Here is a 57,671-nt window from a genome sequence, read left to right on the forward strand (position 1 = left end):
GACGCGCCGCACTCGCCCTCAAGGGCCTCGATCCCACCGATCCGGCGCTCGACGAGCGGGACTTCGGCTCCTGGCTGGCGGAACACGGTCAGTCGCAGCGGGCCATCGAGGCGCTGTGGGACCTGGTCGGCGTCGCGACCCTGAACGCCGTCGCGGGCGAGGCCTCGCTGGGGCTCGCCGCCATGGTGTTCAAGACCGGGCTGCTCTCCGATCCGGGTGCCGCCGACATCGGCTGGGCCCGCGTACCCCTCGGTGAACTCCACGACACTCTCGCCCGCAAGGCGCTCGACTCCGCGGGCGTACGCACTGAACTCCGTACACGCGTCACCTCCATCTCCCGTATGGAGAACGGTCGTTGGGGCGTCGAGGTTCCCGAAGGACCGGACACTTCCGGCCAGATCCTCGACGCCGACACCGTCGTGCTGGCCGTGCCGCAGCGCGAGGCGCACGGACTGCTGCCCAAAGGCGCGCTCGACGACGCGGACCGGCTGCTCGACATCGGCACCGCGCCGATCCTCAACCTGCACGTCGTCTACGACCGCAAGGTCCTCAAGCAGCCCTTCTTCACGGCGCTCGGCTCCCCGGTCCAGTGGGTGTTCGACCGGACGGACGCCTCCGGGCTGACCGAGGGACAGTACCTGGCCGTGTCGCAGTCGGCCGCGCAGGACGAGATCGACGAGCCCGTCGCCGTGCTGCGCGAGCGCTACCTCCCCGAGCTGGAGCGGCTGCTGCCCGCCGCGCGCGGTGCCACGGTGCACGACTTCTTCGTCACCCGGGAGCGGACGGCGACCTTCGCCCCGACGCCCGGCGTCGGAGCCCTGCGGCCCACGGCCCGCACCAATGCCTCCGGCCTCTACCTGGCCGGCGCGTGGACCGCCACCGGGTGGCCCGCGACCATGGAAAGCGCGGTCCGCAGCGGTACCAGCGCCGCGGACGCGGCGCTCGCCGCACTCGGCCGCCCGCGCGGCCATCTGTTCCGGGAGGCGGCGTGAGCATCGACGTTCCCATGACTGCAACGCCGACATCGGTTAATCAAGGAGAGACTGTGCCACCTGTGCCCTCGGCCGGACCGGCTGCCGACGCGGTGGACGTGACCGCGCTTTTGGAGCGCGGCCGCACCCTGGCCACTCCGGTGCTCAAGAAGGCCGTGGGCCGCCTCGCGCCGCCCATGGACACCGTCGCCGCCTACCACTTCGGCTGGATCGACGCGGAAGGCAACCCCTCCGACGGCGACGGCGGCAAGGCGGTGCGCCCCGCGCTCGCCGTGCTCTCCGCCCAGGCCGCGGGCGCCGCCCCCGAGGTCGGCGTGCCCGGCGCCGTCGCGGTCGAGCTCGTGCACAACTTCTCGCTGCTGCACGACGACCTGATGGACGGCGACGAGCAGCGCCGGCACCGCGACACCGTGTGGAAGGTGCACGGCCCCGCCCAGGCCATCCTGGTCGGCGACGCCCTGTTCGCCCTCGCCAACGAGGTGCTCCTGGAGATCGCCTCGGTCGACGCGGGCCGCGCCACGCGCCGCCTCACCACCGCCACCCGCGCCCTGATCGACGGTCAGGCGCAGGACATCTCCTACGAGCACCGCGAGCGCGTAAGCGTCGAGGAGTGCCTGGAGATGGAGGGCAACAAGACCGGCGCCCTGCTCGCCTGCGCCTCCTCCATCGGCGCGGTCCTCGGCGGTGCCGACGACGTCACCGCCGACGCCCTGGAGAGGTACGGCTACCACCTGGGCCTCGCCTTCCAGGCCGTCGACGACCTGCTCGGCATCTGGGGCGACCCGGAGTCCACCGGCAAGCAGACCTGGAGCGACCTGCGTCAGCGCAAGAAGTCGCTGCCCGTCGTCGCCGCGCTCGCCGCGGGCGGCCCGGCCTCCGAGCGCCTGGGCGAACTCCTCGCCGCGGACGCCAAGAACAATGATTTCGACACCTTCTCCGAGGCGGAGTTCGCCGCCCGAGCCGACCTCATCGAGAAGGCCGGCGGGCGCGAGTGGACCACCGAGGAGGCCCGGCGCCAGCACACCGTCGCCCTCGAAGCCCTGGACTCCGTCCAGATGCCGGACCAGGTGCGCGCCCAGTTCGTGGCGCTCGCCGACTTCGTCGTCGTACGAAAGAGATGATCATTATCGGCCGCATATGACTCGCAGTCGCCGGCCGGTGTCCCTCCAGGGCATCGGCCGACGGTTACCCAGCAGAGAAGAGCCACTGCACGAAGGGATAGCCATGACAGCGACGACCGACGGAAGCACCGGAGCCGTAACTCCCGAGGCGACCTCGGCCACCACTGCCCCACTGACCGTTACGACCCCCGAGGCGGCCGGGACACCCAGCGCCGCCAACCGAGCCATACAACGTGCCACGGACTTCCTGCTCGCCCGGCAGGACGCCCAGGGCTGGTGGAAGGGCGACCTCGACACCAACGTGACGATGGACGCCGAGGATCTGCTGTTGCGCCAGTTCCTGGGCATCCGCGACCAGGCCACCACCGACGCCGCCGCCCTCTTCATCCGTGGAGAGCAGCGCGAGGACGGCACCTGGGCCACCTTCTTCGGCGGACCCGGCGAACTCTCCACCACCATCGAGGCGTACGTCGCTCTGCGGCTCGCCGGGGACGCCCCCGACGATCCGCACATGGCCAGGGCCGCCGCCTGGGTCCGCGAGCGCGGCGGCATCGCCGCGAGCCGCGTCTTCACCCGGATCTGGCTCGCCCTGTTCGGCTGGTGGAAGTGGGACGACCTCCCCGAACTCCCGCCGGAGCTCATCTACTTCCCGAAATGGATGCCGCTCAACATCTACGACTTCGGATGCTGGGCGCGGCAGACCATCGTGCCGCTCACCATCGTGTCCGCGAAGCGCCCGGTGCGGCCCGCACCGTTCCCGCTGGACGAGCTGCACACCGACGCCCGCGACCCCAACCCGGCCAAACCCCTTGCGCCGGTGGCGAGTTGGGACGGCGCCTTCCAGCGGCTCGACAAGATCATGCACGGCTATCAGAAGGTCGCCCTCAAGCGGCTGCGCAAATCCGCCGTCAACGCCGCGGCCCGCTGGATCATCGAGCGGCAGGAGAACGACGGCTGCTGGGGCGGCATCCAGCCCCCTGCCGTCTACTCCGTGATCGCCCTGCACCTGGTCGGGTACGACCTCGAACACCCCGTACTGAAGGCGGGGTTGGCGTCCCTCGACCGGTTCGCCGTGTGGCGGGAGGACGGGGCCCGGATGATCGAGGCCTGCCAGTCCCCGGTGTGGGACACCTGCCTGGCGACCATCGCGCTCGCCGACGCCGGACTGCCCGCCGACCATCCGAGCCTCGTCAAAGCCGTGACGTGGATGATGGACGAGCAGATCGACCGGCCCGGCGACTGGTCCGTGCTCAAGCCCCGACTGGAGCCCGGTGGCTGGGCGTTCGAGTTCCACAACGACAACTACCCCGACATCGACGACACCGCCGAGGTCGTGCTCGCGCTGCGCCGGGTGGACCACCCGGACAAGGCGCGGGTCGAGAAGTCGATCGAGCGCGGAGTGCGCTGGAACCTGGGGATGCAGTCGAAGAACGGGGCCTGGGGCGCTTTCGACGTCGACAACACCAGCCCGTTCCCCAACCGGTTGCCGTTCTGCGACTTCGGCGAGGTCATCGACCCGCCGTCCGCCGACGTCACCGGGCACGTCGTCGAGATGCTCGCCATCGAGGGCATGTCGCACGAGCCGCGCACCCGGCGCGGCATCGAGTGGCTGCTCGCCGAACAGGAGGAGAACGGCGCCTGGTTCGGCCGCTGGGGCGTCAACTACATCTACGGCACAGGGTCGGTGGTGCCCGCGCTGACCGCGGCGGGGCTGCCCGTCTCGCACCCCGCGATCCAGCGGGCCGTCAACTGGCTCGGCTCCGTCCAGAACGAGGACGGTGGCTGGGGCGAGGACCTGCGCTCGTACCGCTACGAGGACTGGAAGGGCCACGGCGTCTCCACCGCCTCGCAGACCGCCTGGGCGCTGATGGCGCTGCTCGCGGCCGGTGAGCGGGACTCCAAGGCCGTCGAGCGCGGGATCGAGTTCCTCGCCGAGACCCAGACCGAGGACGGCACCTGGGACGAGCCGTACTTCACCGGCACCGGCTTCCCCTGGGACTTCTCGATCAACTACCACCTGTACCGGCAGGTCTTCCCACTGACCGCGCTCGGCCGGTATGTCCACGGCGAGCCGTTCGCCGACCGGACCGCTACCGCGGCCAAGGGGGGCTGATGGCCCGGAACCGGGCGGCTCCGCCGCCGGGGAGCACGCCGTTGCTCGTCGCGTGTGCGCTGGGTATCGAACACCTCGCCCTGCGTACCGGCAGCCGCGCCGGATCGAGCGCGCCGGTGACCGTGCTGCGTACGGGCATGGGGCCGAGGGCCGCCGAGCGGACGCTGACACGTGCGCTCGAAGACCCCGCGTTCGGCGACGCCGCCGTGGTCGCCACCGGCTTCTGCGCGGGCCTCGCGCCCGGGATGCACCCCGGGGACCTGGTCGTGGCCGAGGAGACCCGTGACGCACATGGCCGTACGCCGTGCGCGGGCACGGAGCTCCTGGTCAAGGAGCTGGTCAAGGCGGTGCCCGGTCGCACCGTGCACACCGGGCCGCTCACCGGTTCCGACCACGTCGTACGAGGTCACGAGCGTGGCGCTCTGCTCGCCACGGGCGCGATCGCGGTCGACATGGAGTCCGCGGCCACCCTGCGCACCGCCGTGGCGGCCGCCTCCGCGGACGGCCGTCCGGTTGCGGCCGTCCGGGTGGTCGTCGACGCTCCAGAACATGAACTCGTCCGGATCGGCACGGTGCGCGGTGGACTATCGGCGTTCCGTGTCCTCCGTGCCGTCCTTCCCGCTTTTTTCGAATGGCACCGTTCTTTGCTGCTCCCTCGGAGGTGAGCCAGATGGCCATGCCGCTCCGCCAGTCCATCAAGGTTGCGACGTATCTCGCTGAACAGAAGATCCGCAAGCGGGACAAGTTCCCGCTCATTGTCGAATTGGAGCCGCTTTTCGCCTGCAATCTTGCGTGCGAGGGGTGCGGGAAGATCCAGCACCCGGCCGGTGTGCTCAAGCAGCGCATGCCCGTCGCACAGGCCGTCGGCGCCGTCCTCGAGTCCGGTGCCCCGATGGTGTCCATCGCCGGCGGCGAGCCGCTGATGCACCCTCAGGTCGACGAGATCGTGCGCCAGTTGGTCGCGAAGAAGAAGTACGTCTTCCTCTGCACGAACGCGATGCTGATGCGCAAGAAGATGGACAAGTTCACGCCGTCGCCGTACTTCGCGTTCACGGTGCACATCGACGGCATGCGTGAGCGCCACGACGAATCCGTCGCCAAGGAGGGCGTGTTCGACGAGGCGGTCGAGGCGATCAAGGAGGCCAAGCGGCGCGGCTTCCGGGTCACCACGAACTCGACCTTCTTCAACACGGACACCCCGCAGAACATCATCGAGGTGCTCAACTACCTCAACGACGACCTCGCGGTCGACGAGATGATGATCTCGCCCGCCTACGCCTACGAGAAGGCTCCCGACCAGGAGCACTTCCTCGGCGTCACGCAGACCCGTGAGCTGTTCAAGAAGGCCTTCTCGGGCGGCAACCGGCGACGCTGGCGGCTCAACCACTCGCCGCTGTTCCTCGACTTCCTCGAGGGCAAGGTCGACTTCCCGTGCACCGCGTGGGCCATCCCGAACTACTCGCTCTTCGGCTGGCAGAAGCCCTGCTACCTGATGAGCGACGGGTACGTGCCGACGTACCGCGAGCTCATCGAGAAGACCGACTGGGACGCGTACGGCCGTGGCAAGGACCCGCGCTGCGCCAACTGCATGGCGCACTGCGGCTACGAGCCGACCGCCGTCCTCGCCACCATGGGCTCGCTCAAGGAGTCCCTGCGCGCGATGACGGAGACCGTCGCCGGGAACCGTGGGTGACGATGCCATGAGTTCCGGAGAGCCAGTCTCACTGGGCCTCCCCGAGGTACCGGTCCGACCCCTCGCTGAACGGCGCGTCAGCCGTCAGATCCAGGTCGGGCCGGTGGCCGTGGGAGGCGGCGCACCCGTGTCCGTGCAGTCGATGACGACGACGCGGACCTCCGACATCGGGGCCACGCTGCAGCAGATCGCCGAACTGACCGCCTCCGGCTGCCAGATCGTGCGCGTCGCGTGCCCCACCCAGGACGACGCGGACGCCCTCGCGACCATCGCGCGGAAGTCGCAGATCCCCGTCATCGCGGACATCCACTTCCAGCCGAAGTACGTGTTCGCAGCGATCGACGCCGGATGCGCGGCGGTTCGCGTGAACCCGGGCAACATCAAGAAGTTCGACGACCAGGTGAAGCAGATCGCGCGGGCCGCCTCCGACACGGGCACCCCGATCCGGATCGGGGTCAACGCAGGCTCGCTCGACCGGCGCCTGCTGCAGAAGTACGGCAAGGCGACGCCGGAGGCACTCGTCGAGTCGGCGCTGTGGGAGGCGTCGCTCTTCGAGGAGCACGGGTTCCGCGACATCAAGATCTCCGTCAAGCACAACGATCCCGTGGTGATGGTGAACGCGTACCGGCAGCTCGCCGCCGCGTCCGACTATCCGCTGCACCTCGGGGTGACGGAGGCGGGGCCCGCCTTCCAGGGCACCATCAAGTCCGCTGTCGCTTTCGGGGCGTTGCTCTCCGAAGGCATCGGAGACACCATCCGCGTCTCGCTCTCCGCGCCTCCGGTCGAGGAGATCAAGGTCGGCATCCAGATCCTGGAGTCGCTGGGCCTGCGGCAGCGGCGCCTGGAGATCGTCTCCTGCCCTTCGTGCGGGCGCGCCCAGGTCGACGTGTACAAGCTCGCCGACGAGGTGAGCGCCGGTCTCGACGGTATGGAGGTCCCGCTGCGGGTGGCCGTCATGGGCTGCGTCGTGAACGGTCCTGGTGAGGCGCGCGAGGCCGACCTCGGTGTCGCCTCCGGCAACGGCAAGGGCCAGATCTTCGTCAGGGGCGAGGTCATCAAGACCGTGCCCGAGTCGAAGATCGTGGAGACGCTGATCGACGAGGCGATGAAGATCGCCGAGCAACTGGAGAAGGACGGCGTCGCGTCGGGTGCGCCCGACGTCACCGTGAGCTGAGTGGCGAGTCTGAGTTCTGAGTTCTTGAGTTCTTGAGTTCGAACGGGAAGGGGGCTCGAACGTGACCATTCTGGAAACCATCCGGGGGCCGCGTGACCTGAAGGCGCTGAGCGAGGAGGAGCTCGGCGAACTGGGCGTGGAGATACGGGAGTTCCTGATCCACGCCGTCGCCAGGACCGGCGGTCACCTCGGGCCCAACCTGGGCGTGGTGGAACTCACCATGGCGCTGCACCGGGTCTTCGAGTCGCCCGTCGACCGGATCGTCTGGGACACCGGCCATCAGAGCTATGTGCACAAGCTCCTGACGGGACGTCAGGATTTCTCGAAGCTGCGCTCGAAGGGCGGGCTCTCCGGTTATCCGTCACGCGAGGAGTCCGAGCACGACATCGTGGAGAACAGCCATGCCTCCACCGCCCTCGGCTGGGCCGACGGGCTCGCCAAGGCGCGCCAGGTGCAGGGGGAGCGCGGGCACGTGGTCGCCGTCATCGGTGACGGCGCGCTCACCGGCGGGATGGCCTGGGAGGCGCTGAACAACATCGCGGCCGCCAAGGACCGGCCGCTGATCATCGTCGTCAACGACAACGAGCGCTCGTACGCGCCGACCATCGGCGGCCTCGCCAACCATCTGGCCACCCTGCGCACCACGGACAGCTACGAGAAGGTGCTGGCCTGGGGCAAGGACGTACTGCTGCGCACACCCGTGGTCGGGCATACGGTGTACGAGTCGCTGCACGGTGCCAAGAAGGGATTCAAGGACGCCTTCGCCCCGCAGGGCATGTTCGAGGACCTCGGCCTGAAATACGTAGGGCCGATCGACGGCCACGACGTGGGCGCGGTGGAATCCGCGCTGCGCCGGGCAAAACGCTTCCACGGCCCGGTACTTGTGCACTGCCTGACCGAGAAGGGGCGCGGCTACGAGCCCGCGCTCGCGGACGAGGCCGACCGCTTCCACACGGTCGGCGTGATGGACCCGCTGACGTGCGAGCCGCTCGCCCCGTCCAACGGACCCTCCTGGACCTCGGTGTTCGGGGACGAGATCGCGGCGATCGGACGGGAGCGCGAGGACGTCGTCGCGATCACCGCGGCCATGCTGGATCCGGTGGGGCTGACGAAGTTCGCGCGGGAGTTCCCGGGCCGGGTCTGGGACGTCGGGATCGCCGAGCAGCACGCCGCCGTATCCGCCGCGGGGCTCGCGACGGGCGGTCTGCACCCGGTCGTCGCCGTCTACGCGACCTTCCTCAACCGGGCCTTCGACCAGCTCCTGATGGACGTCGCGCTCCATCGCTGCGGGGTGACCTTCGTGCTCGACCGGGCCGGCGTGACCGGCGTCGACGGGGCCTCGCACAACGGCATGTGGGACATGTCCGTGCTCCAGGTCGTGCCGGGCCTGCGGATCGCCGCGCCGCGCGACGCCGACCAACTCCGCGCGCAGCTGCGGGAGGCCGTCGCCGTGGACGACGCGCCGACCATGCTGCGATTCCCCAAGGAGTCCGTGGGCGCGCCGATCCCGGCGGTCGACCGGATCGGCGGCATCGACGTACTGCACCGGGCGGACGCGCCCCGCGTGCTGCTCGTCTCCGTCGGCGTCATGGCGCCCGTGTGTCTGCAGACCGCCGAACTGCTCGAGGCGCGCGGCGTCAACTGCACTGTGGTGGACCCGCGTTGGGTGAAACCGGTCGATCCGGACCTCGTGCCCCTGGCGGCGGAGCACGAGCTCGTCGCCGTCGTCGAGGACAACAGCCGGGCCGCGGGCGTCGGTGCGGCCGTCGCGCTGGAGCTCGGCGAGGCCGAAGTCGACGTGCCCGTACGGCGGTTCGGGATCCCCGAGCAGTTCCTGGGGCACGCCAAGCGGGCCGAGGTCCTCGCCGACATAGGCCTCACGCCGGTCGAGATCGCGGGACGCATCAGTACGAGCCTGAACCTTAAAGCCAGTAAGAAAGCCAAGAAGCAGAGCGGCGAATCCGTGAAGGCCGGCAAGGAGAACAACGTATGACCAAGGAGTTCGACCTCGGTACGCTGCTGGCCGAGCGCGGCGCCGAACGGTACGAGCTGCACGCCAAGTACCTCAACCACCAGCTGCCGAAGATGCTCCACACCATCGGTTTCGACAAGGTGTACGAGCGGGCCGAGGGTGCGCACTTCTGGGACGCGGACGGCAACGACTACCTGGACATGCTCGCCGGCTTCGGCGTCATGGGCCTGGGCCGCCACCACCCCGTCGTACGCAAGGCGCTGCACGACGTACTGGACGCCTCGCTCGCCGACCTGACCCGGTTCGACTGCCAGCCCCTGCCGGGTCTGCTCGCCGAGAAGCTGCTGACGCACAGCCCGCACCTGGACCGGGTGTTCTTCGGCAGCAGCGGGACGGAGGCGGTGGAGACCGCGCTGAAGTTCGCCCGCTACGCGACCGGCAGACCCCGCGTCCTGTTCTGCTCGCACGCCTTCCACGGCCTGACCACCGGCTCGTTGTCGGTCAACGGCGAGGACGGTTTCCGCGACGGCTTCGCGCCGCTGCTGCCCGACACGGCCGTACCGCTCGGTGATCTCGACGCGCTGGCACGGGAGTTGAAGAAGGGCGACGTCGCGGCGCTCATCGTCGAGCCGATCCAGGGCAAGGGCGTGCACGAGGCGCCGCCCGGCTATCTGCGGGCCGCGCAGGACCTCCTGCACCAGCACAAGGCGCTGCTCATCGCGGACGAGGTGCAGACCGGCCTCGGCCGCACCGGCGACTTCTACGCGTACCAGCACGAGGACGGCGTCGAGCCGGACCTCGTCTGCGTGGCCAAGGCGCTGTCCGGCGGGTACGTGCCGGTCGGGGCGACGCTCGGCAAGGACTGGATCTTCAAGAAGGTCTACTCGTCCATGGACCGGGTCCTCGTCCACTCGGCGAGCTTCGGGGCCAACGCGCAGGCCATGGCCGCGGGGCTCGCCGTTCTGTCCGTCATGGAGGACGAGGAGACCGTCGCGAACGCCCGCGCCATGGGCGAGCTGCTGACGGCACGCCTCACCGCGCTCATCGACCGCTACGAGTTGCTGAGCGACATCCGCGGGCGCGGCCTGATGATCGGCATCGAGTTCGGCAGGCCCAAGTCCCTGAAGCTGCGCAGCCGTTGGGCCATGCTGCAGGCCGCGCGCAAAGGCCTGTTCGCACAGATGGTGGTCGTGCCGCTGCTGCAGAAGCACCGGATCCTCACGCAGGTCTCCGGCGACCACCTCGAAGTCATCAAGCTGATCCCGCCGCTCGTGGTGGACGAGGCCGACGTCGAGCGGTTCGTGGAGGCGTTCACCGCCGTGATGGACGACGCGCACAGCGGGGGCGGCCTGATGTGGGACTTCGGCAGGACGCTGATCAAACAGGCGGTCGCCAACCGCTGACCGCCCTCCCGGACCACATCGTCCGGTTTTGCCTCCGGGGCAAAAAATTTGCCCCACGGGTAGGGCTCTGGCTCAATCGACACCATGAGCCCTGCCCTCCCGGAGGAGGCACCGGAACCCCCGGAGCTGCCCGCCGTCGCGCCCCAGCTGCGTGCCCTGCGCCGCCGCGCCGCCCTCACTCTCGAGGTCGCCGCCCGCTCCGCGGGCCTGTCACCGGCGCATCTGTCGCGTCTGGAGACCGGGCAGCGGCAACCGTCGCTGCCGATGCTGCTCGCCCTCGCCCGTATCTACGGTACGACGGTCTCCGAACTGCTCGGCGAGACCCCCACCGACCGCGACGCCGTGGTCAGGGCCGGTGCCATGGAGGCGACCGAGGCCGGCGGCTGGACGTACTTCCAGGCAGGCTCGCCCGGCCGCGGTATGCAGGCCCTGCGGGTCCATGTGCCGTACGGAACGCAGGGCGACATCGTGCGCGTGCACCCCGGCGAGGAGTGGCTCTACGCCCTCGAAGGACGGCTGCGGCTGCGCCTCGGCGACACGTCCTACCGGCTCGACCCCGGGGACAGCGCGCACTTCGACTCGCTCACCCCGCACCGGATCGCCGCCGAGGACCGCGGCGGCGCCGAACTCCTCTTCGTACACACCCTGCTGCAGAGCCCGACCGCCGCGCTGTGCCTCGGCCCGGCGGCCGGTCCGACCCGGAAGGCCCGACATGGCTGACATGAGTGACGCGACCGAGCACGGCGCCGGGGAGCGGCAGCCCGCCCGGCGGGACATCGAGGACAAGCTGCCGCGCGGCATCTGGGTGCGGGTCCTCGTGTACGTCTTCGCGGGACACGCCTTCGCCGCCTTCGTCTACCTGCTGTTCACGCTGGGCGGGGGCAAGTAGCCGAGGGCGGGGTCAGACGAGGAGGCGCTCGCGCAGCCGGTCGCGGTCGGCCGCGGTGAGCCCCAGGCCTTCTTCGAAGTAGCGGTCCGTGTCGCCCCAGGTCTGCTCGATGGTCTCGAAGGCCGCGTGCAGGTAGGCGGCGCGGGCGTCGAAGAGCGGGCTGAGCAGCTCCATGACCTCGGGGGAGTAGGCGTCGCTTGCCGCGCTGCTGCGGCGCACCTTGTAGCGGCGGTGCTTCGCGTTCGACTCCAGGTAGTCCGCCTCGATGGCGTCGCGCTCCACGCCGACGGCGAGCAGCGTCACCGCGATCGACAGGCCCGCGCGGTCCTTGCCGGCCGCGCAGTGCATCAGTGCGGGCACGCTGTCCTCGGCGAGCGCGTGCAGCACGCGACTGTGCTCGGCGGTGCGCTGCGAGACGATCGAGCGGTACGACGTGATCATGCGGTTGGCCGCGCGGCCCTCGGAGAGCAGGGTGCGCAGCTGCTCTATGTCACCGTCGCGGACCATCTGCCAGAACTCGGCGCCGTCCGCGGGGTCGGTCAGCGGCAGGTTCAGATTGCGCACCCCGGGCAGCGCGACGTCGGCGCCCTCGAGGCGCTGGTCCGCGGCGTTGCGGAAGTCGAAGACGGTGTGCAGGCCGAGCCCGGCGAGGAACGCGGCGTCCTCGGCGGTGGCATGGGCCAGATGGCCGCTGCGGTAGAGCACGCCGGGGCGCACGCGCCGGCCGTCCACGGCCGGAAGACCGCCCACGTCGCGGAAGTTGCGCACTCCGGACAGCTCGGGCTCGGTGGACGGGGCGTGCTGTGTCACGGGGGCTCCTCCCGGTCAGGGCTCCGGCGTCACTCGCCGGCGGGCGCGCTCCTGACGATACGACACGCATTCCCGGGCGAACCCTCTGTCCGTTTTGACACTACTCATTACAAACTGTCGGCAAATAAAGGTGCATTGCCTACCTGTGCGTGAGCAGGCTCATAGCCGTAACGGTCCGTGGTGGCCGCCCGAAATTCTTGTCCTGGGAATTCCTGAAGGTAAGGCGCTGGTAAAGCACGGACATCGACGCAGGGTGACACAGGAAACGCCCAGACGATCAAGAAAGCGGCCTCGTGGGCGAATTCGCCGCTTGTCACCGCCTTTCCCGTCGTCTTACGGTCACCACTCACTCCGGACGGAACGCCTAGTCCTGCCGCCGCCCGGATTCCGAACAACGACCCGTGACGGCAGGAACGGGGGACCCACAGGCAGTACGCCGCCGAGGGAATTCCCCATGCGGCTAGGGGTGAAGTCGTATCCGGGCACCGGATACGGCCGGGCAGCTCCAGTCCGAACCCGACAGCTCACCTCGTAGGCGACGGAGAGGAAACGCGTCATGCCCGCCAAGGGAAAGCACCGCCGCCCCAAGTCCCAGCGCGTCACCCGCGCCGCCGCCGTCGCCTCGGCCGGTGGCGCCGCGCTCGCCCTGCCGCTCATCGGTGCCACCGGCGCCCACGCGGCGACCGACTCCGCCGCCACCGACGCGAAGACGTACACCGTCAAGGCCGGTGACACGCTCTCGAAGATCGCCGAGGCGCAGCACGTCGACGGCGGCTGGAAGAAGCTCTACGACGGCAACAAGGACGTCGTCGGCGCCGACGCCGGCGTCATCAAGCCGGGCATGAAGCTCGCCCTGGACGGCGCGGCCGCTACGACCACGGCGTCCACCGCGTCCACGGCGGACTACGTGAAGCCCGTCGACGGCTCCATCGGCACGCCGTACCACTCCAACGGTTCCATGTGGTCGAGCGGCTACCACACCGGCACCGACTTCGTCGTGCCCACCGGCACGGCCATCAAGGCGGTCGGCGCCGGCACCGTCGTCTCCGCGGGCATGGACGGCGCCTACGGCAACGAGGTCGTCATCCAGCACGCCGACGGGCGCTACTCCCAGTACGCCCACATGTCCTCGCTCGGCGTCTCCGCCGGGCAGACCGTGACCGCGGGCCAGCAGATCGGCCTCTCCGGCGCCACCGGCAACGTGACGGGACCGCACCTGCACTTCGAGATCCGTACGTCCCCGAGCTACGGCTCGGACGTCGACCCGCTGGCGTACCTGCGCGAGCACGGCGTCTCGATCTGACCCGCGCACGATCCGATCGGCTCCCTGGGTTATTCCCCGGGAGCCGAGTGCGTTTTCTCACCGCTCGTCAACCCCTGGTTACGGTCGCGTAGGCCACACCCGAGGGTGAAAGATGTGTGGTCGTGGCAAACGAATCGAGATCACTCAGAGGCGGCACGATTCGGTCCTACGCGGCGGTGGGGGACAGCTTCACCGAAGGCGTCGGGGACCCCGGGCCCGACGGGAGCTTCGTGGGGTGGGCCGACCGGCTCGCCGTCCTCCTGGACGACCGCGTGGCCGAGGACACTTTCCAGTACGCGAACCTCGCCGTACGCGGCAAGCTCATCGACCAGATCGTCGAGGACCAGGTCCCGCGGGCCGTCGAGCTCGCCCCCGACCTGGTGACGCTGGTCGCCGGCGGCAACGACATCATCCGGCCCGGCACCGACCCGGACGACGTGGCCGAGCGCTTCGAGAGGGCCGTGGCACGCCTTGCCGAAGCCGCCGGCACCGTCATGGTCGCCACCGGTTTCGACACCCGTGACGTGGCCGTCCTCAAACACATGCGCGGCAAGATCGCCACGTACAACATGCACATACGCGCGATCGCCGACCGCTACGACTGCCCGGTGCTCGACCTGTGGTCCCTCAAGTCCATCCAGGACCGCCGGGCCTGGGACGGGGACCGGCTCCACCTGTCCGCCGAGGGGCACACCCGGGTCGCCCTGCGCGCGGGACAGGCGCTCGGCGTCGATGTGCCCGCCGACCCGGAACAGGTCTGGCCGATGCTTCCGTCGCGCGGCACGTTCGAGGTGCGGCGCGACGACATCCACTGGGCGCGCGAGTTCCTGGTGCCGTGGATCGGGCGGCGGCTGCGCGGGGAGTCCTCCGGGGACCGTGTGGTGGCGAAGGGATTCGTGGATCCGCACACCATCAAGATGCATCTGGAGTCCGCGTCCTGATCTCCTCCCGGGGGTGGCTCCCGGGGTGGGTCCTGGGGGTGGTGAGAGGTCCGTCGAGGTGACCGGGCGGAGTGGCGTGAACGGGTCGGACGGGTGCGGGTGCTGGGATGTCGGCTGCCCGCCGCGTCGGCGGGCCCGACCGGGAAGGACCCCGATCCCATGTCTCCACGCACCCGCCACCGCGCCGCCCTCGCCGGGGCGCTGCTCGCCCTGGCGCTGTCGGCGGTGCCTGCCGTCGCCGCGCCGCAGCAGACGCCGTCCGCTGTCGCCGCCCGCGCGCCGAAGCCCGCGACCCTGACCGTGACCGGCGAGGGCCGGGCCGCCACGGCGCCGGACATGGCGACCGTGACGGCGGGCGTCGAGGCCACCGGGCGCACCACGAAGGAAGCCCTGGCCGCCCAGAGCCGCGCCGCGGACGCGCTGCCGGCCGCGGCGCGCGCGGCGGGCGTCGCCGACCGGGACATCAGCACGGAGCATCTCGCGGTCTCGCCCGTGTACGAGACCGATCGCGAGGCGGGCGGGGCCGCGCGGGTCGTCGGATACCGGGCCGCGCAGTCGTTCTCCGTCAAGGTCCGCGACGTACGGCGGACCGGCGAGCTCATCCAGCGGATCGCGGACGCGACCGGCGACGCCGTCCGGATCGACGCGGTCGTCTTCGACGTCGCCGACCCGAGCCGGCTGCGGGCCGCCGCGCGGGCGGCCGCGCACACCGACGCGCACGAAAAGGCCGTCCAGTACGCCAAGTTGAGCGGTCACCGGCTCGGCAGGCTCGTCTCGCTCGAGGAGGGCGCGAGCGGCCGCCCCCGGCCGGTGGAGGTCCCCCCGGCAGCCTTCGAGCAGTCGGCGGCGAAGGTGCCGGTGGCACCCGGCGAGATCGAGGACGCGGTGAGCGTGACAGCGGTGTACGAGCTGAACTGAGTCCTACGGCCGGCCGTCAGTAGGGCCCTGGTCCTGGATCGTCGTGCGGCGCGTCAACTCCGCGCGCTGCAAGCCCAGTTCGCGGGCGAGTGCCTCGTCCACCCACTCCTGTGCGCGGGCCCGGGACACCGTCCCGTCGTACGCCGTCATCTGCACGGCGAGCCCGTCGAGCAGGGCCGTCAGGCGCAGCGCCGTCCCCGTCGGGTCGGGGCAGGTGAACTCGCCCGCCGCGACCCCTTCCGCGACGACCTCGGTGAGCGCGGCCTTCCAGCGCCTGTCGAGGTCGCGGGTGACCTCGCGCAGCGCCGGTTCGCGCAGGGCCGCCGCCCAGCCCTCGATCCACAGCCGCCACCCCTTGGCCTGGCCCGTCGGCGCGTACCAACGCACCGCCGCCCGCAGCCGTTTGAGCGCCGTGGTGCGGCGTGCAAGGAGTTTGCGCAGCCGGGCGAGGTCGTTTTCCGCCGCGTACGTGAAGGCGGCCGAGACGAGCTTCTCCTTCGTCGAGAAGTGGTACAGCACCAGCGCGTTGCTCACCCCGAGCACCGACGCCACGTCGGCGATGCGCACGGCCGCGACCCCACGCGCCTCGATCTGCTCGATGGCGGCCCGCAACAACTCCTCGCGCCGCTCGGTCACGTTCAACCGGACTCTAGCCACGCGGCCACCCTAGTTGTTCCCCCGCGCACCGGACCGACGGTGCGACCGCCGCCGTCACCTGTACCAGCCGAAGCGCTCCGCGATGACGGGCAGCCGGTCGGCGACGATGGCGTGCGCGGCGGCCCGTGGGGTCGTCCCGTCCGCCTCCGCGCGGGTCAGCATCTGGTCGATCAGGGCGCGCATGGAACGCCGCGTGTACGCGAACGCCTCGTCCGCGTCCGCGCCGATGTCACCGAAGAGGGTCCACCACCACCAGGCGTTCGTCCCGGAGTTGACGACGACGTCCGGCAGCACGGTGATGCCGCGCCGGGCGAGCAGCTCCTCGGCGTCGGCGAGCACCGGCATGTTGGCGGCCTCGACGATCCAGCGGGCGGTGATCCGGTCCTGGTCGGCCGCGTCGATCGCGTACGACACCGCCGCCGGTACGAGCACCTCGGCGTCGGCCGACAGCCAGGCGCCGCCCGGCAGTTCGCGGTCCGCGGGGCGCAGCGCCGAGCGGTGCACCGTGCCGTACGCGTCGCGCGCGGCGAGCAGTGCCTCCACGTCGAGTCCCTCGGGGTTCGCCACCGTGCCCTCGAGGTCGGCGACCGCGACCACCTTCAGCCCTGCCCGGGAGAGGAAGCGTGCCGTGGCGCCGCCCATGGTGCCCAGTCCTTGCAGCGCGACGCGGGTGCCCTCGTGGGAGAGTCCGGCGCGGTCGAGCGCCACGAGCACCGATTCGGCGACGCCGCAGCCGCCCACGAGCGCGTCCAGGCCGATCCCGTCGACGTCGAGGGCGAACGCGTCGGCGAGCCGTGCGCGGGCGGCCCGCTCGTCGTCGAGCAGCGGATACACGGCCTGGATCGTAGAGACGAGGCCTGCTTCGGCAGCCGCCTCGTCGACCAGGTCCTGGCTCAGGCCCAGGTCCTCGCCCGTCGTCCAGAACGACTCGATGCAGGGCCGCATGGCCCGCAGATAGCGCACCAGTACGCCGTACGCCTCGGGGGAGCGCGGGTCGCAGTCGATACCGCCCTTGGCCCCGCCGAGCGGGATGTACCGCCCCTGCGGGTTGTAGTGCAGGGCCTCTTTCATCGTCATGCCGCGCGCGAGGCCCGCGACCTCGTCGAGGGTGCAGCCCCGGCGCATCCGCAGGCCGCCGCTGGAGACGCCGCGCACCAGGCGGTCCACCACCAAGTAGCCGGTGCGGCCCGTGACATGGTCGGTCCAGGTCGTCCGGATCAGCGGCGTCGCAGGGGGACCGGCGGGCGGGGGGGCGGTCGCGGGAGTGGGGGTGGTCATGGGATCTCCGTCATCTCCGCCACGTAGATGTACTGAACAGTCGGTCAGTAGTCGACAGTATCCGAAGGGGCCCGGAGGCCTGTCGACGGCGGGCGTTACTGAATGATGGATCAGTTCGGGCGAGGTGGAGCAGGGGGCGGCCGGGCGCGCTGTCGTAGGCGCGGCACATAATGGGAGACCCTGATCGATCAACGGGAGGCGCTGTGCCACGTTCCCTGAGTCCCAGGCTGCGGTCGCTGCAGCCTGCCGCGTTCGGCGCCGAGGCCACCGGCGCACGCTTGGAGCGAATCCGCGAGTCGCCGAACTTCGCCGACGGGCAGTTCCAGAACCCGGAGGGGGCGCGCACCCGGCCCGAAGGCTCCGTGCTCGACTTCGCGAAGGTCTACTTCCGTAAGGAGGAGCGGGCCCGGCGCGCTCCGACAGGCACGGTGCCGGTGCACGCCACAACCCTCGCCGACCTGGCGAAACCGGCCGCGAGCGGGCTGCGCATCACCTGGATGGGGCACTCCAGCGTGCTCGCGGAGATCGACGGGGTGCGGGTGCTCTTCGATCCGGTGTGGGGCGAGCGCTGCTCCCCGTTCGCGTTCGCGGGACCCAAGCGGCTGCACCCCGCGCCGCTGCCCCTCGCGGCGCTCGGCCCGGTGGACGTGGTCGTCATCTCGCACGACCACTACGACCACCTGGACATGCCCACGATCAAGGCGCTCGCCGGGACGGACACCGTCTTCGCGGTGCCGCTCGGCGTCGGCGCGCACCTGGAGCACTGGGGCGTCCCGGCCGACCGGCTGCGCGAGCTGGACTGGCACGAGGCGACCGAGGTTGGCGGGGTGACGCTCACGGCCACGCCCGCCCGGCACTTCTGCGGCCGTGGCCTGCGCAATCCGCAGCACACCCTGTGGGCGTCCTGGGTCGTCGCCGGGCCGCAGCACCGGATCTACCACAGCGGCGACACCGGCTACTTCCAGGGTTTCCGGGAGATCGGCGCGGAGCACGGACCGTTCGACGTGACCATGATCCAGGTCGGTGCCTACGCCGACTTCTGGCCCGACATCCACATGACCCCCGAGGAAGGCCTGCGCGCCCACCTCGATCTGCAGGGTGCGCGGCCGCACGGCGTGCTGATGCCGATCCACTGGGGCACGTTCAATCTGGCGCCCCACGCGTGGGCCGAGCCCGGTGAATGGTCCATGGACGCGGCCCGGGACGCGGGCCAGGCGCTCGCCACACCGCGTCCGGGCGAGCCGTTCGAACCGGCCGGGGCGATCCCGACCGACGCGTGGTGGCGCGGAGTGACCGGCCCCGTCGCCCGCTCCTGGCACCGCGTCACGCCGACCCTGTCCGAGGGCGGCCCGGCCCCGACGGAGCTCGACCTGGCGGGCGATCGCTGACCGCACCCGCGCTCAAAGACCGCTCTTATGCGATCGCTGACCGCACCCGCGCTCAAAGACCGCTCTTAAGGGGCCCGCCACCGTCAGCATTCCGTCAGTGGCGGGTCTCTTGCCGTCAGCGTCGCGTCATGAGGCGTCGAAACCCCCTCCACCCTGGGCATAGCGTCGACAGCACGCCCCGGTCTTCCCTTCGGAGAAGGCCGGGGCGTCCCTGCCCGCTTCGAGGATTCTCCAGGGGGAGTCCCATGAACGATCTGCTGTGCGCCGAAGATCCGGAGCCTTCCGAACGTGTCCCGGCCGGGCCGCTCTACGTTCCCGTCCGGCCGGGGCCCGCGGGGTGTGCCACCCGCCTGTTCCGTACCCCGCTCGGCGAACGTACCGCCGTCGGATTCACCAGCCGCGAACGCCTGATCGTGACGCTCGGCGAGGACCAGAGGTGGATCAGGCTCGCCGAACCCGCGCTGCGCGCCATCGCCGGGCCCCTCGGCGTCACCGCCGTCACCGTCGATCCGACGTTCTCCGCCCCGGCGACCGCCGCCCCGCTCGCCCGTGACGGCGCCAGGAACGGCGGGGACCGGTGGCAGCGGCAGGTGACCGGCGTGGCGCGAGTGTCCGGCGTGGCGCGAGTGACTGGTGCCGCCGCCGTCGCGGACGCCCTCGCCCTGTGGATCCACTGAACAAGGGAGTACGTACACCATGAGCATCACGCACCCGCATACTCCTGCCTCTGCCCCCGCTCCTGCCCCCGCTTCCGCCTCTGCCCCCGCCTCCGCCGCCCTGGACGACCTGTCCGTGTGGCCGGCCTCCACCGTGCGCGGGCCGCACGGTGACCTCGCCGTGGGCGGAGTGGCACTCGCCGAGATCGCCGAACGGTTCGGGACGCCCGCGTATGTGCTCGACGAGGCGGAGGTGCGCGAACGGTGCCGCACCTACCGCGCCGCGTTCCCGGACGCGCACGTCCTCTACGCGGCCAAGGCGTTCCTGTCGCGGGCCATGGTCCACTGGGTCGACGAAGAAGGGCTCGGGCTCGACGTCTGCTCGGCCGGCGAGCTGGAACTCGCCGTCACCGCGGGCTTCCCCGCCGAGAAGATCGTGCTGCACGGCAACGCCAAGTCCCCGCACGACCTGGAGACCGCCCTGCGCCTGGGCGTCGGCCGCATCGTCATCGACAGCCCGTCCGAGATCGCCCGGCTCGCCGCCGCCGTCGGGTCGGACGGGCGGCAGAAGGTGATGGTGCGCATCGTGCCCGGCATCACCGCGGGCGGCCACGAGAAGATCCGCACCGGCACCGACGACCAGAAGTTCGGCCTCTCCCTGGCCGACGGCTACGCGCACCACGCGATCGCCCGCATCCTCGACCAGCCGCAGCTCGAACTCACCGGCCTGCACTGCCACTTGGGCTCCCAGATCACCACCGTCAAGCCCTACCTCACCGCAGTGCGCCGGATGGTCGGGCTCATGGCCCGGATCCGCGACAGCCACGGCGTCGTCCTGCCGGAGCTCGACATGGGCGGCGGCCACGGCATCGCCTACCGGCCCGGCGAGGACTCCCTCGACCTCGCCGCGCTGGCCCGCCGGATGCGCGCCGAACTCGCCGAGTGCTGCGCGGGCGCCGCACTGGCCGTGCCCCGGCTGCTGATCGAACCCGGCCGGGCGGTCGCCGGTCCCGCCGGTGTCGCCCTCTACCGCGTGCTCGCGGTCAAGCACACCGGCGAGAAGGTGTTCGTCGCCGTCGACGGCGGTATGAGCGACAACCCGCGGCCCGCTCTGTACGGAGTCCGGTACGCGCCGCGTCTGATCGGCCGCCACTCGACCGCCGCGGCCGCCACGACGACCGTGGTCGGGCGGCACTGCGAGGCGGGCGACGTGCTGGCCGCCGATGTCGAACTGCCGGGCGACATCCACCCCGGTGACCTGCTGGCCGTCCCGGTGGCCGGCGCGTACCACCTCTCCATGGCCTCCGGCTACAACCTGGTCGGCCGCCCGCCCGTGATCGCCGTCGCCGACGGGCTCGCCCGCCTGCTGGTGCGCCGTGAGTCCCTCGACGACTACCGCAGCCGGGACGTCGGCCTCTGAGCCCCGGAGACCGCGGGGCGGACGCTCAGCTCGAACTCGCCGCCGTACCAGCCGAACTCATCGCCGTATCAGCCGCACTCGTCGCACCAGCCGCGCTCGCTGCACCGAGCGCCGTCCTCCATAAGCCGGCGAGCAGCGGCGCGTCCGCGCAGTCGAGCGTGAGGTCGAATCTCGTTGCCAGGAAAGCCGACCGTACGGGGGCACTGACACTCCTGCCTGGGTGAACGAGCACCCAGCAACATAATCGGTCAGCCGTACGAGGAGTCATACCAGAGCGGGACGTCGGCCACCGGAGTTTGGCAACTGCCCACCGCACGTGAGGCGTTGCCGACTACCGTGAGTGCTCGCCGTGCGACGCCCGGTCGATCTTTTCTGCCGTCGCACCGGCCTGCCCCCTGCCCCGAGAGAACCGAGGACGAGGACGCCGTATGTCTCAGCTTCGCCAGTCGGCCGCCCGCGCAGAGCGTCGCGAAGGCGGTCGGCACGGCAGGCCGGCGGGGCGGGCCGCGCCCCGTCCGGCCGAGACCCACATACGGCCCCAGCTGCTCAGGCTGGCCGTGCTGCCGCCGCTCGCCGTGGCGCTCAGCGCGTGCGCGGCCGTCCTGTTCGCCGTACGGTCCACCGGGGCGCGCCCCGGCCCCGCCCTGTGGAGCGTGCTCGCCGGCGCCTGCCTCGTCACGGTCGCGGGCATCGTCATAGCGGCGATCGCCGCCGACCGGGCCGCCACCACTGTGCGCGACCGCGTCCTCGTGCTGCGCCGCACCAGCGCCCGCGGCCAGGCCGAACTGCGCGGCCTCGTCGAGCAGTTGCGCAAGGGCGAAGCCCCGCCACCGCGCCGTGCCCCGAAGGCGCCGGTGCCCGGCGCCGACGACCTCGACCAGCTCGGCGCCGATCTCGCGCGCGCCCAGGACGTCGCCGTCACCGCCGTCGTCCAGGCCACCCAGCTCTCCAGCCAGGCGGGCAGTCAGCAGAAGGTCGAGGTCTTCGTGAACCTCGCCCGACGCCTGCAATCACTGGTGCACCGCGAGATCTCGATCCTCGACGACCTGGAGAACGACGTCGAGGACCCCGACCTGCTCAAGGGCCTCTTCCACGTCGACCACCTCGCCACCCGCATCCGGCGGCACGCCGAGAACCTCGCGGTGCTCGGCGGTGCCGTCTCCCGGCGCCAGTGGAGCCACCCCGTCTCCATGACCGAGGTGATGCGCTCCGCGATCGCGGAGGTCGAGCAGTACTCCCGGGTCAAGCTCGTGCCGCCGATCGACGGCACGCTGCGCGGGCACGCGGTCGCCGACTGCATCCACCTGCTCGCCGAACTCGTCGAGAACGCCACGGTGTTCTCCGCCCCCCACACCCAGGTGCTGCTCCGCGCCAACCTGGTGACGTCCGGCCTCGCCATCGAGGTCGAGGACCGGGGCCTCGGCATGCCGGTCACCGAGCAGAACAAGATGAACGCGCTGCTCGCCGACCCCGACCAGGTCAACGTGGACAGCTTGCTGCGGGACGGCCGCATCGGCCTGTTCGTGGTGTCGCAGCTCGCCCGGCGGCACGGCATCACCGTACGACTGCAGAGCAACATCTACGGGGGAGTCCAGGCCGTCCTCGTACTGCCACAGGGCCTGCTCGGCATGGACCAGGAACAGCTGGCCCCCCCGGTGCGCCGGGCCACCGCCGCGGCGACCGCCGACAGCGTGCTCACGCCGGGGGCCGCCGCCGCGCACGGGCCCAGCGCCCTCGGGCACCCCGGCGACGGAGGAATCGGAGCGCCTCCGGTGGCGCGGCCCGCCCCGGCGGCGCCGCACGGAGGCGTCGCCGCGGTGCCGCGGCAGCAGCGCACCGGGCAGCCGCGGAAGCCGAGCGTCCCGCCGCCGCCCGGTGCCGTGCCTCTCCCGCAGCGCCACGCCGGCGACCCGCGAGCCACCCCCGCCGACGCCCTTCCCGGCATCCGCCCCGACGACCGGGAGAGCGCGGCCGAGCACACGGCGACGCTGCCCACCCCGGTCAACGGCGCGGTGCGCGGCACCATGGAGCGCCCCGATCTCCCGCGGCGCAGAGCCCAGGAACATCTCGCCCCGCAGCTGCGCGGCGGCCCCGCACCACGCCAGGACGACGAGCCGCCGGTCGGCCACGACCCCGGCCTGATGGCCGCCTTCCAGCGCGGCATCACGCTCGCCGAGGCGGCCGGACCGCGTGAGGTGCCGGGCGAGGCACCGGGAGCCGGGGACGACGAGGGCGGTCGTGCCGGATGACCGTCGCCCGGGCCACCCCGCCCCGCGCGGTGCTGCCCGGCGGGCCCCACCCCGACCCCACCGTCCCCCCGACCAGCACCACACCGAGCAGTCCACCAAGGAGTCGATCCCCCATGGCGAGCGATGTGCCGACGGGTCATGTGTCCGATCTCGACTGGCTGATGAGCGGCCTCGTCCAGCGCGTTCCTCACACCAACAGCGCCGTGCTCCTCTCCTCCGACGGGCTCGTCAAGTCCGTGCACGGACTCGACGCCGACAGCGCCGACCACATGGCGGCCCTCGCGTCGGGTCTCTACTCGCTCGGCCGCAGCGCCGGGGTGCGGTTCGGCGACGGCGGCGACGTCCGGCAGGTGGTCGTCGAACTCGACTCCACCCTGCTGTTCGTGTCGACCGCGGGATCCGGCACCTGCCTCGCGGTCCTCGCCGGACGGGAGGCCGACGCCGCCGTCCTCGGCTACGAGATGGCCATGCTCGTCAAGAGCGTGCGCCCCTACCTGGTGACCGCGCCCCGCCAGCCCTCGGCCGAGCCCACGGCGATGAGGAGTTGAGAGTGTCGGCCCCGCAGGACGGACCGTGGCTCGACGGCGCGGCCGGCCGACTCGTGCGCCCGTACACGGTCAGCAACGGGCGCACCCGGCCGAGCACGTCGATGGATCTGCTGTCCCTGGTCATGGCCACCGGGGCGACCCCCCTCGGCTACCTGGGGCCGGAGCACAGCCAGGCACTCGAACGGTGTGCGCAGCCCACATCGGTCGCGGAGGTCGCCGGCCACCTGCGACTTCCGGCAGCCGTCACCAAGGTCCTTCTCTCCGACCTCGTCGACTGCGGGGCCGTCACCACCAAGCCCCCCACGTTCCACGACAACCCCACTGACCGGTCCCTACTGGAGGCAGTGCTCGATGGACTACGACGACAGCTCTGACCCCTTCCCCACCGCACTGAAGATCCTGGTCGCGGGTGGATTCGGGGTCGGCAAGACGACCTTCGTCGGCGCGGTCAGCGAGATCGCTCCGCTCAGCACCGAAGAGCTGCTCACCACCGTCAGCGCCGCGACCGACAACCTCGACGGCATCGAGAACAAGGTCGAGACGACCGTCGCCATGGACTTCGGACGCATCACCCTCGACCCCGAACACGTGCTGTACCTCTTCGGCACACCCGGCCAGGAGCGCTTCTGGTTCATGTGGGACGAACTCTCCGAGGGCGCTCTCGGAGCGGTGATCCTCGCCGACACCCGCCGCCTTGAGGACTGTTTCGCCGCCGTCGACTTCTTCGAGGAGCGCGGCATGGGCTTCATCGTGGCGGTCAACGAGTTCGACGGCGGATACCGCTACGAACCCGAAGAGGTGCGCGCCGCCATCGACCTCGACCCCCAGGTGCCCGTGGTGCGCTGCGACGCGCGCATCTCCAGCTCCGGCATCCAGACCCTGCTCATGCTGGTCCGGCACCTGCTGGCGCACGCCGCCCCGGCGGCCACCGGTTTCGGAGCCCACACATGACGTACGACAGCAGCGGAGCGGCCGTATGACGTACGACGCGACCGGGCGTCTGCTGCTGACCCCGGTCGACCGGGACGGCCCCGAGCGGGCGCGCCGGCTGCGCCGCCTCGATGTGGGGCTGCGCCCGGAACCGGCCTTCGACCTGTTCGCGGACCGGGTCGCCGACGTGACCGGAGCGCCCTACGCCATGGTCAATTTCATCGACGAGACCCGTCAGTTCTACGCGGGTCTGCACACGCCCGACGGCGACCGTCGCGGTGGCGGGGCGGGCCGCCATAGGGCGCGCGACTACGGCTACTGCCCCCATGTGGTCGGGCGGCGCAAAGCGCTCGTCCTTGAAGACGTGCGCGACTACCCGAGGTTCGCGGGCAACCCTGTGGTCGACGAGATCGGCATCCGCTCCTATCTGGGCGCGCCGCTGCTCGACGACTGCACCGGACTCGCGCTCGGCACCGTATGCGTGGTCGACATCGAACCGCGTCTCTGGGGGAGGGCCGGCCTCGCGACCATCAAGGCCCTGGCCGATGAGCTGATGGAGGTGGTGCGACGACGCGGAGATCTGATGCCCTGACAGCAGGCCTTTGTACCTCTGTGCCCTCGTGGCTCTCTGTCTTTGTGCCGTCGCGCCGCCTCAGACCGTCACCGTTTCCCCGTCAGGGAAGGTGATGCGTACCTGCCCGTCGTCGTCCACCACGCACGTGATCGACTCGCGCAGCGCCTGCGGGTGCACCACGTCGCGGGTCAGCGCCACCAGGGTGACGTGCGACGTGGCGCCGCCGGGGTGCCGCGTGGCGCGGAGGTACGGCGTCGCCGAGTGCGGGCCGTGGGCGTTGGCCTCGACCTCGCGCGCGATGCCCGTCTCCTCGTCCCAGCCGTGCAGGGCCACCACCGCGCTCGTCAGACCGGACTCCGTCACGGTCAGCGCCCAGCCCGGGCCCTGTTCGGCGTGCGGACGCGTGGTGCCGGCGACCGCGTGGCCGCCCTCGCGCACGGTGATGCCCGCGGGGGCCTGCACCCGGTGTACGCGCAGCTCCCACGGCCCGTTCAGCACACTCGTCGACTCGATCGGGAACTCCTCCTCGGTGCCCGGGAGTTGAGCGTGGTGACGGGAGGAGGCGCGGCGTCCCTCGCAGGTGAGGGGGTGGATGCGGCGGCGGCGCGACGGGGTGCCGTCGGCTGCGAGCAGCGCCAGGTGGTTGTCGACGGTGCGCGCCCAGGCGTGCGGCGCGGATTCGGGGGCGGTGGCCGTGGAGTAGGCGAGCTTGGCGTAGTGCGGGTCGTCGGTGGCCGGGCCTTCGAGCGGGTTGTGGTCGCTGCCGTGGTTGATCAGGCGGACGATGCCGTCGTGCGGGGTGCCGTGCAGCAGCCAGCCGGGTGCGGGCAGCGCCGTGTAGTGCCCGGAGGGCTCCGACTGCTCGACGGGCAGCGGGAGTTCGCGCTCCGTCCACACCGGATGGTCGGCGGGCAGTAGCAGGCCGAGGAAGCCCTTGCTGGCCCAGTACGGTGACGCGGGCCCCGAGTACGCCTGGGTCGACGGCAGGAACGTGTCGTACCAGCCCAGCGGCAGCAGCCCCCGCTCGTCCGGTACGCCGCGCTCCACGAAGTGCCGGGCCGCGCCGGACGCCAGGCGCCGGGTCAGTCCGGGCGCCAGCGGCGTGCAGTCGGCCAGCGCCCCCATCCAGACCGGGGCGGTCGCCGCGAACCGGTACGTCAGGGAGCGGCCCTGGTGCACCGGGGCGCCGTCCCCGCCGAAGAACCGCGGGTACGTGCCGAGGAACCGGCCGAGTCGCTCGCGGTAGACCTTGCCGCGCCCGCCGTCGCCGTCCGGTCCGGCCATGCGGGCCCACAGCAGCGGGTAGAGGTGCATGGCCCAACCGATGTAGTAGTCGAAGTTGCGTCCGTCGCCGTCGGTGTACCAGCCGTCGCCGACGTACCAGTCCTCGATCCGGTCGAGGCCACCCTCGATGTCGCTCTGGCTGTGCGGAGCGCCGACCGACGCCAGGAACTGCTCCGAGACCACCTGGAACAGGCGCCAGTTGTTGTCCCAGGTCCGCCCGCCGACGAACCCGGAGAACCAGTCGACGACCCGCTCCTGGACGCGGGTGTCGAGCCGGTCCCAGATCCAGGGGCGGGTCTCGTGCAGGCCGATCGCTATCGAGGCGGCCTCCACCATCTGCTGGGAGCAGTCGGTGAGCGCGGGCCAGGCCTCTCCGCTGTCACGGTCCGTGCCCGTTGTCAGACCCTCCGTGTACCTTTCGATCAGGTGGGACAGGGCGGACGAGCCGGGCTCGTCGGCCCCGCCGCCCGCGCCCGCGATCCGGAAGGAGGCCAGTAGAAATGTCCGAGCGAACCCCTCGAGGCCGTCCGAGACGACCCCTGACCAGCTGGCCCGTCCGGGCAGTCGGTACTGCGCGAACCCTGGAGTGGCATAGGGCAGCAGTGCGTCCAACTGCCGGTCTGCCAGGGCCTCCCAGTGCGCCCGCGTCCAGCCCGTCAGCGGGGAGCGGACGCGATCGGTGGGCGGCAGGGAGAAATACGGGGCGGGCATGGTGGTTCGCTGGCTCCTCGGTCGGTCTGCGGGACGGGCGGCGGCGAAGATCTTCTTCGCCGGACCTTATGCGCGGTACGTGCTGACGTCGATGGTCGGTGCGGCGGGGCCGGGCGGCCGAAGCAGGCGTGTCATCAGGCGAGTTCGGCCGTATGAGTGTGTCCGCGCGAACCGCCGACCCGGACGGTGAGCACGGGGCGGCGCCCGGGGGCGACGCTGACGGTGTCGTCGCCGCTGACCAAACGCCGTACAGGGAAAGGCAGTTCGACCGTCAGAGTGGTCGCGGTCCGGCCGGGGTCCGCGACGGCCACCGTGACCCGGTGGCCTCGGCGGCGCACGAGGACGGTGCCGGGCCCGTCCGCGCGCAGCCCGTCGACGGCGCCCGCGGCCCAGAAGTGCGCAGCGAGCAGCCCGAGCCGGGGCGACTCGACGGCCTGGACGGTGCCGTCGGCGGCGATGATCCGCACCGGCCGGGACCGGGACCAGGCGGCTGTCGCGGCGGCGGTCGCGCCCGGCAGCAGGACATAGGCGTAGGACGCGGAGACGGGGGAGGGGCCGTGGTCGAACCAGAAAGTGGCGTAGCGGCGGGTGAGCGGGGTGGTGCTGCCGCCGGTGTCCGCACCGGTGTTGAGTGCCCGCCAGGTGCCGGTGCGTTCCTCGCGCAGGGCGCGCAGCGGGCCGCCGGAGGGGAAGACGTATCCGCCCGTTCCCTCCAGATGGGCCCAGCGCGCGTCGGGGAGGGCTGCCGACCAGCCCTGCTCGGTGGGCTGCCGGTGACCGTCGATGACGAGCCGGGGCGCTGCGCCGGCGTGCAGGTTCCGGTTCTCGACGACCGTCTCGACGGTGCGGCCGTCGCTCGCCGTGATGCCCGCGCCGAGCGCGACGACGGCGTTGTCCACGAAGAACCACGTCTTCTTGGCGCGCAGCGTCGACCCGTCGGCGATCAGTTCCATGGCTGCCGCGCCGTACCGGCCGTCGAGGACGGCGCCGCCCGCGACGGCGTTCTTCGGGCGGAACGTGCTGGTCCCGCCGCCCGTGCCGAGGTCGGTCCTGATCCGTGTGTCCACCGTCGTACCCGGCAGGCGGTACGGGTCGACCGTGGGCCAGAAGCCGTCGCCGAAGGCGTCGAGGTCGTCGCCGTCGTACAGGTAGGTCATGCCGTCGCCGGTGTACCAGCCGTGCAGGTTCTCGCCGTTGCCCGCCTCGTACGCGGAGATGCGCTTCGAGGACAGCGACAGGGTGCAGGCCCAGCGCGGGCGCCGGTGCACGACCCGGTCCATGTCGGCGTAGACGAAGTGTCCTGTGAGCCGGTCCGCGGGCCGCACGGCCGGGTCGTCGAGGACGGCTTTCGCTCGCGCCAGGGCAGGGACGCCGACGAGGCTCGCGTACGGGGCCACTTTGTTGTGCGCGTCGTTGCGCAGGATCCAGCCCTTGGCCGCCACGCGCCAGCGGTCGGCGTACGACTGCGGGGCGGCGTCGGCGAGTTGGAGGACGTAGGAGACGGCCACGGCGCCGTCGGTGTGGTCAGGGGCGCGCTCACGGGATATCGCGCGGCCGCGCACGGCGTCCATCATCACCCCGTCGAACAGGACGGGGGAGAAGGTCCGGTCGACGGCCTCGTGGAGCACCGAGACGTCCGGGTCGGTGACGGCCCAGTCGGAGCCGGCGAGGAGCGCGATGAGCTGACCCGCGCTGCCGAGCAGGATGCTCCCGTACGTGCCCGTATAGGCGACGTGGTCGTGCTGGACGAAGGAGCCGTCCGCGTAGAACCCGTCGCCCGAAGTGACGTACTGGAAAAGGCCGTTCTTGCCGCTGTCGCGGACGTCGGAGAGGCCGTCGCGGGCCAGGGCGAGCGTGGCGGCGTCACGGGCGAGCAAGCCGCGCAGGGCGACGATGACGGCCTTGTCGGCGCGGTTGGCGCCGGTCTCGGCGAGGGAGGGGGAGTTGGTCCGGCGGTCCGGGTTCGGGACGAAGCGGGCGACGGCGCCCACGTACGCGGCGAGGTCGTCGGCGGGCAGTTCCGCGCGCAGCAGGACGCAGGTGTCCATGAGCGCTCGGGGTGCGCCGATCTCCCAGAACCACCAGTTGCCGGATTCGGTGCGGGCCGGGTGGTAGCCGACGGTGTGGAGGAAACGCAGCGCGTCGAGCAACCCGGCGAGCACGGCGGCGTCGCCGGTCAGCGAGGTGCCCGGCGTCGCCCAGGCGGTGGCGAGCGTGCGCAGCCGTGGATAGCTCTGGCCGAACATGCCGGGGTCGGATGCCGGGGAGAGGTCGGGCCACAGCGCGGTGCGTCCCGCGGACGTGTCGAGCCGCTGCCACCAGGCGGCGGCCTGGCTGTCCAGGGCGGTGAGCGCCGCCGCGAAGTCGGGGTCTTCGGCGTCGAACTCGCCGCCGGTGAGCTGCTGTTCCGCGCGGGCGAGGAGCGTGTCGTACGGGTCGGCGTCGGCGTCGGCGCTTTTGGTGAGCGGGAGCACGGTCGCGGCGGCGCCCGCTCCGGCGAGCGCGAGGGTCTGGCGTCGGGTCAGGTCCATGGTCGGTCGTCGCCCTCCGGGTCAGTCGGACAGGGTGGCCGGGTCGACGGGCGGCTTCGGGAGGTGGAGCGCGGCGAGTGCGTCGAGGCCCTCGGCGTCGATCGGGTACGCCCACCGGTCCACGAAGAAGCCGGTGAGGTCGTAGCCGGTGACGCGGCAGGTGTACACGGCGAAGTTCGTCCAGCGCAGCGCGTCCTGGGTCGCCCAGTCGGACTGCGGGTTCTCCGTGCGGATGAGCCGGTGCAGCTTCGGCCAGAGGCCGGTGCCGAAAGCGAGTTCCAGCTGACGCAGCGAGACCAGCTTCTCGTAGGCGCCGAACGAGGTGGCGAAGGCGAGCCCCGGAGTGCCGAGCTTGGGCAGGGCGGACTGGAAGGGGGTGAGGCCGGTCGTGGCGTCCGGGACGAGCAGGTTGGAGGGCTGGCCGAGGACGCGTTGCGCGGCCAGCGAGTAGATGTTGACCGAGACCTCCGTCAGGCCGGACGGGCGGTAGGCGAACTGCTGGTGCAGGTGCCCGAGTTCGTGGTACAGCCCCCACCCGCGCGTGATGAGGCCCTGGACGGTCAGGAGCCGGTCGAAGTAAGCGGGCGGGAAGGCGTTGTAGTAGTGCGTGGCGTACGCGCCGACCCCGGCCGGGACCTTCGGCACCTCGCTGAACTGGTACGGGCCCGCTTTGCGCCGATGCAGCGCGGAGGAGCCGTCGAGTCCGGCGACGGCGGCATGGGAGGCGATGATCTTCTCGAAGGTCTCCATCAGCTGCGTGTGGTCCTCGCCCCGGTAGGGCAGGAAGTTGGCCCGGGTGACGGTCACGAGGGCGTGCGGCGAGGACAGTTCGACGTACAGCGAGTCGGTGAACGTGTCGAGCTGCTGCTGGAACTGCGCCTCCGTCGTGCCGTCCCTGCCGCCCAGGACGAACGTCGGCATGCGCACGGCACCCTGCACGAAGGTGACCTGCGCGCGCTTGCCGTTGCCGGGCAGACGCAGATGGATCGGGCCGCCGTAGGCGTCGCTGAAGGTGGTGTCGCCTTGGGCCAGGGTGACGGCGCGCGGCGTCATGAGGTCGGCGTTGTCGGGGTGGTTGTCGAACGTGCCGACGTGCAGCGTCGGCAGGACCCCGTCGAGGGCCTTCACGCGAACGGTGATCCGCGTGCCCGCGGGGGCGTAGCGGCCGGTGGCGATGAAGTCGCTGCCGCGGTAGGTCGTGGCCAGCCGGAGCCGCTCGGTCTCGGCGTCCGGGAACGACTCGACGAGCAGGGTGCCGGGGTCCCGCACGCCGCGCGCGGTCGTCGCGGCGGCGGTTCCGGCGCCGCCGAGGAGCGCGGCGGCACCGGCGCCGGCGACCCCGGCGAGCAGCGAACGGCGCCCGAATCCGGGGGAGTCGGCGGAGCGGTGGGCGGCAGACGTGGAGTGAGGCAGGTGGGCAGGGCGCATCCAGGGACTCCCATGGGGACGAAGAACGTCAAGGCGATGGGCGGGACGGGCGTGACAACTGCGCGCCAGCATGTAAGCGTTTGCTATCCGGCCGCAAGAGGGTCCGGAGAGTTTCTGTTCGTTACTACGTCAAGGAACGCTGATCCGAGCAGGATCACGCATGCGGGTGGGCGGCGGGGCACCTCAGCGCCGGGCGCGCGGCGGTGCCACGGAGTCCCGTACCACCAGCTGTGTGCCGAGCCGCAGCGTGCCCGTGGTGGGGGCGCGCCAGTCGTCCTCGTCGCCGCCGTTGAGTGCGACCCGTACGGCCTGGCGGCCCATCTCCTCCAGGGGGATGCGGACCGTCGTCAGACGCGGCCGCAGTTCCTGGGCCACCGGGATGTCGTCGTAGCCGACCAGGGAGACGTCCTGCGGGATGCGCACGCCTGCCTCCTCCAGGGCCTGCGCAGCACCGGCCGCCACGATGTCGTTCGCGGCGAACACCGCGGTGAACTCGGGGACCTCCCGCACGAGTTCGGCCATGCGCCGGTATCCGAAGGCGCGGCTGAAGGGGCCCGGCTGCTCCAGTGCGGGCTCGCGCGCGATGCCCCGCAGTTCGAGCGCGCGGCGGTGCCCGGCGAGCCGGTCCTGCGCGGTGGACAGGCCGGGCGGCCCGCCGAGGTACAGGATCCGCTCGTGGCCCTGCGCGATCAGGTGGTCGGTGAGGGCGAAGGCGCCGCCCTCGTTGTCGTACTCCACGCCGACCGTGGGCGCGCCGTTGCCGATCGAGGGGCGGCCGCACAACACCAGCTTCGAGCCGCCCGCATCCAACTCCCGTGCTCTGCGCGCGAGTTCAACCTTGTAATCGCGGTCGTCGACGCTGCCGCCGACCAGTACCACCGCGTCGGCACGCCGCTCGTGCATCAGCTCGATGAACGCCAGCTCGCGTTGTGGATCGCCCTGGGTGCAGCACACCAGGCAGAGCCGGTCGCCGTCGGTGGCCTCCCGTTCGACGCCGCGGGCGATGTAGGCGTAGAAGGGATCGATGAGTTCGCTCACGATGATGCCGATGGTGCGGCCGGAGACGCCGGCGAGGGCGCGGGCGTGAGCGTTGACCACATACCCGAGTTCGCGCATCGCCGCTTCCACGCGCTCGCGCGTCTCGGTGGCGACCGGGTAGTTGCGGTTCATCACACGGGACACCGTCGCCGTGGAGACGCCGGCCCGCTTGGCCACGTCGACGACGGTCGCACGCCGCTGCCCTGCCGCGGCCGCGCCGCTGCCGGGTGCCGTCGAACTCTGCCGGGACATCCGGCCCACCCCCTGATGGTCGTACTCGTCTGCGTGCTGGTCTGCGTACTGATGTGCGTGCTGGTCCGCGTGCGGGTCAGTCTGCGGGGTCCTCCGCCGGTCCGCGTACGGGTCTACCTGCGGGCTCGTCCGCCGGCCCGCGTGCGTATCTGCCTGCTGGTCCGCCCGCTGGTCCGTCCGTGGTCGTTCGCCCGACCCAGAGCCTAGGCCGTGCGGGGCGGGCCCGTTCACGCGATCCGCTCCAGGTCGTCGAGGAGCACGGGGTGGTTCAGCGGTACCCCGCGGGCGTAGCGGGCGAGCTCGTCGACGGCGAGGGCGCCGAGCCGCCCGATCTCGTTGCCCTGGGCGCCCGCCATGTGCGGTGTGATGAAGACGTTGGGCAGGTCCCACAGCGGGTGTCCTGCGGGCAGCGGCTCCGGGTCCGTGACGTCGAGGACGGCGTCGATCCGGCCGCTGACCAGGTGCTCGGTGAGGGCGGCGGTGTCCACGAGCGGGCCGCGCGCGGTGTTCACGAGCAGGGCGCCCGGCCGCATCATGCCGAGCCGGCGGGCATCGATCAGCCGCCGGGTCTCGTCGGTGTCGGGGGCGTGCAGGGTCACGACATCGCTGGTGGCGACCAGCGTGTCCAGGTCGGTACGGGTGGCGCCGAGCAGTTCGGCCTCGGCGTCGGAGACGTACGGGTCGTACAGCAGCACCTCGGCGTCGAGGGAGCGCAGCAACTGGACGACCCGGCGCCCGATCCGGGATGCGCCGACCACGCCGACCGTGATGCCGCGGGTGCCGAGCCAGTGGTGGCGGTCCAGGTCGGCGTCGGTGCGGTGGGTGCGCCGGGCGCGGAAGAGGTGGGAGAGCGGGAACGCCCGCTTGGCGCCGAGGATGATCGCGGCGAGGGTGAACTCGGCGACCGGCACCGCGTTGGCCGCGGCCGCCGAGGAGACCGTGATGCCGCGCTCGTACGCCTCCCGGCTCAGGAAGGTCTTCACGGTGCCCGCCGCGTGGATCACCGCGCGGAGTCGCGGTGCCCCGTCGAGTACGGCGGTGTCAATGGCCGGGCAGCCCCAGCCGGTGAGCAGGACCTCGCACTCGGCGAGTGCGGCGCGTGCCTCCGGGCTGCTGAACTCCCTTATGACGCGCGGTGGTTGAATGTCCGCGGTCTCTTCGAGACGGGCCCGCACGGTGGGCGGGAAGACGTCGTCGATGACCGCGGAATCCATCGCGAGAACCGTACGGGGCCGCCGTGGGGGCGGTGTGGCGACGGCGGCCATGGCCTCGACCGGCGCCTCGTCAGTAGTACGCACCCTGCCTCCGGACAGTAAACGTGTTCTATGGCGTGACGGCACGCTAGGGAGCGCGCGGCTCGACCGTCAAGGTCAAGAGGCGGCACAAAGAACCGAATTGCCCGGCCCGAGAGTAAATATCCGCCAGGAAAAGCGTGTTGAAAGCTGCTCGTAACCCAGCTGTTTCGCGCAACTCTTGACGATGGGGTTAACCGCTTACTAACTTGCCGCCGCAGAAGCACCGTCAAGTGAACACAGCTACGTGAACACAGCTACGTGAGCACAGCTACGTGAGCACAGCTACGTGCACACAGTTCCGCGAACACAGCAACAAGCGGCGCCGCACCCGCGCCACTCGGCCGAACAGGACCGCCCCATGACTGTTCCCGCTCCACCCGCCGTCGTTCTCCGCAAGACCCTCTGGCAGCGCCTCAAGCGCGACAAGGTGATGCTGCTCCTGTGCCTGCCCGGCTTCCTGTACTTCGTGGTGTTCCACTACGTGCCGCTGCTCGGCTACATGGTGGCCTTCCAGGACTACCAGCCCTACCTGGGCTACATGCACAGCGCCTGGACCGGTCTCGCGAACTTCACGAACGCCTTCGCCGACCCCGACTTCTGGTCGGCGACCGGCAACACCCTGGAGATCGCGCTCGTCCAGCTGGTCCTGTTCTTCCCCGTGCCGATCGGGCTCGCCCTGCTGCTCAACAGCATCGTCAGCGACAAACTGCGCCGCTTCGTTCAGAGCGTCGTCTACCTGCCGCACTTCATCGGCTGGGTCATCATCGTCTCGATCTTCCAGCAGATCCTCGGCGGCGCGGGCGTCGTCCCCGACCTGCTCGAAGCCGTCGGCCTGCCGCGCTACGACATGATGACCGACCCGAACGCCTTCCCCTGGCTGCTCGCGCTCCAGGTCATGTGGAAGGACGCCGGCTGGGGCACCATCATCGTCCTCGCCGCGCTGCTCTCCATCGACCGCGGCCTGTACGAGGCGGCCGCCATGGACGGCGCCGCACGGTGGCGGCGCTTCTGGCACGTCACGCTGCCCGGCCTCTCCCCGGTGATCGTGCTGCTGCTGATCCTCAACCTCGGCAACATCCTCACCGTCGGCTTCGAGCAGATCCTGCTCCAGCGCGACGCCGTCGGCCCCGGCAGCGGTGAAGTCCTGGACACCTACGTCTACTTCCACGGCATCAAGGACAACCAGTGGGGCACCGCAGCCGCGGTCGGCCTGGTGAAGGCCGTGATCGGCACCGTGCTCGTCATCGGCGCCAACAAGTTCGCCCACCGGCTCGGCCACGAAGGGGTGTACCGCGGTGCAGACCGTTGATACAACCGCTATGACCGCTACGACCGCCACGACGGCGGTGCGCACGCGCCGCCGCGGCAGCAGCGCGCCTGCCGACGGAGCGCTGCGTCCGTCCGGCGCCCGCCCGCCGTGGATGGAGCGCCCCACCAAGGCTGGGCTCGTCCTGAAGGGCCTCGCCCTCGTCACCGTCGTGGGCCTGGTCGCGTACCCGCTGCTCGGCGTCATCGGCACGAGCTTCGCCTCGCAGACCGACATCATCAGGTCCAACGGGCTCGTTCTGTGGCCCGACCACCCCAACCTCGACGCCTATCGCACCGCGTTCACCGGCGGCCGCGTCACGCGCGCCCTGTTCGTGAGCGTCGGCGTCACCGTCCTCGGCACCGCGTGCAGCCTGCTCGCCACCATCGGCATGGCGTACGGGCTGTCGCGGCGCGGTGTCGTCGGCGGCCGCTTCATCCTGATGACGGCCCTGTTCACGATGCTGTTCAACGCGGGCGTCATCCCCAACTTCCTTCTGGTGAAGGAACTCGGGCTCTACAACACCTTCGCGGCGCTCGTCCTGCCCACCATGGTGAGCGCCTTCAACCTCGTCGTGATGCGCGCCTTCTTCATGAACCTGCCGGAGGAGCTGTACGACGCCGCGAAGGTCGACGGCGCGGGCGACTTCCGCACCCTGATCCGCGTCGTGCTTCCCCTGTCGAAGGCGGTCGTCGCGGTCGTCGGCCTCTTCTACGCCGTCGCCTACTGGAACGCGTATTTCAACGCCCTGCTGTACCTCGGCGACAACGACAAATGGCCGCTGCCGATGGTGCTGCGCACCTTCATCCTCCAGGGCCAGAACCTCGACACCGCCGCGGCCGGCGAGGCGATCGCCCCGCAGCAGGCCGTACAGATGGCCGTGCTCGTGATCGCGGTCGTGCCGATCCTGCTCGTCTACCCGTTCCTCCAGCGGTTCTTCACCAAGGGCGTCCTCACCGGCGCCGTCAAGGGCTGAAGAATCGCCGCTGCCCCCAACCTGCCGTCACTCCGCCCGTGTTGAGGAGTCCTTGATGTCCGGCACCACATCCGTCAACCGCCGCACCTTGTTCCGTTGGGGAGCGGGAGCCGGCCTCGCCGTCGCCGCCGCCCCGCTGCTCGCCGCCTGCGGCGACGGCGGCACCGTGGCCAAGGCCGAGGCGAACAGCGCCAAGCTGCTCCCGACGACCACTGTCCGTTCCATCGGCGTCAACGCCGATCTGCCCGGCACGGCCGCCGGTGTTCCGAACGCCTTCCTGAAGTACCCGGCGAACCCGGCCCGCGCCACCAAGGGCACGCCGCTCAAGGGCGCCAAGAAGATCACCGCAGTTACCGAGACGTTCGCGCCGCTGCCGCCCGAGCGCGGCAAGAACACGGCGTGGCGGGAGATAGAGAAGCTGCTCGGCACGCAGGTCGACTTCACGGCGGTGCCCGCGGACGACTACCCGGCGAAGTTCTCCACCATGATCGCCGGCGACCAGCTGCCGGACATCTTCATGTACCCGGAGACCGGCGGCGTCGACAACAAGGGCGCCTTCCTCACCGCCAAGTGCGCGGACCTCACCCCGTACCTGTCCGGCGACAAGGTCAAGGACTATCCGAACCTGGCCGCCGTCCCCGAGTACGCCTGGCAGGACGCCATCTACGCGGGCAAGCTCTACGGCATCCCGATCGCCCGCTCCGGCAGCGGCGGCGCCGGCTTCTACCGCGCCGACCTCTTCAAGAAGGCGGGCGTCACCAGCCTCGACCAGATCGACAGCGTCGAGCGGCTGGTCGAGCTCGCCAAGGACCTCACCGACGCGAAGAAGAAGGAGTACTTCTTCACCGGCGGCTCCACGGTCCTGCTCGCCATGTCCTGCGGCGCCCAGCACTTCTGGAAGCGCGACCTCAAGACGGGCAAGTGGACCTACCAGCTGGAGGACGAGGCGTACCGGCACGCCATCGAGACCGCCGCCGAGCTGTACAAGGCCGGCTGCTTCTACCCCGGCACCGTGCAGATGTCCGGAGCCCAAAAGGCCCAGTACACCGGCCTGTTCATGAACGGGAAGGCCGCGTACGTCTACGACGGCATGCCGTCCTACCTGACCACCTCCACCGGCTACGTCGACGCGATGGCCGCCATCGACACCTCCTTCGACGTGCGGCCCATGGTGCCGGTCGGCAAGGACGCCGTCGTCTGGACCGACAACGTCTCGCTGCAGAACTGTCACCTCACCAAGGCCGACGACAAGCGCGTGAAGGAACTCCTGCGCCTCGCCGACTTCGCCGCCTCGCCCTTCGGATCGGCCGAGTACACCCTCATCAACTACGGCGTCGAGGGCACCGACCACAAGCGGGACAAGAACGGCACCCCCGTGCTCACCAAGCAGGGCGCACAGGACGTCACCGTGCCTTGGTCCAAGCTCGCCTCCGCGACCCCCGCGTTCTTCAGCGCCACCCACCCGGAGGCGGCGCGCTACGTCCATGAGGCGTACACCAGCCTCATCCCGAAGATGATCGAGGACCCCACGCTCGCCTACACGGCGCCGACCTGGGACTCCAAGGGGATGGGCAGCCTCTACACCATCCACCTCGACGGCATCAAGGACCTCATCACCGGCCGCAGGCCGCTGTCGGCCTACGACGCCCTGGTCAAGAAGTGGCGTAACGCAGGAGGCGACAAGTGCCGGACCGAGTTCGAACAGGCCTCCTCCCGGAAGGGCACCAAGTGAACACCGGTAGACGCGCACTGCTGAAGGGCGCGGGTGTCGCCGCGTTCACGGTCCCGCTGTTCGCCACCGCCGCACACGCCAAGGGCTTCGATCCGGGCCCCGGCTCCGACGGCGTCGGCGACCCGCTCTTCCCCACGCTCGGCAACGGCGGCTACCAGGTCACGCACTACGACCTGACCTTCGACTTCACGCCCGTCACCTATGACTTCACGGGCGAGGTCACGCTCTCCGCGCAGGCCACGCAGGACCTGTCCTCGTTCAACCTGGACACCGACGGCCACACCATCGACGCGATCACGGTGAACGGCCGCAGCGCGCCGTACGCCCTCTCCGTCGGCCAGTCGGGCCAGGAGCTGACGGTCACCCCGGCCAGACCGCTGCACAAAGGTGCGCCGTTCACCGTCACGGTGAGGTACCGCGGCAACGGCAAGGCCCCGCGCGTGGGCCTGACCGGCTGGAGGTTCGGCACCGACGGCGGATTCGCCTCCGCCGTGCAGTCCTCGCGCGCCGACACCTTCCTGCCGTGCAACGACACGCCGTCCGACAAGGCCACCTGGACCTTCCACATCTCCGCGCCGGAAGGGTATGTCGCCGCCGCCAACGGTGAGTTGACCGGCAAGGACAAGCGCCCCGACGGCTCCACCCTGTGGCACTTCGCGCTGCGCGAGCGGATGCCCACCGAACTCCTCGGCATCGCCGTCGTCAAGGGCACGTATCTGTACGGCACTTCACGCACCGGACTGCCTCTACGGCACGTCGTCCCGCAGGGCCAGGAGGACAAGTACGGGCCGATCGTGGCCCGCACCCCGGACCATCTCGCCTGGCTGGAGGCGAAGTTCGGCAGGTACCCGTTCTCCGTGTACGGAGTGCACATCTACGACGGGTACACCGACGCGCTGGAGAACTCCACGCTCACCCTCATGGGCACCAACTGGTTCAAGCCCAACGCCGACGGCAACCCCACGTACGAGAACACCATGGTCCACGAGCTGACCCACCAGTGGTTCGGCGACTCGGTGACCCCGGACGACTGGCAGCAGGCCTGGCTGAACGAGGGCCCGGCCACGTACTACGCCGCCCTCTACAGTGAGGAGCGCGGCTGGTCCGTGATGGACGACAAGATGAAGGCGACGTACGCGAAGCTCGACGCTGTCCGCGCGAGTGACGGTCCGCCGGGGCTGCCCAAGGCGCTGGGCGGCGTCAACATCTACGACGGCGGCGCGCTGGTTCTGTACGCGCTGCAACTCCGCGTCGGGCAGCGGAAGTTCGACCGGATCATGGGGCTGTGGCCGCGGCGCTTCCGGGACCGGAACGTCACCAGCGAGGACTTCATCCGGCACGCGGTGGAGGCGACGGGGGAGCGGGCGCTCGACGGGTTCCTGAGGGACTGGCTGTTCGGGGCGGTGAATCCGCCCATGCCGGGTCGTCCCGACTGGGCGGGTGTGTCGTGACCGGAGATCCGGGCGCCTTCCGGGCCGGCGGCTTCCGTGTGTGGGCGGCCGAGGGTCGTGCGCGGTCCCTCGCGCGGTCCCTCGCGCCCCTTCAGGACGCCGTCCAGGCCGGTGCTTCCTGTGTGTGGGAGGCCGCAAGCCGTTCGTGGTTGCTCGCGCGGTTCCCCGCGCCCCTTTCAGGGCGCTGCGGCGCCCCAACCGTAGGAAAGGCCATCGCATGAGATCCGGCACCCGCACAGCCCGCGCCACCGCCGCCGCGTTCCTCGCCGCCGCGGCCGTCGCCCTCGCCCCGCTGCCCACCGCGCAGGCGGCACCCGCCACGAAGGTCCTGCATGCCGCGCCGCACGGCACCGGCACATCCTGCACCAGCGGACATCCCTGCTCGGTGGAGGGCGCGCGCGACGCCGCGCGGAACGTCACCGGTCGGGACGTACGCGTCGAACTGGCCGACGGCACATACGAGTTGCGTACGCCACTGAAACTCGGCGCCGACGACTCCGGCGTCACCTGGGCCGCCGCCCGCGGCGCCCGTCCCGTCCTCTCCGGCGGGCGCGCGCTGACCGGCTGGTCCGCGAACGCCGACGGCACCTGGACCACGAAGGTGCCCAACGGTGTCGTCCCACGGCAGCTCTTCGTCGACGGCGAACGGGCCGTGCGCGCCCGGGGCGAGTCCTGTGCCGCCTCCGTGTGCGACGCGACCAGGACCGGCATGACCGGCGCGCAGGCCACGGGGATCTCCCGGTGGGCCCGGCCCACCGACGCGGAGGCCGTCATCCGGGTGCGGTGGCGCAACTACCACTGCCGCATCGCGTCCGTCACCGGCGACACCCTGGCGTTCGCCCAGCCCTGCTGGACCAACTCCGCGTCCGGCACGGACCGTACCGGCCCCGCCTGGGACTCGACGGCCGTCGACTCGGCCCGCTACTCCAAGGTCGCCTTCTTCGAGAACGCGCGCGAACTCCTAGACCAGCCGGGCGAGTTCGTGTATGACTCGGCCGCGCGGACCGTCACGTATCTGCCGCGCAAGGGCGAGAATCCGCGCCGCTTCCACGCCGTCACCCCCGCGACGGAGAACCTGCTCGTCCTCGACGGCGCGCACGACGTCCACATCACCGGAATCGGCTTCGCATACGCCGCCTACAGCCAGCCGTCCACCGACGAGGGCTACGCGGGCATGCAGGCAGGGCTGACCCTGACCGGCGCCACAGGGCCGGTGGATCACGCAGGGCGGTTCTACACCAAGCCCGCCGCCGCCCTCACCGTGCGCGGCGGCCGCCATGTCGTCGTCGACCACGCGTCCTTCACCCGACTGGGCGGCGCGGGCGCTGTCTTCGAGCACGGCACGCAGGACTCCACCCTCACGCGCTCCCGCTTCAGCGACCTCTCCTCGGGCGCCGCGTACTTCGGTGACACGGACCCCATGCCGGCACCCGAACTCGCGGGCGCACACAACACGGTGTCGTACAACACCATCCGCCGCACCGGAGTGGAGTACACCGACGCCGTCGGGATCTGGGCGGGTTACGAGGCCGGGACCGTCATCGACCACAACACCCTCGAAGACCTGCCGTACTCCGCGGTCTCCGTCGGCTGGGGCTGGAACCAGCCCGAGGCCCAGCAGTCCGTACTGCGCGCCAACCGCGTCACGAACAACCGGATCACCGACGTCATGCGGGTCGCCTACGAGCAGCACGACGGCGGCGCCATCTACACCCAGGGCGCCCAGCCCGGCACCGTCGTCTCCGGCAACTACATCAACCGCAGCGCCTACGGGAACACCGAGCGCGACGGCAACGGCATCTACCTCGACGAACAGTCCAGCCACATCACGGTGAGCGGCAACGTGCTGACCCGGCTCGGCTACAAGTGGGTCTCCAACTGGGCCGACTACGGCATCGACAACCACGCCACCGGCAACTGGACCGACACCGACACGCCCGCCCTCGCCGGCACCGGTTCGACCCTCACCGACAACCACACCAAGCTCGACCGCCTCCCCGCCGAGGCCCTGAAGGTCGCCGCGGCGGCGGGCGCCGAAGGGCACGACCGCGTCGAACAGCTCCGCCCCGACCTGGCGCGCACGGGCACCGCCACCCAGTCCTCGACCGACGGCACGGCCGGGGCCGCGCGGGCCGTCGACGGGGACACCTCCACCGACACCCGCACGCTCGCCGAGCCGGGCGCCTGGTGGCAGGTCGACCTCGGCGCGGGCCGGCACATCGGCCAGGTCGAGATCTGGAACGACGCTTCGATGACGACGGCCGGCTTCGATGTGCGGCTCGCGTCGTCGGCCGACTTCTCCGACGCCACCACCGTCCACGTCACGGGCAAGGCCCTGCGCCCCACCGTGCTCGCCACCGACACCCGGGCCCGCTACGTCCGCGTCGAACTGACGGGCACCGGCCGGGTGGGCCTGGCCCAGGTCCAAGTACATCCGTAGGGAGCTGCCTGTAGGAAAGCTGCGGCGGCGCTTAAGAAATCCTCGATGGACCGGGGCGCCGCCGTACGGAAGAGTCCGGGGTGGCGGCCTGCTGACCGCCACCCCCACATTCTTCCCCGTAGGCGGGCCGCTTCGTGCTGCCCGCGTGCGCGACGACAGGAGCCGAGCCGTTGAAGGCACTGGTCAAGGAGAAGGCCGAGCCGGGACTGTGGCTGACGGACATGCCCGAGCCGTCCGTCGGCCCCGGTGACGTACTGATCAAGGTGCAGCGGACCGGGATCTGCGGCACCGACCTGCACATCCGCGCCTGGGACGGCTGGGCGCAGTCGACCATCAGCGCGCCCCTCGTCGTCGGCCACGAATTCGTCGGCGAGGTCGTGGAGACCGGCAGCGCCGTCGCGGACATCGCCGTGGGCGCCACGGTCAGCGGCGAGGGCCACCTCGTGTGCGGCAAGTGCCGCAACTGCCTCGCCGGGCGGCGCCACCTGTGCCGTGCGACGGTCGGCCTGGGCGTGGGCCGTGACGGCGCGTTCGCCGAGTACGTCGCCCTGCCCGCGTCGAACGTGTGGGTGCACCGTGTCCCCGTCGACCTGGACGTGGCGGCGATCTTCGACCCGTTCGGCAACGCCGTGCACACCGCGCTCTCCTTCCCGCTCGTCGGCGAGGACGTCCTGATCACCGGCGCCGGGCCGATCGGCCTGATGGCGGCCGCGGTCGCCAAGCACGCCGGCGCCCGCAACGTCGTGATCACCGATGTCAGCGAGGAGCGCCTGGCGCTGGCCCGCAAGGTCGGCGCGAGCCTCGCCCTGAACGTCGCCGAGTCCACCATCGCCGACGGTCAGCGCACGCTCGGCCTGCGCGAGGGCTTCGACGTGGGCCTGGAGATGTCCGGCAACCCGGCCGCGATGCGCGACATGCTCGCCAACATGACCCACGGCGGAAAGATCGCCATGCTCGGCCTCCCGTCACAGGAGTTCGCCGTCGACTGGGCCCGGATCGTCACCTCGATGATCACCATCAAGGGCATCTACGGCCGCGAGATGTTCGAGACGTGGTACGCGATGTCGGTCCTCCTGGAAGGCGGCCTCGACCTCGCCCCGGTGATCACCGGCCGCTACGCGTACACCGACCACGACGCGGCCTTCGACGACGCGGCGAGCGGCCGCGGCGGCAAGGTCATCCTCAACTGGGAAGCCTGACCCCGACTGGGAAGCCTGACCCCCGACTGGGAAGCCTGACCTCCGATTGGGAAGCCTGACCCCGACTGGGAAGCCTGACCCCGACTGGGAAGCCTGCCCCCCGACTGGGAAGCCTGACCCCGACTGGGGAGCCTGCCCCCCGACGTCAACTCCCTCCGCTGACAAGGACTTTCGGCATGTTCGACAACGTACGCGAAGACCTCCGGACCACCCTCGACGAGATCGTCGCCGCGGGCCTGCACAAGCCCGAGCGGGTCATCGGCACCCCGCAGTCCGCCACCGTCGGCGTGACGGCGGGCGGCCGGCCCGGCGAGGTGCTCAACTTCTGCGCCAACAACTACCTCGGCCTCGCCGACCACCCCGAGGTCATCGCCGCGGGCCACGCGGCCCTCGACCGCTGGGGCTACGGCATGGCCTCCGTGCGCTTCATCTGCGGCACGCAAGAGGTGCACAAGGAGTTGGAGGCACGCCTGTCCTCCTTCCTCGGCCAGGAGGACACGATCCTCTACTCCTCCTGCTTCGACGCCAACGGTGGCGTCTTCGAGACCCTCCTCGGCCCCGAGGACGCGGTGATCTCCGACGCCCTCAACCACGCCTCGATCATCGACGGCATCCGCCTGAGCAAGGCCAAGCGCTTCCGCTACGCCAACCGCGACATGGCCGACCTGGAGGCCCAGCTCAAGGCCGCCTCCGGCAGCCGCCGCAAGCTGATCGTCACCGACGGCGTCTTCTCCATGGACGGCTACGTCGCGCCGCTCGCCGACATCTGCGACCTCGCCGAGCGCTACGACGCCATGGTCATGGTCGACGACTCGCACGCCGTCGGCTTCGTCGGCCCCGGCGGCCGCGGCACCCCCGAGCTGCATGGCGTCATGGACCGCGTCGACATCATCACCGGCACCCTCGGCAAGGCGCTCGGCGGCGCCTCCGGCGGCTACGTCGCGGCCCGCGCCGAGATCGTCGCGCTGCTCCGTCAGCGCTCGCGCCCCTACCTGTTCTCCAACAGCCTCGCCCCGGTCATCGCGGCCGCCTCCCTGAAGGTCCTCGACCTCCTGGAGTCCGCCGGTGACCTGCGCGAACGCCTAGCCGCCAACACCAAGCTGTTCCGTACGCGGATGACGGAGGAGGGCTTCGACATCCTCCCCGGCGACCACGCGATCGCCCCGGTCATGATCGGCGACGCCTCGGTCGCCGGCCGGATGGCCGAACTGCTCCTGGAGCGCGGTGTCTACGTGATCGGCTTCTCGTACCCGGTCGTGCCGCAGGACAAGGCCCGGATCCGGGTCCAGCTCTCCGCCGCGCACTCGACCGAGGACGTGAACAGGGCCGTGGACGCCTTCGTGGAGGCCCGCGCGCAGCTGGGCTGACCGGTTTGGGACAATAGGGGCATGATCGAAGCGCGGCGGCTGCACATCCTGCGTGCGGTGGCCGACCACCGCACGGTCACGGCGGCTGCCGCCGCGCTGTATCTCACCCCGTCCGCGGTCTCCCAGCAGCTGACGGCGCTGGAGCAGGAGACGGGCCACAGGCTGGTCGAGCGCGGCGCCCGCGGGGTCCGCCTCACCCCGGCCGGCGAGATCCTGCTCACCCACACGAACGCCGTCCTGGCCCAACTGGAGCGCGCCGAGGCGGAACTCGCCGCGTACAGCACCGGCGCGGCCGGCACGGTGACCCTGGCCTCCTTCGCGACCGGTATCGGCCTGGTCGTCGGCCCGGCCCTGGCGCGGCTCGCGCACACCGCACCCGGCATCCGGGCCAGGGTCCAGGACGCCGAGGGCGACGCCAGCCTGCCGATGCTCCTCGACCGGCGGATCGACGTCGCGGTCGCCGTCGAGTACCGGGGCGGCCCGGGAGCCGACGACGACCGGATCACCAGGGTGCCGCTCTACGCCGAACCCTTCGACGCGGTGCTGCCGGTCGCGCACCGGGTCGCGGACGCCGAGCGAGTAGCGGTCGCCGAACTGGCGAAGGACACCTGGATCGGCCCCTACCCCGGCAACCCGTGCCACGACGTGGTCGTCCTGGCCTGCGAACACGCCGGATTCGCCCCGCAGTTCGAGCACCTCTCCGACGACTTCCGCGCGGTCGTCGCCCTCGCCTCCGCCGGCGCGGGCGTGGCCCTCGTCCCGCGCTCGGCACTGGTCGGCATGGACCTGACCGACGTCGTGGTCCGCCCGATCGACGGCGTCGCCCCCACCCGCAAGGTCTTCGCGGCGGTCCGCCACGGCGCGGAGACGCATCCGCTGATCCGTCCGGTCCTGGACGCGCTGGGGGAGGCGGCCGGGGGCTGACGGCCTCGTGGCGTGTGGCCTCGTGGTCGAAGCATGCCGCCCGCCGCCGTTCGCGTCCATGCACGCATGAGCGCCGACGGGGCAGGGGAGGTGGAGAGGATCCGCCCGCCCACCTGTGATCAGGAGCCGCCCCATGACCGACCCCGCGTACACCACCAGCGTGCTGACCACCGGCGACGGCGCGGCCGTGGCCACCTACACCTGGCTCCCCGACGGCGGCAGGCCCCGCGCGTTCGTGCAGATCGCCCACGGCGCGGCCGAGCACGGCCTGCGCTACGACCGGTTCGCCCGCCACCTGACCGCGCACGGCTACGGCGTCATCGCCTCCGACCACCGCGGCCACGGCGCCACCGCCGCGACCACCGGCGGCTACGGCGTCACCGACGACGCGGAACCCGGCACGGTCGACGCCTGGATCGCGATCGTCGAGGACCTCAAGGCCATCGGCGACCAGGCGCGGGCGCTGTACCCGAACGTCCCCTTCGTCCTGCTCGGCCACAGCCTCGGCTCGCTCCTCGCCCGCGACTACGTGCAGCGGCACCCGGACGACCTGGTCGGCGTGATCCTCTCCGGCACCTTCCGCTCCCTGCCCGGCGCCGACAACGAGGGTTCCATCGCGGCCCTGGAGGCGGACATCGCCCGCTCCGGCCGGGCCGAGCTCTCCTCCTACGTACCCGACCTGTTCGCCGCGTTCAACGACCCGTACCCGCACCGCACCGGCTTCGAGTGGCTCTCGCGGGACGAGGCCGAGGTCGACACATACGTCGCCGACGAGCGCTGCGGCTTCCCGTTCTCGGCGGGCCTCACCCTCGACTGGGTCCGCGCCGTGCGCCGGATCAACGACCCGGAGAACCTCGCCCGCATCCCCGCCGACCTGCCGATCCACGTAGCGGCCGGCACCGAAGACCCCTGCAACCAGCGCATGACCCTCGTCCACGAACTCCTCGAGGACTTCCGGTACGCCGGCGTCACCGACCTGACGTGGCGCGGCTACGAGGGCGCGCGCCACGAGATCCTCAACGAGACCAACCGCGACGAGGTGCAGGACGACCTCACGGCCTGGCTGGACAAACGCGTTCCGTGAGCAGCCCGTCGGACGTGTCTGTCAGTGCCCTTGGCTACGGTTCCTCCCATGCCGGACGCCGAGGATGTACGCGCCATCACCCTGTCCCTGCCGGAGACGACGGAGAAGATCGCCTGGAACATGCCGACCTTCCGGGTCGCGGGGAAGATGTTCGTCACGCTGCCCGAGAAGGAGACGTCGATCGCCGTGCGCTGCCCCAAGGAGGAGCGCGACGAACTCGTCCTGGCCGAGCCGGAGAAGTTCTGGATCGCCGACCACGAGGCGTCCTTCGCCTGGGTCCGCGCCCGGCTCGCCGCGCTCGACGACACGGACGAGCTGCGCGCCGTCCTCACCGACTCCTGGCGCCAGGCGGCACCGCCCCGACTCCTCGACGCACACCCGGAGTTGGGGCTCCCGGCCGCGGGCTGAAACTCCCTGGGGCCCGGCCCGGGGAGCGTGGCATGATCCGCCCGTAGGGGCGGGAGCGGGCCGGGAGGAGTCGGGGCGGGCATGGGCACGGACAGCACGGACAGCACGGGCAGCGGTGGACGGCCGGGGGACGACAGCGGCCCGGCCGCGCCGGAACGGGCCGTGGGGCGTACCGGGTGGCGGCGGCGGGGACGCCGCGACGCCACCCCGCCCCGTTCGGGCGGCATGTGGTCGCGGGACTTCGGACTGTTCTTCACGGCACGGGCCGTCGCCAAGCTCGGCGACACGATGCTGCCCGTGGCGCTGGCCGCGGGACTGCTGCAGTACGGGTACGGCGCGGGCGCGGTAGGCCTCGCGATGGCCGCGTCCGTGGCCTGCTTCGCCGGGCTCGTCATATTCGGCGGGGTCTTCGCGGACCGGTTCAACACCCGGTGGCTGATGATCGGCGCCGACGTCACGCGCCTGATGTCCCAGTCCCTCGCGGCCGTCATGTTCTTCACCGGGCACGTCGTGCTCTGGGAGATCTGCGTCATCGGCGCCGTCAACGGCGCGGCATCGGCGATCTTCCAGCCCGGCGTCGCCAGCACCGTGCCCCGCCTCGCCGACGACGTACAGGCCGCGAACGGCTCGATCCGCGTCGCCGAGTCCGGCTCCCAGCTCGCGGGCCCCGCCGTCGCGGGACTGCTCGTCGCGTTCGCCTCCCCCGGCGTCGTCTTCGCCGCGCACGCCGGAACGTACGCACTGAGCGCGCTCTGCCTCGTCCTCCTGCGCCTGCCCCCGGCACCACCCGACAGCGTGCCCTCCCACCAGGGCTTCCGCCGGGATCTCGGGCAGGGCTGGCGGGAGTTCCGTGCCCGCCAATGGCTGTGGGGCGTCATCGCCGTCTGGTGCGTCCTGATGATCGGCGCGTCGGGCCCGGCCGTCCCGCTCGTCGCCACCCAGGTCACTCTGGAACACGGGCCGCGCGCCTACGGCCTGGTCAACTCGGCACTCGGCGCGGGCACCGTGATCGGCGGCCTGGTCGCGCTGCGCCTGCGCCCTCGCCGCATGCTCCGCGCGGGCTCCTTCGCCCTGTTCGGGTTCGCCCTGTTCCCGGCGGCCGTCGGCGCGGGGCTCGGCGTGCCCGGGATGATGGCGGGCTGCGCGGTGGCCGGCGCCGGCGTGTCGTTCTGGGGAGTGATGTGGGCGACGAGCGTGCAGACACAGGTACCCCGCGACGTCCTCAACCGCATCCACGCGTACGACGTCGCCGGCTCCCTCGCCATGGCACCGGTCGGCCAGGCACTCGCCGGCCCGGCGGCAGGCGCGTTCGGCACCCGGCACGTCCTCCTCACCGGCGGCGTCGTCACCGTAGCCTGCGCGTCCGCCCTGCTCGCGATCCCAGCAATCCGAAACCTCATACGAGCGGACACGCCCCCGCTACGCTCCCTGCCCACGCCGGTGCCGCGGGCGGTGCGCCCGGGGGGTGGCTGATGTGTGCCTGTGGCTGTTTCGGGGGCGGTGTGTCCGGGGGCGCTGATGCGGGCCTGCGCCTATGCCGTCGTCGGCGTGCCCGGGGCGCGCTGATGCGTGCCTGCGGCTGTTCGGCGGGCGGTGCGCCTGAGGGGTGCTGATGCGTGCCCGTGTCGATCTCGTGATCGGCGTGCCCAGGGGGTTGCTGATGCGTGCCTGCGCCTGTTCCGCGGCCGGTGCGCACGGAGGATCGCTGATGCGGCCCCATGCCAGTCGCGGGACCGGCGGGGGCCCGCGACTGGTGTGCCCGGGGGCGGCGGGGGCCCGCGACTGGTGTGCCCGCGGGCGGCTGATGCGGGCCCGCGCCTACCCCGCAGCCGATGCGCCCAAGAATGCATCGATCCGCGCCCGCAGCGTCGCCGCGTCGAGCCCGTGGGCGGCGATGTGCTCCTCCATGAGGCCGTAGCGCCGCAGCTCCCGTCGGCCCACACCGAGCCCGAGTACGCGATGCGGGAGATCGGCGAGCGCGTCGTTGGCGGCGGCCGTCGACGTGCCTGCCAGATACGGCTCGACGAGGACGACATCTGCGGCTTCGCCCTCCCGCACCGCGCGACGCAGTGCCCCGGAGTCGAAAGGCCGCACTGTGGACGCGTACAGCACAGTGATGTCGAGGCCCTCCGTCGCGGCCAGCACGTTGTCGAGCATCGGCCCGACGGCGACGACGACACCACCCCCGCGCCCCTCCCGCACGGTCAGGAAGCGTGTCCCGTCCACGGCGAGCGCCTCCCGGTTGGCCTGCGCGGACAGCCGGACGTACGCGCGCTCATCACCGTTCGCCACGGCGTGCCGCAGCAGCACCTCCGCCTCGTCGGGGTGCCCGGGCACGTGCACGGTCCAGCCGTCGAGCGTGTCGAGCAGGGCCACGTCGCCGGGCGCCATGTGTGTGAAGCCGCCGGCCGACACGTCGTACGACCCGGCGGCGCTCACCAGGACCCCGCCCACGTCCTGATGCCCGAAATCCAGCTTGACCTGCTCGAAGGGCCGCTCCACGAGGAAGCTGGCGAAGGTGTGCATGACGGGTCGCAGCCCAGCGAGCGCGAGCCCCGCGCCGACCCCGACAAGCAGCTGCTCCCTGATCCCTACGTTGATCACCCGGTGCGGATGGCGGCGCGCGGCCTGGGCGAACGGTGCCAGACCGATCTCGGCGAGCACGACGGCCACGCGGGGATCCTCATCGAGCAGCCGGGAGACGACGGGGGCGAAACGGTCACGCATGGTGTCCATGACGGAGTTCCTTCCGAACGGTGCACAAGTATTGGGAAAGGGGGACCGTGACGCTCACGCGAACTTCGGCTCGACCCGGGCAACAACCACGTGCGGCCGCCCCGGATGCGGCGAGCTGAACGCCTCGTAGAGCGCGGCGTGATCCCGGCCGTCCACGGTCAGCGTCGACCAGCCGGCCGCTTCGAACCGGGCCGCGATACCGCCCGCCCTGCCGTACGTGGCGGACAGGTTGTCGATCACGACGGCGTGCAGCCGCTCGACACCGGCGGCTCCGGCGAAGGCGATGGCCTCGTGATTGCTGCCCTCGTCCAGTTCGGCATCGCCGACCAGGACCCAGACGGCGGGCTCATCGAGCCCCTGGGCACGCAGGCCGAGCGCCGTCCCCACCGCGATCGGCAGCCCGTGCCCGAGCGACCCGCTGCCGATCTCCGCGCCGGGCACGAGAACCCGGTCGGGATGGTGCCCGAGCCGCGACTCGTACTCCCCGAACCCGGCCAGCCACTCGACCGGCACGAACCCCTTCGCGGCGAGCACCGCGTAGTACGCCATCGGCCCGTGCCCCTTGGAGAGCAGAAACCGATCACGCCCCGGCTCCCCGACGGCGCCCGGCTCGACCCGCAGCACCTTGTCATAGAGCACCCACAGCACGTCGAGGGTGGAGGTGGCGGCGGGCCCGTGCTTCTCGTCCCCGGTCATCGCGCTCATCAGACGGGTCAGGTCCGTATAGCCGTACGCGCGTCGCCGCGCTGTCGTCGTCATAACAGGCAGCGTGCAACCTCGACCTTGCTTGAGGTCAAGAGCTCCCACGACCGAAAGAGATGCGCGACCACTGCCCCAAGTGCGGTATGGTTTCCGTGCACGTTCGGCCAGGGGAAACCCCAGGTCAGCGAGTATCGGGACGTGGCGCAGCTTGGTAGCGCACTTGACTGGGGGTCAAGGGGTCGCAGGTTCAAATCCTGTCGTCCCGACATTTTATGTCGGTTGCTGTATGTAGTTTCCGCAGCTCAAGGGTCATCTTCGGATGGCCCTTTTTGCGTGTCCACGACAGGGATCGGGGAGCAGCAGGGAGCACAGGGAGCAGGGTTTTGCTCCCCGTGCTCCCTGATGGTCGCGATCGTCAACATGGCTTGACGGTCAATCCCTCGGGCGGGTGGAAATTGGTGAGCCGGATTGCCCGGGGCGTCGCGGAAAAACGGGCTTCGGGAGCACGGTGGTCAAGTGCTCACCTGCTCCCTGGTGTTTTTTCAAAGGGGGTCGTCGAGGCGCGAGCACTTGACCGATTTCGGTGACCCCTTGTCACGAGAGTCATGTGTACTGCATCGAGGTGTTGAACGAGTGCGGGTCTCGCGGTGCAGGTGGGAGCGGGTGGCGAGGGGTCGGTCTGACAACTTGACTGTGGGGAGGCGCCGTTCTGCGCGGTTGACGGAAGTTTGGGTACACCCGAAGCGGTAACCGTGGGTAGTCTCGGCGGCCGGCTCGACACGAGTGCGGTGGATCGCTGCGCCAAGGGGCACACCCTCGAGGACTCGGTGGCGAGGAAACGAGCCATGGACCGACGGGCCCCCAACTACGCGTCTGGTATGCGGAATTCCAAGGCGTTCAAGGGCGCCGTCGCGCAGACTCTGGCCGCGCTCGCCCATCGCGGTGTCACGCTCGCTCCGGCCACCGTCGAAGATTTTGTTGAGGACCGGATCGCCGCGGTTGCGGCGTAACTTGGTATTCAAGTCAGCTCCGCCTGGCGGTACTTCGATCCTGAGGTAGCGGCCGACCGGCTCGCGGCGAGTGCACAGGACTGGGTGGGCAATGCGCCGATGCTTCCGCTGGGCAATCCGGAGCTGTGCCCCTGCCGAAAACTCCATCCGTGCAGTTCAGGAGGCATGTTGGTATTCGTGTAGGACTCCGCCGAGGCGGTCTCTTCGGCGTACGTTCAGGCTTGCGATCTGTGCGTGGGGAAGCGGGTCGGGGACGGCGCACAGGGGCGCTGCCTGATCTTTTGCTTGGTGGGGCCGGTGGGTGTTGTAGTGCAGTTCGAACTGGCGGAGCGCGTGGCGTAGATGGCGCTCATTCCAGATAAGGGTGCGGTCCAGCAGTTCGTGGCGACAGGTCTGTACCCACCGCTCCATGAAGGCGTTCATGCGCGGCACCCGGACGCCCGTGAGTACGACCCGGATGCCGGCGTCGGCCAGGATCTGGTCGAAGAGGACAGGGTATTTCGTGTCCCGGTCCCGGATCAGGTACCGGACGGCGACGTTGGCGTCTGCCAGGTCCATCGTCAAGTTGCGGGCGGCCTGGGTGACCCAGGCCGTGGTGGGATGTGCGGTGACGCCGAGGATGCGGACGCGTCGGGTGGCGTGTTCGATGGCCGCGAGGATGTACTGGCGGTGTCCAGTGAGGGTGATGGTTTCGATGAAGTCGCAGGCCAGGAGAGCGTCGGCCTGAGAGCGTAGGAAGTCGGCCCAGGTGGTGGCGGCCCGGTCGGGCGCGGGGTCGATGCCCTCGGCGGTGAGGATTTCCCAGACGGTGGAGGCGGCGATCTGGATGCCGAGGGTGGCGAGTTCGCCCTGCACTCTGCGGTAGCCCCAGGAGGGGTTCTCGCGGACCAGGCGCAGGATCAGCGTGCGGATCGAGCGGACTGTGGGCGGTCGACCCGGCTTCGTCGGCCGGCAGGTGCGGGCGTGGCGCTGCTTCATCAGGTCGCGGTGCCAGCACAGCAGGGTGTCGGGCCGGACCAGTAACCGGATTCGGCGCATGGCCTGGCGGGGCAGGGACGCCAGTAGAGCGGCGAGGAGCGCCCGGTCCGCGGGAGTGAACTTGATCCGGTCCGTACCGAGTTGTCGTTCCAGGACGGTGATCTGGTGGCGCAGGGCGAGGATTTCCGCGTCCTTGTCGCGGTCGCTCAGTGGCAGCAGTCGCAGCGCCGCGAACGTGTTGGTGATGGTCAGGTAGGCGAGACGAAGCAGCACGAGTGCTCATCCTGCCGCATCGTCGAAGACGCTCATGAGCTGCGCGGATGAAATTATCGGCAGGCGCAGGGCCGGGTCGGTGGACGGCCGGTGCCTCGGCTTTTGTAGGTCCAGCGGCGTTTGACCAGGTCGGAGTGCCAGCGCAGCAGCGTGCCCGGGGTGACGAACAGATGCCCTCGAAGGGCCTTGGGTAGTAACCGGGCCAGTGCTGCGATCGCTGCCCGGTCCGCCCATAAGGGTTGTGGTCGTGCGACTTGGCGGCGGAGGACGGAGAGTTGGTGCCGCAGTACGAGGATCTCCGCGTTCTTGGAAGCCTCCGATCGCGCAAGCAACGCCATCCATCCCAAGATCTTCAGGAAGACCAAGTACAGCAGTCGCAGAGCCATGCCTCAGGATCTCGCCCTTCCTGGCCTTGACCACAAGGCCAGGTCAGCAGGGACAGTCGAGCTCCGGGCGCCCACAGGATCTGGCGCCACCGGGCGGACGTTCAGCGACTTCCCGATGTGGGCTCATGAGTCTCCGGGATGTGTTGCATCGGGAGGGTGGCGGGCGGAGCGTCGTCAATAGTGCCGAGAACCGACTGCAGTTGTTGCAGGGTGCCTTTCAGCGTTGCGGTGGGCACCGCGGACAGAGCGCCGTGGAGTGCGGCGGTCGCCGCGGTGGTGATGGCCTTCGCGGCGGTGACTCCCTCAGGCGTAAGGCGAACGTTGTGGCTTCGCCCGTCCTGGGGGTCGGGGACGCGCGACACGAGGTCGCGGGTCTCGAGCCGACGCAGGACGTTGCTCAGCCCGCCGGTAGTCAGCAGGAGACGCGTGGCCAGTTCCTTGGGTCGGAGCTGGTAGGGCTCGCCGACGGAACGCAACGCGCCGAGTACGTCGAGTTCTGCGGCCGTGAGGCCTTGTGCCGCAAGGGCTGGGGCGATGGCCCGCTCGAGCAGGCCCTGCAGACGAACGACATGTTGAGAGAGCGCCAGCGCCAGACGTTCGCCGCTCAAGCCGTTCTCACTGGTGGAGGTCATGATCCGATGATAGCGAATAATGCTTTCGTGATACCTTTCAGAAAAGGTAAATTGAGGAGGTCCTGATGGCGACTGCTACTGCGATCGACGATGTCCGCGTCTTTACGGGTGACGGCCTGACGCAATCCCGGCGGGTGTACGTCGAGGGCGAGAAAATCGTCGCCGACGGAACCCCGGACGTGGTGGTGGACGGTGCGGGCAAGGTGCTGCTGCCGGGTCTGATCGACTCGCACATCCACACGCTGGGGCGGGACGACCTGGCGAACCTGGCGCAATCGGGTGTCACCACCGGCCTGGACATGGCGGCGTGGCCGCTCCCGTTCGTGACCGAGATGCGTGGACAGGCAGGCGTGGCGGCAATCCTCAGCGCGACGACTCCCGCGGTCGGGCCCGGCGGCAACCACGCCAAGATGCCCGGCTTCCCCGCGGACGGCATCGTCACGACCCCGCGGGAGGCGCACGCCTTCGTCGAGCGGCGGATCGCCGACGGCGCCGACTACATCAAGATCGTCACGGAGGCCGCGCCGCCGGAGGGCATGGACCGGACGACCGTGAAGGCGATCGTCGAGGCGGCGCACGAGCACAATCTCCTCGTCGTGGCGCACTCGATCACCACCGGCGCGTTCCGCGTCGCGGTCGAGGCCGGCGTCGACATCAGTACGCACGCACCCCTGGACGCCGTCCTCGACGACGAGACCGTCGCGCGGATGCGGGACGCCGGGATGGTGTCCTCGCCCACCCTGACGATGATGAGGGGCATCGCGGGCGTCCGGGCCGGGGCAGGGCTCAAGTACGAGTACGCCCGGGACACGGTGACCAAGTTCCACGAGGCCGGTATCCGGCTGCTGGTCGGCACCGACGCGAACTCCGCGCCCGGCGTCCCCTTCGCCCCCCGGCACGGCACGTCCTTCCACGACGAGCTGGAGCTGTTGGTCGAGGCCGGGCTCACGCCCGTCGAGGCACTGCGCGGTGCCACGACCCTCACCGCGCGCACGTTCGCACTCGACGACCGCGGCGTGATCGAACCGGGCCGACGCGCCGACCTGGTCCTCGTCGACGGTGACCCGACCACCGGCATCACCGCGACGCGCGACATCGCCGGTGTCTGGATCGCCGGGGAGCGTGTCCGATGAGCAAGAGCAACGCTGTCAGCCGGATCGAACAGGCCATCCTTCACGAACGGCAGGGCCGCGATCGAGGCTGGTGGGCCCAGATGGGCGCCTCCTTCGCCGCCGACTCGTCCGTGAGCCTGTCCTGGTACACCGGTGACGGGCCCGGCTTCGTGGCGGCCTCGGAACGCATGAGCGCTCAGGGGGACACGGCCGTGCACCGGCTCTCCCCACCCGTCGTCCATGTCCGGAACGACCGTGCCATCGCGGAAGTGTCGTGCGGCGTGGAGTTCCAGATCCGGCTCAAGGGCGTTCCGGCGCACCTGGTCTCGTACACGCGGCTGAACTACCGGCTCATCGAGCGCGACGACCGCTGGCAGGTCCGGCGCATGGACGCGATCTACGAACGGGACACCCTCACCCCGGCGTGCCCCGGCGACACCGTGGACGTCAGCAGCTCCGACGTAGCAGGGCTCAGGACCAGCTACGCGCTCCTGACCCACTACCTGCGCAGCAAGGGATACACGATCGGCGAGGACCTCCTCGGTGACGATCGCCCCGGTGAGGTGCAGGCGTTCTATGACGGTCTGCTTGAATGGCTGAACGCTGCTTGAGCGAGGGCGTCTCTGACGGAATTCGCAGGATTCGCGGTTTCGCGGGATTCACGGGGCCGGTGGGCCTGGCCGCAGCGCCAACCGCCAGCCCCCGATTTGATTATCACTGGGAAGTCGGCCGGTAAGGCCGGTGAACGGACGCACCATGAGTACGACAAGCAAGGACATGGCAGTGACAGACTACGGCAGGGGATCGTCACCGCGGCTGCGCACTTCGCTGGACGCGATCCCGGTCTACGTGCCCGGCAAAACGGCCGCGTCCGGCTGGAAGCTGTCCTCCAACGAGAACCCCTACCCCCCGCTCGCAGGCGTGCTGGAGGCCGTGACCGTCGCCGCCGCGCAGATGCACCGCTACCCGGATCTGCACAGCACCGAGCTGACGCACCGGCTGGCGGAACACCTCTCGGTCCCCGCCGCGCACATCGCCCTGGGCACGGGCTCCAGCGGGCTGCTGCAGCAGCTGATGCAGATCACCGTCGACCCGGGCGGCGAAGTCGTCTACGCCTGGCGGTCCTTCGAGTCCTACCCCATCGTCACCCGCCTGTTCGGCGCCCGTCCCGTAGAGGTGCCCCTCACCGGGGGCGAGGCACACGACCTCGACGCGATGGCACAGGCGGTCACCGACCGGACCCGGCTGGTGTTCGTGTGCACGCCCAACAACCCCACCGGCAGGGCTCTGCACCGGGACGAACTGGAACGGTTCCTGGACCGCCTGCCGGTCGACGTGCTGGTCGTCCTGGACGAGGCGTACGTGGAGTTCAACACCGATCCCCACTGTGCCGACGGCGTGGAGCTGTACCGGGACCGGCCGAACGTCGTGGTCCTGCGGACCTTCTCCAAGGCCTACGGTCTGGCTGGGCTACGGGTCGGATACGCCGTCGCCCACGCACCGGTCGCCGAGGCGCTGCGCAAGACCGCCGTACCCTTCGGCGTCTCCGCCACCGCCCAGAGCGCCGCGATCGCTTCTCTCGACCGGCAGGCCGAGCTGATGGAACGCGTCGACGAGCTCGTCACCGAACGGGAACGCGTCCACAAGGCACTACTGGAACAGGGTTGGACCGTGCCCGACAGTCAGGCCAACTTCGTCTGGCTCCGCCTCGGCGAACAGACCACCGCCTTCGTCGACCACTGCCGTGACGCCGGAGTGATCGTGCGGCCCTACGGCCAGGACGGCGTACGGATCACCATCGGCGAACGACAGGCCAACGACGCCCTGGTGGTCGCGGCCGGTCACTTCCGCTGACTCCGTCCGGGCCGCAGGCGTATGAGTCGGCCGGTCCGCCCCGGCCTCGGGCGAGGGCGGGGCGGACCGCCCGGGTCACGCGTGCTTGACCGGAAGCTGCAGGTACGACGCGCGGTCGCCGCCGGTGTGGATGATGTGCCGACCGCTGTTGGCCGGCGCGTACTCGCGGATTCCGGGCATCATCGTGCCCAGGAGCGACCGGCCGCTGACGACGAGGCGCAACTGTTCGCCCGGGTGGAAGGTGAGGCCGACAGGGAGCAGGTCGATCTCGACGTCGACGACCTCGCCGGGTGCGAGCTTCTCGACCCTGTCGAAGGTGTGGGCGGGGACGTCGTCGGTGGCCAGGGCCTTGTTCAGGTGGCGCATCGAGACGCGCAGACGCCCGTCGGAGCCCTTGTACCGCAGGATCGAGGCGCCTCGTTCTGTGACGTCCTGGATCAGCGCGCCCTGGTTGAGAACGGTGAACGCCTGCAGCGGTGTGCCGTACGCGTCGAGCTTCTGGACGAGGACGAAGAGGTCCATGTCGTCCGAGCCGTCCGCCTCGACCCACAGGTGGGCCTTCGGGTACCCGACCAGCGTGGTCTCCTCGTCGAAGCGCGTCACGAACGACACCGTGTCCGGGTTGGACGCGACGGCGTACCCCGCCGTCGCCTCGACGTCGGGCGTTGTCGTCCCCAGGGTCCGGGTGCGTCCGTCGAGGTAGTACTTCGTCGACGTGACGTCGGTCGGCGGGAACTGGTCAGCCGGGACGTTGATCCGGTCGCCGCCCTGGAGGTCGAGGAGGGAGTAGCGCACGCGGGGCGTCTGCTCCCACCCGTTGTCCGCACCCTTGAGGACGTGGTCGAAGAACCGGCGCAGGTCCTCGACGTTGGCCTCGTCGTAGTAGTCGGGCCATTCCTGGCTGTTGTGGACGCGCAGCCACTTGTCTTCGGACTCCATCCGGCGCCAGGCGCGGAACGTACCCGCGGTGTGCAGGGTGTTGGAGTAGCTGGCGACGACGTACGCGGGCACGGTGATGTTCTCGAACTGCGGGATCTTGTTCTCCCACAGACCGTCCATCAGCGGGTGGTGCTCGGCCTCGGTGAGGATGTCCTCCTTCTGGCCCTTGCCGAAGTAGCTGTTGTCCTGGAGCTGCCGGGCGAAGCCGGTGTCGGGCATGCCGCCGCGCAGCACCAGGTCGCGGTAGACGTCGCTGACGCCCTCCCACGGGTTGATCGCCGCCAGGTGCGGCGGCTGCTCGGCCGCCGTGAACCACTGGGAGACCGCGAGGTACGAGGTTCCGCTCATCGCGACCTTGCCGGTGCACCAGTCCTGGACGCCCAGCCACTCGACCAGGTCGTAGCAGTCCCGGCCCTCCTGCCGGTCCCATAGGACGCTGTCGCCCTCGGAGTTGGCCACGCCCCGGATGTCCGGGTTGCAGATCGCGTAGCCCTGCGCGCACCAGTACGCCGGGTCCGGGCCCTCGAACTTCTCCAGGCCCGAGACGATGCCGTTGTCGAGGCCGACCATCCCGAAGATGCCCATCACGCTGGC

The 57,671-nt window shown here is 70.7% G+C and carries 49 protein-coding genes, 1 tRNA gene and 1 riboswitch (2 of these 51 cut by a window edge); of the genes, 37 read left to right on the forward strand and 13 right to left on the reverse strand.

The window, feature by feature from the left end; translation table 11 throughout:
- The 10 genes from hpnE to ACIREE_RS34335 all read left to right on the forward strand — a co-directional run.
- Positions 1-992, forward strand: the 3' portion of a protein-coding gene (gene hpnE / locus ACIREE_RS34290) for a hydroxysqualene dehydroxylase HpnE (protein ID WP_404161154.1). It extends 442 nt beyond the left edge of the window; the window shows 992 of its 1,434 coding nt (coding positions 443-1,434); its start codon lies off the left edge, out of view; the stop codon is at positions 990-992.
- A gap of 14 nt (positions 993-1,006) precedes the next feature.
- Positions 1,007-2,113, forward strand: coding sequence for a polyprenyl synthetase family protein (locus tag ACIREE_RS34295; protein WP_404161157.1), 1,107 nt, complete (start codon positions 1,007-1,009; stop codon positions 2,111-2,113).
- Positions 2,114-2,216: 103 nt separating this feature from the next.
- Positions 2,217-4,226, forward strand: a complete 2,010-nt coding sequence (gene shc / locus ACIREE_RS34300; protein WP_404161160.1) for a squalene--hopene cyclase — start codon at positions 2,217-2,219, stop codon at positions 4,224-4,226.
- Complete coding sequence (locus ACIREE_RS34305) at positions 4,226-4,891, forward strand: 1-hydroxy-2-methyl-2-butenyl 4-diphosphate reductase (RefSeq protein ID WP_404161163.1); 666 nt, start codon at positions 4,226-4,228, stop codon at positions 4,889-4,891. The genes shc and ACIREE_RS34305 overlap by 1 nt, the downstream gene beginning before the upstream one ends.
- Positions 4,892-4,896: 5 nt before the next feature.
- Positions 4,897-5,919 (forward strand): adenosyl-hopene transferase HpnH, encoded by a 1,023-nt coding sequence (hpnH, locus tag ACIREE_RS34310; protein WP_404161166.1) that lies wholly within the window; start codon positions 4,897-4,899, stop codon positions 5,917-5,919.
- 7 nt (positions 5,920-5,926) lie between these two features.
- A complete protein-coding gene (gene ispG / locus ACIREE_RS34315) occupies positions 5,927-7,093 on the forward strand; it encodes a flavodoxin-dependent (E)-4-hydroxy-3-methylbut-2-enyl-diphosphate synthase (protein ID WP_404161169.1) in 1,167 nt (388 codons plus the stop codon).
- Between the two features lie 61 nt (positions 7,094-7,154).
- Positions 7,155-9,086, forward strand: a complete 1,932-nt coding sequence (gene dxs / locus ACIREE_RS34320; RefSeq protein ID WP_404161171.1) for a 1-deoxy-D-xylulose-5-phosphate synthase — start codon at positions 7,155-7,157, stop codon at positions 9,084-9,086.
- Positions 9,083-10,468: an aspartate aminotransferase family protein gene (locus ACIREE_RS34325; RefSeq protein WP_404161173.1), complete on the forward strand. Its 1,386-nt coding sequence runs from the start codon at positions 9,083-9,085 to the stop codon at positions 10,466-10,468. The genes dxs and ACIREE_RS34325 overlap by 4 nt, the downstream gene beginning before the upstream one ends.
- 84 nt (positions 10,469-10,552) lie before the next feature.
- The gene (locus ACIREE_RS34330; RefSeq protein WP_404161175.1) at positions 10,553-11,188 is read left to right on the forward strand and encodes a helix-turn-helix domain-containing protein; all 636 of its coding nucleotides are present in this window, start codon (positions 10,553-10,555) and stop codon (positions 11,186-11,188) included.
- On the forward strand, positions 11,181-11,357 hold the full coding sequence (locus ACIREE_RS34335; protein ID WP_404161178.1) for a DUF6126 family protein: 177 nt from the start codon (positions 11,181-11,183) through the stop codon (positions 11,355-11,357). Before ACIREE_RS34330 ends, ACIREE_RS34335 begins: the two co-directional genes overlap by 8 nt.
- A gap of 12 nt (positions 11,358-11,369) precedes the next feature.
- On the opposite strand, the gene ACIREE_RS34340 is transcribed toward ACIREE_RS34335, so the two are convergent.
- Complete coding sequence (locus ACIREE_RS34340; protein ID WP_404161181.1) at positions 11,370-12,167, reverse strand: tyrosine-protein phosphatase; 798 nt, start codon at positions 12,165-12,167, stop codon at positions 11,370-11,372.
- Between the two features lie 385 nt (positions 12,168-12,552).
- Positions 12,553-12,718, forward strand: a riboswitch (cyclic di-AMP (ydaO/yuaA leader).
- 5 nt (positions 12,719-12,723) lie between these two features.
- Here ACIREE_RS34340 and ACIREE_RS34345 point away from each other — a divergent pair.
- The 3 genes from ACIREE_RS34345 to ACIREE_RS34355 all read left to right on the forward strand — a co-directional run bounded on the left by ACIREE_RS34345 (position 12,724) and on the right by ACIREE_RS34355 (position 15,329).
- Positions 12,724-13,470: a peptidoglycan DD-metalloendopeptidase family protein gene (locus tag ACIREE_RS34345; protein ID WP_404161183.1), complete on the forward strand. Its 747-nt coding sequence runs from the start codon at positions 12,724-12,726 to the stop codon at positions 13,468-13,470.
- A 116-nt stretch (positions 13,471-13,586) separates the two neighbouring features.
- Positions 13,587-14,411 (forward strand): SGNH/GDSL hydrolase family protein, encoded by an 825-nt coding sequence (locus tag ACIREE_RS34350; RefSeq protein ID WP_404161186.1) that lies wholly within the window; start codon positions 13,587-13,589, stop codon positions 14,409-14,411.
- A gap of 159 nt (positions 14,412-14,570) precedes the next feature.
- A complete protein-coding gene (locus ACIREE_RS34355; protein ID WP_404161189.1) occupies positions 14,571-15,329 on the forward strand; it encodes an SIMPL domain-containing protein in 759 nt (252 codons plus the stop codon).
- A 3-nt stretch (positions 15,330-15,332) separates the two neighbouring features.
- On the opposite strand, the gene ACIREE_RS34360 is transcribed toward ACIREE_RS34355, so the two are convergent.
- The gene (locus ACIREE_RS34360) at positions 15,333-15,986 is read right to left on the reverse strand and encodes a TetR/AcrR family transcriptional regulator (protein WP_404161192.1); all 654 of its coding nucleotides are present in this window, start codon (positions 15,984-15,986) and stop codon (positions 15,333-15,335) included.
- 54 nt (positions 15,987-16,040) lie between these two features.
- Complete coding sequence (locus ACIREE_RS34365) at positions 16,041-17,264, reverse strand: Glu/Leu/Phe/Val dehydrogenase dimerization domain-containing protein (protein ID WP_404161195.1); 1,224 nt, start codon at positions 17,262-17,264, stop codon at positions 16,041-16,043.
- Between the two features lie 170 nt (positions 17,265-17,434).
- Between ACIREE_RS34365 and ACIREE_RS34370 the strand changes: the two genes are divergently transcribed.
- The 8 genes from ACIREE_RS34370 (at position 17,435) to ACIREE_RS34405 (ending at position 25,047) form a co-directional block, all read left to right on the forward strand.
- Positions 17,435-18,652, forward strand: coding sequence for an MBL fold metallo-hydrolase (locus ACIREE_RS34370; RefSeq protein WP_404161198.1), 1,218 nt, complete (start codon positions 17,435-17,437; stop codon positions 18,650-18,652).
- 245 nt (positions 18,653-18,897) lie between these two features.
- Positions 18,898-19,329 (forward strand): SAV_915 family protein, encoded by a 432-nt coding sequence (locus tag ACIREE_RS34375; RefSeq protein WP_404161201.1) that lies wholly within the window; start codon positions 18,898-18,900, stop codon positions 19,327-19,329.
- Positions 19,330-19,348: 19 nt separating this feature from the next.
- The gene (gene lysA / locus ACIREE_RS34380; RefSeq protein WP_404161204.1) at positions 19,349-20,728 is read left to right on the forward strand and encodes a diaminopimelate decarboxylase; all 1,380 of its coding nucleotides are present in this window, start codon (positions 19,349-19,351) and stop codon (positions 20,726-20,728) included.
- A gap of 428 nt (positions 20,729-21,156) precedes the next feature.
- A complete protein-coding gene (locus ACIREE_RS34385) occupies positions 21,157-22,977 on the forward strand; it encodes a sensor histidine kinase (protein ID WP_404161206.1) in 1,821 nt (606 codons plus the stop codon).
- 113 nt (positions 22,978-23,090) lie between these two features.
- Positions 23,091-23,525, forward strand: coding sequence for a roadblock/LC7 domain-containing protein (locus ACIREE_RS34390; protein ID WP_404161209.1), 435 nt, complete (start codon positions 23,091-23,093; stop codon positions 23,523-23,525).
- A 2-nt stretch (positions 23,526-23,527) separates the two neighbouring features.
- On the forward strand, positions 23,528-23,899 hold the full coding sequence (locus ACIREE_RS34395; protein WP_404161211.1) for a DUF742 domain-containing protein: 372 nt from the start codon (positions 23,528-23,530) through the stop codon (positions 23,897-23,899).
- Positions 23,877-24,476 (forward strand): GTP-binding protein, encoded by a 600-nt coding sequence (locus ACIREE_RS34400; protein ID WP_404161214.1) that lies wholly within the window; start codon positions 23,877-23,879, stop codon positions 24,474-24,476. The genes ACIREE_RS34395 and ACIREE_RS34400 overlap by 23 nt, the downstream gene beginning before the upstream one ends.
- 25 nt (positions 24,477-24,501) lie before the next feature.
- On the forward strand, positions 24,502-25,047 hold the full coding sequence (locus ACIREE_RS34405) for a GAF domain-containing protein (RefSeq protein ID WP_404161216.1): 546 nt from the start codon (positions 24,502-24,504) through the stop codon (positions 25,045-25,047).
- Between the two features lie 60 nt (positions 25,048-25,107).
- On the opposite strand, the gene ACIREE_RS34410 is transcribed toward ACIREE_RS34405, so the two are convergent.
- The 5 genes from ACIREE_RS34410 to ACIREE_RS34430 form a co-directional block, all read right to left on the reverse strand.
- Complete coding sequence (locus ACIREE_RS34410) at positions 25,108-27,024, reverse strand: DUF2264 domain-containing protein (RefSeq protein WP_404161218.1); 1,917 nt, start codon at positions 27,022-27,024, stop codon at positions 25,108-25,110.
- Between the two features lie 134 nt (positions 27,025-27,158).
- Complete coding sequence (locus ACIREE_RS34415; RefSeq protein ID WP_404161221.1) at positions 27,159-29,555, reverse strand: polysaccharide lyase 8 family protein; 2,397 nt, start codon at positions 29,553-29,555, stop codon at positions 27,159-27,161.
- A gap of 21 nt (positions 29,556-29,576) precedes the next feature.
- The gene (locus ACIREE_RS34420) at positions 29,577-30,983 is read right to left on the reverse strand and encodes a M60 family metallopeptidase (protein ID WP_404161224.1); all 1,407 of its coding nucleotides are present in this window, start codon (positions 30,981-30,983) and stop codon (positions 29,577-29,579) included.
- A gap of 183 nt (positions 30,984-31,166) precedes the next feature.
- A complete protein-coding gene (locus ACIREE_RS34425; RefSeq protein WP_404161227.1) occupies positions 31,167-32,273 on the reverse strand; it encodes a LacI family DNA-binding transcriptional regulator in 1,107 nt (368 codons plus the stop codon).
- 227 nt (positions 32,274-32,500) lie between these two features.
- Entirely contained in the window at positions 32,501-33,571 is a 1,071-nt protein-coding gene (locus ACIREE_RS34430; protein ID WP_404161228.1) for a hydroxyacid dehydrogenase, read from the reverse strand.
- Positions 33,572-33,926: 355 nt separating this feature from the next.
- On the opposite strand from ACIREE_RS34430, the gene ACIREE_RS34435 reads away from it, so the two are divergent.
- The 11 genes from ACIREE_RS34435 (at position 33,927) to ACIREE_RS34485 (ending at position 47,928) form a co-directional block, all read left to right on the forward strand.
- Complete coding sequence (locus tag ACIREE_RS34435) at positions 33,927-34,877, forward strand: ABC transporter permease (protein ID WP_404161230.1); 951 nt, start codon at positions 33,927-33,929, stop codon at positions 34,875-34,877.
- A 112-nt stretch (positions 34,878-34,989) separates the two neighbouring features.
- Positions 34,990-35,850, forward strand: a complete 861-nt coding sequence (locus tag ACIREE_RS34440) for a carbohydrate ABC transporter permease (protein ID WP_404161371.1) — start codon at positions 34,990-34,992, stop codon at positions 35,848-35,850.
- Positions 35,851-35,905: 55 nt separating this feature from the next.
- The gene (locus ACIREE_RS34445) at positions 35,906-37,582 is read left to right on the forward strand and encodes a hypothetical protein (RefSeq protein ID WP_404161232.1); all 1,677 of its coding nucleotides are present in this window, start codon (positions 35,906-35,908) and stop codon (positions 37,580-37,582) included.
- Positions 37,579-39,033: a M1 family metallopeptidase gene (locus tag ACIREE_RS34450; RefSeq protein ID WP_404161235.1), complete on the forward strand. Its 1,455-nt coding sequence runs from the start codon at positions 37,579-37,581 to the stop codon at positions 39,031-39,033. Before ACIREE_RS34445 ends, ACIREE_RS34450 begins: the two co-directional genes overlap by 4 nt.
- 217 nt (positions 39,034-39,250) lie before the next feature.
- Positions 39,251-41,473, forward strand: coding sequence for a right-handed parallel beta-helix repeat-containing protein (locus tag ACIREE_RS34455; RefSeq protein ID WP_404161238.1), 2,223 nt, complete (start codon positions 39,251-39,253; stop codon positions 41,471-41,473).
- A gap of 170 nt (positions 41,474-41,643) precedes the next feature.
- Complete coding sequence (tdh, locus tag ACIREE_RS34460; RefSeq protein WP_404161239.1) at positions 41,644-42,672, forward strand: L-threonine 3-dehydrogenase; 1,029 nt, start codon at positions 41,644-41,646, stop codon at positions 42,670-42,672.
- A 176-nt stretch (positions 42,673-42,848) separates the two neighbouring features.
- Positions 42,849-44,039: a glycine C-acetyltransferase gene (locus ACIREE_RS34465; RefSeq protein ID WP_404161242.1), complete on the forward strand. Its 1,191-nt coding sequence runs from the start codon at positions 42,849-42,851 to the stop codon at positions 44,037-44,039.
- Between the two features lie 21 nt (positions 44,040-44,060).
- Positions 44,061-44,963: a LysR family transcriptional regulator gene (locus ACIREE_RS34470; RefSeq protein ID WP_404161245.1), complete on the forward strand. Its 903-nt coding sequence runs from the start codon at positions 44,061-44,063 to the stop codon at positions 44,961-44,963.
- 133 nt (positions 44,964-45,096) lie between these two features.
- Positions 45,097-46,047 carry an alpha/beta fold hydrolase gene (locus ACIREE_RS34475; protein WP_404161247.1) on the forward strand — a complete coding sequence of 317 codons (951 nt, stop codon included), beginning with the start codon at positions 45,097-45,099 and terminating at the stop codon, positions 46,045-46,047.
- Positions 46,048-46,095: 48 nt separating this feature from the next.
- Positions 46,096-46,455, forward strand: a complete 360-nt coding sequence (locus tag ACIREE_RS34480) for an MmcQ/YjbR family DNA-binding protein (RefSeq protein WP_404161249.1) — start codon at positions 46,096-46,098, stop codon at positions 46,453-46,455.
- 225 nt (positions 46,456-46,680) lie between these two features.
- Complete coding sequence (locus tag ACIREE_RS34485; protein WP_404161374.1) at positions 46,681-47,928, forward strand: MFS transporter; 1,248 nt, start codon at positions 46,681-46,683, stop codon at positions 47,926-47,928.
- Between the two features lie 345 nt (positions 47,929-48,273).
- On the opposite strand, the gene ACIREE_RS34490 is transcribed toward ACIREE_RS34485, so the two are convergent.
- A complete protein-coding gene (locus ACIREE_RS34490; RefSeq protein ID WP_404161252.1) occupies positions 48,274-49,191 on the reverse strand; it encodes a transketolase family protein in 918 nt (305 codons plus the stop codon).
- A 54-nt stretch (positions 49,192-49,245) separates the two neighbouring features.
- Positions 49,246-49,950, reverse strand: coding sequence for a transketolase (locus tag ACIREE_RS34495; protein ID WP_404161255.1), 705 nt, complete (start codon positions 49,948-49,950; stop codon positions 49,246-49,248).
- Positions 49,951-50,085: 135 nt separating this feature from the next.
- Here ACIREE_RS34495 and ACIREE_RS34500 point away from each other — a divergent pair.
- Positions 50,086-50,159 (forward strand) — tRNA-Pro (locus tag ACIREE_RS34500).
- A gap of 579 nt (positions 50,160-50,738) precedes the next feature.
- Complete coding sequence (locus ACIREE_RS34505; RefSeq protein WP_404161258.1) at positions 50,739-50,903, forward strand: hypothetical protein; 165 nt, start codon at positions 50,739-50,741, stop codon at positions 50,901-50,903.
- A gap of 156 nt (positions 50,904-51,059) precedes the next feature.
- On the opposite strand, the gene ACIREE_RS34510 is transcribed toward ACIREE_RS34505, so the two are convergent.
- Together ACIREE_RS34510 and ACIREE_RS34515 are read right to left on the reverse strand one after the other, a co-directional pair.
- Positions 51,060-52,154: an integrase core domain-containing protein gene (locus ACIREE_RS34510; protein ID WP_404161261.1), complete on the reverse strand. Its 1,095-nt coding sequence runs from the start codon at positions 52,152-52,154 to the stop codon at positions 51,060-51,062.
- Positions 52,155-52,641: 487 nt separating this feature from the next.
- The gene (locus ACIREE_RS34515; protein ID WP_404161264.1) at positions 52,642-53,172 is read right to left on the reverse strand and encodes a MarR family winged helix-turn-helix transcriptional regulator; all 531 of its coding nucleotides are present in this window, start codon (positions 53,170-53,172) and stop codon (positions 52,642-52,644) included.
- A 65-nt stretch (positions 53,173-53,237) separates the two neighbouring features.
- Between ACIREE_RS34515 and ACIREE_RS34520 the strand changes: the two genes are divergently transcribed.
- From ACIREE_RS34520 to hisC, 3 genes are all read left to right on the forward strand, one after another.
- On the forward strand, positions 53,238-54,305 hold the full coding sequence (locus ACIREE_RS34520; protein WP_404161267.1) for an amidohydrolase family protein: 1,068 nt from the start codon (positions 53,238-53,240) through the stop codon (positions 54,303-54,305).
- Positions 54,302-54,895, forward strand: a complete 594-nt coding sequence (locus ACIREE_RS34525; RefSeq protein WP_404161270.1) for a nuclear transport factor 2 family protein — start codon at positions 54,302-54,304, stop codon at positions 54,893-54,895. The genes ACIREE_RS34520 and ACIREE_RS34525 overlap by 4 nt, the downstream gene beginning before the upstream one ends.
- Positions 54,896-55,040: 145 nt before the next feature.
- Positions 55,041-56,138, forward strand: a complete 1,098-nt coding sequence (hisC, locus tag ACIREE_RS34530; protein WP_404161273.1) for a histidinol-phosphate transaminase — start codon at positions 55,041-55,043, stop codon at positions 56,136-56,138.
- Positions 56,139-56,213: 75 nt separating this feature from the next.
- Here the strand turns inward: hisC and ACIREE_RS34535 are convergent, their stop codons facing one another.
- Positions 56,214-57,671: the 3' portion of a CocE/NonD family hydrolase gene (locus tag ACIREE_RS34535; RefSeq protein WP_404161276.1), read on the reverse strand. The gene runs 285 nt beyond the window's last position; 1,458 of the gene's 1,743 nt are visible here — the last part of the coding sequence; the start codon falls outside the window, past its right edge; the stop codon is at positions 56,214-56,216.

The organism is Streptomyces sp. NPDC102467 (assembly GCF_044765445.1).
In the GTDB taxonomy this organism is placed as follows: Bacteria; Actinomycetota; Actinomycetes; order Streptomycetales; family Streptomycetaceae; genus Streptomyces.

Bases quoted from the DNA above. Each gene is read 5' to 3' on its own strand.
- ACIREE_RS34295 (WP_404161157.1), top strand. From the start codon at position 1,007: ATGACTGCAACGCCGACATCGGTTAATCAAGGAGAGACTGTGCCACCT.
- shc (WP_404161160.1), top strand. From the start codon at position 2,217: ATGACAGCGACGACCGACGGAAGCACCGGAGCCGTAACTCCCGAGGCG.
- ACIREE_RS34305 (WP_404161163.1), top strand. From the start codon at position 4,226: ATGGCCCGGAACCGGGCGGCTCCGCCGCCGGGGAGCACGCCGTTGCTC.
- hpnH (WP_404161166.1), top strand. From the start codon at position 4,897: ATGGCCATGCCGCTCCGCCAGTCCATCAAGGTTGCGACGTATCTCGCT.
- ispG (WP_404161169.1), top strand. From the start codon at position 5,927: ATGAGTTCCGGAGAGCCAGTCTCACTGGGCCTCCCCGAGGTACCGGTC.
- ACIREE_RS34325 (WP_404161173.1), top strand. From the start codon at position 9,083: ATGACCAAGGAGTTCGACCTCGGTACGCTGCTGGCCGAGCGCGGCGCC.
- ACIREE_RS34330 (WP_404161175.1), top strand. From the start codon at position 10,553: ATGAGCCCTGCCCTCCCGGAGGAGGCACCGGAACCCCCGGAGCTGCCC.
- ACIREE_RS34335 (WP_404161178.1), top strand. From the start codon at position 11,181: ATGGCTGACATGAGTGACGCGACCGAGCACGGCGCCGGGGAGCGGCAG.
- ACIREE_RS34345 (WP_404161183.1), top strand. From the start codon at position 12,724: ATGCCCGCCAAGGGAAAGCACCGCCGCCCCAAGTCCCAGCGCGTCACC.
- ACIREE_RS34355 (WP_404161189.1), top strand. From the start codon at position 14,571: ATGTCTCCACGCACCCGCCACCGCGCCGCCCTCGCCGGGGCGCTGCTC.
- ACIREE_RS34365 (WP_404161195.1), bottom strand. From the start codon at position 17,264: ATGACCACCCCCACTCCCGCGACCGCCCCCCCGCCCGCCGGTCCCCCT.
- ACIREE_RS34370 (WP_404161198.1), top strand. From the start codon at position 17,435: ATGGGAGACCCTGATCGATCAACGGGAGGCGCTGTGCCACGTTCCCTG.
- ACIREE_RS34375 (WP_404161201.1), top strand. From the start codon at position 18,898: ATGAACGATCTGCTGTGCGCCGAAGATCCGGAGCCTTCCGAACGTGTC.
- lysA (WP_404161204.1), top strand. From the start codon at position 19,349: ATGAGCATCACGCACCCGCATACTCCTGCCTCTGCCCCCGCTCCTGCC.
- ACIREE_RS34385 (WP_404161206.1), top strand. From the start codon at position 21,157: ATGTCTCAGCTTCGCCAGTCGGCCGCCCGCGCAGAGCGTCGCGAAGGC.
- ACIREE_RS34390 (WP_404161209.1), top strand. From the start codon at position 23,091: ATGGCGAGCGATGTGCCGACGGGTCATGTGTCCGATCTCGACTGGCTG.
- ACIREE_RS34400 (WP_404161214.1), top strand. From the start codon at position 23,877: ATGGACTACGACGACAGCTCTGACCCCTTCCCCACCGCACTGAAGATC.
- ACIREE_RS34405 (WP_404161216.1), top strand. From the start codon at position 24,502: ATGACGTACGACGCGACCGGGCGTCTGCTGCTGACCCCGGTCGACCGG.
- ACIREE_RS34410 (WP_404161218.1), bottom strand. From the start codon at position 27,024: ATGCCCGCCCCGTATTTCTCCCTGCCGCCCACCGATCGCGTCCGCTCC.
- ACIREE_RS34415 (WP_404161221.1), bottom strand. From the start codon at position 29,555: ATGGACCTGACCCGACGCCAGACCCTCGCGCTCGCCGGAGCGGGCGCC.
- ACIREE_RS34420 (WP_404161224.1), bottom strand. From the start codon at position 30,983: ATGCGCCCTGCCCACCTGCCTCACTCCACGTCTGCCGCCCACCGCTCC.
- ACIREE_RS34425 (WP_404161227.1), bottom strand. From the start codon at position 32,273: ATGTCCCGGCAGAGTTCGACGGCACCCGGCAGCGGCGCGGCCGCGGCA.
- ACIREE_RS34435 (WP_404161230.1), top strand. From the start codon at position 33,927: ATGACTGTTCCCGCTCCACCCGCCGTCGTTCTCCGCAAGACCCTCTGG.
- ACIREE_RS34440 (WP_404161371.1), top strand. From the start codon at position 34,990: ATGGAGCGCCCCACCAAGGCTGGGCTCGTCCTGAAGGGCCTCGCCCTC.
- ACIREE_RS34445 (WP_404161232.1), top strand. From the start codon at position 35,906: ATGTCCGGCACCACATCCGTCAACCGCCGCACCTTGTTCCGTTGGGGA.
- ACIREE_RS34455 (WP_404161238.1), top strand. From the start codon at position 39,251: ATGAGATCCGGCACCCGCACAGCCCGCGCCACCGCCGCCGCGTTCCTC.
- ACIREE_RS34465 (WP_404161242.1), top strand. From the start codon at position 42,849: ATGTTCGACAACGTACGCGAAGACCTCCGGACCACCCTCGACGAGATC.
- ACIREE_RS34470 (WP_404161245.1), top strand. From the start codon at position 44,061: ATGATCGAAGCGCGGCGGCTGCACATCCTGCGTGCGGTGGCCGACCAC.
- ACIREE_RS34475 (WP_404161247.1), top strand. From the start codon at position 45,097: ATGACCGACCCCGCGTACACCACCAGCGTGCTGACCACCGGCGACGGC.
- ACIREE_RS34480 (WP_404161249.1), top strand. From the start codon at position 46,096: ATGCCGGACGCCGAGGATGTACGCGCCATCACCCTGTCCCTGCCGGAG.
- ACIREE_RS34485 (WP_404161374.1), top strand. From the start codon at position 46,681: ATGTGGTCGCGGGACTTCGGACTGTTCTTCACGGCACGGGCCGTCGCC.
- ACIREE_RS34490 (WP_404161252.1), bottom strand. From the start codon at position 49,191: ATGGACACCATGCGTGACCGTTTCGCCCCCGTCGTCTCCCGGCTGCTC.
- ACIREE_RS34495 (WP_404161255.1), bottom strand. From the start codon at position 49,950: ATGACGACGACAGCGCGGCGACGCGCGTACGGCTATACGGACCTGACC.
- ACIREE_RS34505 (WP_404161258.1), top strand. From the start codon at position 50,739: ATGGACCGACGGGCCCCCAACTACGCGTCTGGTATGCGGAATTCCAAG.
- ACIREE_RS34515 (WP_404161264.1), bottom strand. From the start codon at position 53,172: ATGACCTCCACCAGTGAGAACGGCTTGAGCGGCGAACGTCTGGCGCTG.
- ACIREE_RS34520 (WP_404161267.1), top strand. From the start codon at position 53,238: ATGGCGACTGCTACTGCGATCGACGATGTCCGCGTCTTTACGGGTGAC.
- ACIREE_RS34525 (WP_404161270.1), top strand. From the start codon at position 54,302: ATGAGCAAGAGCAACGCTGTCAGCCGGATCGAACAGGCCATCCTTCAC.
- hisC (WP_404161273.1), top strand. From the start codon at position 55,041: ATGAGTACGACAAGCAAGGACATGGCAGTGACAGACTACGGCAGGGGA.